Origin of the sequence: Pseudomonas sp. D1HM, assembly GCF_019266105.1 — a bacterium.
GTDB classification, from domain to species: Bacteria; Pseudomonadota; Gammaproteobacteria; order Pseudomonadales; family Pseudomonadaceae; genus Aquipseudomonas; species Aquipseudomonas taetrolens.
This window is the reverse complement of the sequence record NZ_LRMN01000007.1, coordinates 55,322-110,123: the sequence shown is the minus strand read 5'-3', so window position 1 is coordinate 110,123 and position 54,802 is coordinate 55,322. Positions and strand designations below refer to the sequence as shown.

The 54,802-nt window shown below is 56.4% G+C and carries 56 protein-coding genes and 6 pseudogenes (1 of these 62 only partly in view); 35 read left to right on the top strand and 27 right to left on the bottom strand.

Going from position 1 to position 54,802, the window contains the following annotated elements:
* Both AWM69_RS10790 and AWM69_RS10785 read right to left on the bottom strand, forming a co-directional pair.
* A protein-coding gene (locus tag AWM69_RS10790) for a hypothetical protein (RefSeq protein ID WP_196996563.1) crosses the window boundary here: on the bottom strand, window positions 1–332 show its 5' portion. Its footprint begins 10 nt before the window's first position; 332 of the gene's 342 nt are visible here — the first part of the coding sequence; it begins with the start codon at window positions 330–332; its stop codon lies off the left edge, out of view.
* A gap of 280 nt (window positions 333–612) precedes the next feature.
* Window positions 613–972, bottom strand: coding sequence for a hypothetical protein (locus tag AWM69_RS10785; protein ID WP_218726724.1), 360 nt, complete (start codon window positions 970–972; stop codon window positions 613–615).
* Window positions 973–1,264: 292 nt separating this feature from the next.
* Between AWM69_RS10785 and AWM69_RS10780 the strand changes: the two genes are divergently transcribed.
* Window positions 1,265–2,521, top strand: coding sequence for a PIN-like domain-containing protein (locus tag AWM69_RS10780; protein WP_218726722.1), 1,257 nt, complete (start codon window positions 1,265–1,267; stop codon window positions 2,519–2,521).
* Between the two features lie 339 nt (window positions 2,522–2,860).
* Here AWM69_RS10780 and AWM69_RS22860 read toward each other — a convergent pair whose 3' ends face one another.
* A complete protein-coding gene (locus AWM69_RS22860; protein ID WP_256930280.1) occupies window positions 2,861–3,502 on the bottom strand; it encodes a GIY-YIG nuclease family protein in 642 nt (213 codons plus the stop codon).
* Window positions 3,503–3,811: 309 nt separating this feature from the next.
* Here AWM69_RS22860 and AWM69_RS10770 point away from each other — a divergent pair, with 309 nt between their 5' ends.
* From AWM69_RS10770 to AWM69_RS23115, 4 genes and pseudogenes are all read left to right on the top strand, one after another.
* Entirely contained in the window at window positions 3,812–4,690 is an 879-nt protein-coding gene (locus tag AWM69_RS10770) for an alpha/beta fold hydrolase (RefSeq protein WP_218726720.1), read from the top strand.
* Window positions 4,680–5,102 carry a MarR family winged helix-turn-helix transcriptional regulator gene (locus AWM69_RS10765; protein ID WP_218726718.1) on the top strand — a complete coding sequence of 141 codons (423 nt, stop codon included), beginning with the start codon at window positions 4,680–4,682 and terminating at the stop codon, window positions 5,100–5,102. The genes AWM69_RS10770 and AWM69_RS10765 overlap by 11 nt, the downstream gene beginning before the upstream one ends.
* A 368-nt stretch (window positions 5,103–5,470) precedes the next feature.
* Window positions 5,471–6,163 (top strand): annotated as a pseudogene (locus AWM69_RS23120) (methyl-accepting chemotaxis protein); the annotation flags it as partial.
* A gap of 165 nt (window positions 6,164–6,328) precedes the next feature.
* Window positions 6,329–7,096 (top strand): methyl-accepting chemotaxis protein, encoded by a 768-nt coding sequence (locus tag AWM69_RS23115; RefSeq protein WP_373274319.1) that lies wholly within the window; start codon window positions 6,329–6,331, stop codon window positions 7,094–7,096.
* Window positions 7,097–7,156: 60 nt separating this feature from the next.
* Here AWM69_RS23115 and AWM69_RS10755 read toward each other — a convergent pair whose 3' ends face one another.
* Entirely contained in the window at window positions 7,157–7,753 is a 597-nt protein-coding gene (locus AWM69_RS10755; protein ID WP_131654575.1) for a TetR family transcriptional regulator, read from the bottom strand.
* 198 nt (window positions 7,754–7,951) lie between these two features.
* On the opposite strand from AWM69_RS10755, the gene AWM69_RS10750 reads away from it, so the two are divergent.
* From AWM69_RS10750 to AWM69_RS10740, 3 genes are all read left to right on the top strand, one after another.
* Window positions 7,952–8,740 carry an SDR family oxidoreductase gene (locus tag AWM69_RS10750; RefSeq protein ID WP_218726714.1) on the top strand — a complete coding sequence of 263 codons (789 nt, stop codon included), beginning with the start codon at window positions 7,952–7,954 and terminating at the stop codon, window positions 8,738–8,740.
* 48 nt (window positions 8,741–8,788) lie between these two features.
* Window positions 8,789–9,658 (top strand): alpha/beta fold hydrolase, encoded by an 870-nt coding sequence (locus AWM69_RS10745; RefSeq protein ID WP_218726712.1) that lies wholly within the window; start codon window positions 8,789–8,791, stop codon window positions 9,656–9,658.
* A 78-nt stretch (window positions 9,659–9,736) separates the two neighbouring features.
* A complete protein-coding gene (locus AWM69_RS10740) occupies window positions 9,737–10,735 on the top strand; it encodes an NADP-dependent oxidoreductase (RefSeq protein WP_218726710.1) in 999 nt (332 codons plus the stop codon).
* Window positions 10,736–10,744: 9 nt separating this feature from the next.
* Here the strand turns inward: AWM69_RS10740 and AWM69_RS10735 are convergent, their stop codons facing one another.
* Both AWM69_RS10735 and AWM69_RS10730 read right to left on the bottom strand, forming a co-directional pair.
* On the bottom strand, window positions 10,745–11,440 hold the full coding sequence (locus AWM69_RS10735; RefSeq protein WP_306299236.1) for a tRNA (adenine(22)-N(1))-methyltransferase TrmK: 696 nt from the start codon (window positions 11,438–11,440) through the stop codon (window positions 10,745–10,747).
* 106 nt (window positions 11,441–11,546) lie between these two features.
* Window positions 11,547–11,906: a MerR family transcriptional regulator gene (locus AWM69_RS10730; RefSeq protein WP_218726707.1), complete on the bottom strand. Its 360-nt coding sequence runs from the start codon at window positions 11,904–11,906 to the stop codon at window positions 11,547–11,549.
* A 70-nt stretch (window positions 11,907–11,976) separates the two neighbouring features.
* On the opposite strand from AWM69_RS10730, the gene AWM69_RS10725 reads away from it, so the two are divergent.
* Window positions 11,977–12,423: a hypothetical protein gene (locus AWM69_RS10725; RefSeq protein WP_306299235.1), complete on the top strand. Its 447-nt coding sequence runs from the start codon at window positions 11,977–11,979 to the stop codon at window positions 12,421–12,423.
* Window positions 12,424–12,567: 144 nt separating this feature from the next.
* Window positions 12,568–12,939, top strand: a complete 372-nt coding sequence (locus AWM69_RS10720) for a hypothetical protein (protein WP_218726705.1) — start codon at window positions 12,568–12,570, stop codon at window positions 12,937–12,939.
* Between the two features lie 59 nt (window positions 12,940–12,998).
* On the opposite strand, the gene AWM69_RS10715 is transcribed toward AWM69_RS10720, so the two are convergent.
* The gene (locus AWM69_RS10715; RefSeq protein WP_131654564.1) at window positions 12,999–13,892 is read right to left on the bottom strand and encodes a LysR family transcriptional regulator; all 894 of its coding nucleotides are present in this window, start codon (window positions 13,890–13,892) and stop codon (window positions 12,999–13,001) included.
* 128 nt (window positions 13,893–14,020) lie between these two features.
* Between AWM69_RS10715 and AWM69_RS10710 the strand changes: the two genes are divergently transcribed.
* The 3 genes from AWM69_RS10710 to AWM69_RS10700 all read left to right on the top strand — a co-directional run bounded on the left by AWM69_RS10710 (window position 14,021) and on the right by AWM69_RS10700 (window position 17,016).
* A complete protein-coding gene (locus tag AWM69_RS10710; protein WP_218726918.1) occupies window positions 14,021–15,241 on the top strand; it encodes an MFS transporter in 1,221 nt (406 codons plus the stop codon).
* On the top strand, window positions 15,238–16,266 hold the full coding sequence (locus AWM69_RS10705; RefSeq protein WP_218726704.1) for an alpha/beta hydrolase: 1,029 nt from the start codon (window positions 15,238–15,240) through the stop codon (window positions 16,264–16,266). The genes AWM69_RS10710 and AWM69_RS10705 overlap by 4 nt, the downstream gene beginning before the upstream one ends.
* Window positions 16,267–16,578: 312 nt before the next feature.
* Window positions 16,579–17,016 carry a GNAT family N-acetyltransferase gene (locus tag AWM69_RS10700; protein WP_218726702.1) on the top strand — a complete coding sequence of 146 codons (438 nt, stop codon included), beginning with the start codon at window positions 16,579–16,581 and terminating at the stop codon, window positions 17,014–17,016.
* Between the two features lie 115 nt (window positions 17,017–17,131).
* On the opposite strand, the gene AWM69_RS10695 is transcribed toward AWM69_RS10700, so the two are convergent.
* The 4 genes from AWM69_RS10695 to AWM69_RS10680 all read right to left on the bottom strand — a co-directional run bounded on the left by AWM69_RS10695 (window position 17,132) and on the right by AWM69_RS10680 (window position 20,561).
* Window positions 17,132–17,872 carry an NAD(P)-dependent oxidoreductase gene (locus AWM69_RS10695; protein ID WP_218726700.1) on the bottom strand — a complete coding sequence of 247 codons (741 nt, stop codon included), beginning with the start codon at window positions 17,870–17,872 and terminating at the stop codon, window positions 17,132–17,134.
* Window positions 17,873–18,009: 137 nt separating this feature from the next.
* Entirely contained in the window at window positions 18,010–19,020 is a 1,011-nt protein-coding gene (locus tag AWM69_RS10690; RefSeq protein WP_218726699.1) for an aldo/keto reductase, read from the bottom strand.
* 95 nt (window positions 19,021–19,115) lie between these two features.
* On the bottom strand, window positions 19,116–20,012 hold the full coding sequence (locus tag AWM69_RS10685; RefSeq protein WP_048381907.1) for a LysR substrate-binding domain-containing protein: 897 nt from the start codon (window positions 20,010–20,012) through the stop codon (window positions 19,116–19,118).
* Between the two features lie 108 nt (window positions 20,013–20,120).
* A complete protein-coding gene (locus tag AWM69_RS10680; RefSeq protein ID WP_218726697.1) occupies window positions 20,121–20,561 on the bottom strand; it encodes a helix-turn-helix domain-containing protein in 441 nt (146 codons plus the stop codon).
* A gap of 79 nt (window positions 20,562–20,640) precedes the next feature.
* Between AWM69_RS10680 and AWM69_RS10675 the strand changes: the two genes are divergently transcribed.
* A complete protein-coding gene (locus AWM69_RS10675) occupies window positions 20,641–21,156 on the top strand; it encodes a DUF2938 domain-containing protein (protein ID WP_218726695.1) in 516 nt (171 codons plus the stop codon).
* A gap of 20 nt (window positions 21,157–21,176) precedes the next feature.
* A pseudogene (locus AWM69_RS22855) lies at window positions 21,177–21,287 on the top strand (GNAT family N-acetyltransferase); the annotation flags it as partial.
* On the opposite strand, the gene AWM69_RS10670 reads toward AWM69_RS22855, so the two are convergent.
* The gene (locus AWM69_RS10670) at window positions 21,284–22,270 is read right to left on the bottom strand and encodes a GlxA family transcriptional regulator (RefSeq protein WP_218726693.1); all 987 of its coding nucleotides are present in this window, start codon (window positions 22,268–22,270) and stop codon (window positions 21,284–21,286) included. The pseudogene AWM69_RS22855 and the gene AWM69_RS10670 overlap by 4 nt on opposite strands.
* Window positions 22,271–22,391: 121 nt before the next feature.
* On the opposite strand from AWM69_RS10670, the gene AWM69_RS10665 reads away from it, so the two are divergent.
* From AWM69_RS10665 to AWM69_RS10650, 4 genes are all read left to right on the top strand, one after another.
* Window positions 22,392–23,276 (top strand): MBL fold metallo-hydrolase, encoded by an 885-nt coding sequence (locus AWM69_RS10665; RefSeq protein ID WP_218726692.1) that lies wholly within the window; start codon window positions 22,392–22,394, stop codon window positions 23,274–23,276.
* Window positions 23,277–23,360: 84 nt separating this feature from the next.
* Window positions 23,361–23,906, top strand: coding sequence for a cysteine hydrolase family protein (locus tag AWM69_RS10660; protein ID WP_218726690.1), 546 nt, complete (start codon window positions 23,361–23,363; stop codon window positions 23,904–23,906).
* Between the two features lie 111 nt (window positions 23,907–24,017).
* Window positions 24,018–24,179 (top strand): DUF2986 domain-containing protein, encoded by a 162-nt coding sequence (locus AWM69_RS10655; protein WP_218726688.1) that lies wholly within the window; start codon window positions 24,018–24,020, stop codon window positions 24,177–24,179.
* A 101-nt stretch (window positions 24,180–24,280) separates the two neighbouring features.
* Window positions 24,281–24,808, top strand: a complete 528-nt coding sequence (locus AWM69_RS10650) for an AAA family ATPase (protein WP_131654369.1) — start codon at window positions 24,281–24,283, stop codon at window positions 24,806–24,808.
* Window positions 24,809–24,833: 25 nt separating this feature from the next.
* Here AWM69_RS10650 and AWM69_RS10645 read toward each other — a convergent pair whose 3' ends face one another.
* The gene (locus AWM69_RS10645) at window positions 24,834–25,547 is read right to left on the bottom strand and encodes a cyclopropane-fatty-acyl-phospholipid synthase family protein (protein ID WP_218726687.1); all 714 of its coding nucleotides are present in this window, start codon (window positions 25,545–25,547) and stop codon (window positions 24,834–24,836) included.
* Between the two features lie 242 nt (window positions 25,548–25,789).
* Between AWM69_RS10645 and AWM69_RS10640 the strand changes: the two genes are divergently transcribed.
* The 5 genes from AWM69_RS10640 to arsH all read left to right on the top strand — a co-directional run bounded on the left by AWM69_RS10640 (window position 25,790) and on the right by arsH (window position 29,331).
* Window positions 25,790–26,275 carry an SRPBCC family protein gene (locus AWM69_RS10640; protein WP_218726685.1) on the top strand — a complete coding sequence of 162 codons (486 nt, stop codon included), beginning with the start codon at window positions 25,790–25,792 and terminating at the stop codon, window positions 26,273–26,275.
* Window positions 26,276–26,471: 196 nt separating this feature from the next.
* Window positions 26,472–26,819 (top strand): metalloregulator ArsR/SmtB family transcription factor, encoded by a 348-nt coding sequence (locus AWM69_RS10635; RefSeq protein ID WP_218726684.1) that lies wholly within the window; start codon window positions 26,472–26,474, stop codon window positions 26,817–26,819.
* A 23-nt stretch (window positions 26,820–26,842) separates the two neighbouring features.
* Entirely contained in the window at window positions 26,843–28,126 is a 1,284-nt protein-coding gene (locus tag AWM69_RS10630) for an arsenic transporter (RefSeq protein WP_218726682.1), read from the top strand.
* Window positions 28,127–28,155: 29 nt separating this feature from the next.
* Window positions 28,156–28,626: an arsenate reductase ArsC gene (locus AWM69_RS10625; RefSeq protein WP_218726680.1), complete on the top strand. Its 471-nt coding sequence runs from the start codon at window positions 28,156–28,158 to the stop codon at window positions 28,624–28,626.
* Between the two features lie 12 nt (window positions 28,627–28,638).
* The gene (gene arsH, locus AWM69_RS10620) at window positions 28,639–29,331 is read left to right on the top strand and encodes an arsenical resistance protein ArsH (protein ID WP_218726679.1); all 693 of its coding nucleotides are present in this window, start codon (window positions 28,639–28,641) and stop codon (window positions 29,329–29,331) included.
* Between the two features lie 61 nt (window positions 29,332–29,392).
* Here arsH and AWM69_RS10615 read toward each other — a convergent pair whose 3' ends face one another.
* The 4 genes from AWM69_RS10615 to AWM69_RS10600 all read right to left on the bottom strand — a co-directional run bounded on the left by AWM69_RS10615 (window position 29,393) and on the right by AWM69_RS10600 (window position 34,434).
* Complete coding sequence (locus tag AWM69_RS10615; RefSeq protein WP_218726678.1) at window positions 29,393–29,989, bottom strand: LysE family translocator; 597 nt, start codon at window positions 29,987–29,989, stop codon at window positions 29,393–29,395.
* A gap of 107 nt (window positions 29,990–30,096) precedes the next feature.
* The gene (locus tag AWM69_RS10610; RefSeq protein WP_218726677.1) at window positions 30,097–30,933 is read right to left on the bottom strand and encodes an AraC family transcriptional regulator; all 837 of its coding nucleotides are present in this window, start codon (window positions 30,931–30,933) and stop codon (window positions 30,097–30,099) included.
* Window positions 30,934–31,107: 174 nt separating this feature from the next.
* Entirely contained in the window at window positions 31,108–33,282 is a 2,175-nt protein-coding gene (locus AWM69_RS10605; protein ID WP_218726676.1) for a TonB-dependent siderophore receptor, read from the bottom strand.
* Between the two features lie 261 nt (window positions 33,283–33,543).
* On the bottom strand, window positions 33,544–34,434 hold the full coding sequence (locus tag AWM69_RS10600; protein ID WP_131654381.1) for a LysR family transcriptional regulator: 891 nt from the start codon (window positions 34,432–34,434) through the stop codon (window positions 33,544–33,546).
* Window positions 34,435–34,599: 165 nt separating this feature from the next.
* Here AWM69_RS10600 and AWM69_RS10595 point away from each other — a divergent pair, with 165 nt between their 5' ends.
* From AWM69_RS10595 to AWM69_RS10580, 4 genes are all read left to right on the top strand, one after another.
* Window positions 34,600–35,682, top strand: a complete 1,083-nt coding sequence (locus AWM69_RS10595; RefSeq protein WP_218726675.1) for a 4-oxalomesaconate tautomerase — start codon at window positions 34,600–34,602, stop codon at window positions 35,680–35,682.
* 46 nt (window positions 35,683–35,728) lie between these two features.
* Window positions 35,729–37,054: a dicarboxylate/amino acid:cation symporter gene (locus tag AWM69_RS10590; protein WP_218726674.1), complete on the top strand. Its 1,326-nt coding sequence runs from the start codon at window positions 35,729–35,731 to the stop codon at window positions 37,052–37,054.
* Between the two features lie 137 nt (window positions 37,055–37,191).
* Window positions 37,192–38,496, top strand: a complete 1,305-nt coding sequence (locus AWM69_RS10585; protein ID WP_218726673.1) for a CitMHS family transporter — start codon at window positions 37,192–37,194, stop codon at window positions 38,494–38,496.
* Window positions 38,497–38,590: 94 nt separating this feature from the next.
* Complete coding sequence (locus AWM69_RS10580; protein ID WP_218726672.1) at window positions 38,591–39,844, top strand: OprD family porin; 1,254 nt, start codon at window positions 38,591–38,593, stop codon at window positions 39,842–39,844.
* 425 nt (window positions 39,845–40,269) lie between these two features.
* Here the strand turns inward: AWM69_RS10580 and AWM69_RS10575 are convergent, their stop codons facing one another.
* The 5 genes and pseudogenes from AWM69_RS10575 to AWM69_RS10555 form a co-directional block, all read right to left on the bottom strand.
* Window positions 40,270–41,652, bottom strand: a complete 1,383-nt coding sequence (locus AWM69_RS10575) for an LLM class flavin-dependent oxidoreductase (protein ID WP_218726671.1) — start codon at window positions 41,650–41,652, stop codon at window positions 40,270–40,272.
* A gap of 34 nt (window positions 41,653–41,686) precedes the next feature.
* Window positions 41,687–42,532, bottom strand: a complete 846-nt coding sequence (locus AWM69_RS10570) for an amino acid ABC transporter permease (protein ID WP_218726670.1) — start codon at window positions 42,530–42,532, stop codon at window positions 41,687–41,689.
* Window positions 42,529–43,257: pseudogene (locus AWM69_RS10565) on the bottom strand (ABC transporter substrate-binding protein); the annotation flags it as partial. The pseudogene AWM69_RS10565 and the gene AWM69_RS10570, both read right to left, overlap by 4 nt.
* Window positions 43,258–43,574: 317 nt before the next feature.
* A complete protein-coding gene (locus AWM69_RS10560) occupies window positions 43,575–44,525 on the bottom strand; it encodes an FRG domain-containing protein (protein WP_218726667.1) in 951 nt (316 codons plus the stop codon).
* A 148-nt stretch (window positions 44,526–44,673) separates the two neighbouring features.
* Entirely contained in the window at window positions 44,674–45,438 is a 765-nt protein-coding gene (locus AWM69_RS10555; protein ID WP_218726666.1) for a hypothetical protein, read from the bottom strand.
* A 429-nt stretch (window positions 45,439–45,867) separates the two neighbouring features.
* On the opposite strand from AWM69_RS10555, the pseudogene AWM69_RS22850 reads away from it, so the two are divergent.
* The 5 genes and pseudogenes from AWM69_RS22850 to AWM69_RS10535 all read left to right on the top strand — a co-directional run.
* Window positions 45,868–46,128: pseudogene (locus AWM69_RS22850) on the top strand (hypothetical protein); the annotation flags it as partial.
* A 47-nt stretch (window positions 46,129–46,175) separates the two neighbouring features.
* Window positions 46,176–46,592, top strand: a complete 417-nt coding sequence (locus AWM69_RS23110; RefSeq protein WP_256930293.1) for a hypothetical protein — start codon at window positions 46,176–46,178, stop codon at window positions 46,590–46,592.
* Window positions 46,493–47,644: a tyrosine-type recombinase/integrase gene (locus AWM69_RS10545; protein ID WP_256930292.1), complete on the top strand. Its 1,152-nt coding sequence runs from the start codon at window positions 46,493–46,495 to the stop codon at window positions 47,642–47,644. Before AWM69_RS23110 ends, AWM69_RS10545 begins: the two co-directional genes overlap by 100 nt.
* A gap of 283 nt (window positions 47,645–47,927) precedes the next feature.
* Window positions 47,928–48,129 (top strand): annotated as a pseudogene (locus AWM69_RS10540) (site-specific integrase); the annotation flags it as partial.
* 253 nt (window positions 48,130–48,382) lie between these two features.
* Window positions 48,383–48,736, top strand: a pseudogene (locus tag AWM69_RS10535) (MMPL family transporter); the annotation flags it as partial.
* Window positions 48,737–48,835: 99 nt separating this feature from the next.
* Here the strand turns inward: AWM69_RS10535 and AWM69_RS10530 are convergent.
* From AWM69_RS10530 to AWM69_RS10510, 5 genes are all read right to left on the bottom strand, one after another.
* Window positions 48,836–49,123: a DUF3861 domain-containing protein gene (locus AWM69_RS10530; RefSeq protein ID WP_218726663.1), complete on the bottom strand. Its 288-nt coding sequence runs from the start codon at window positions 49,121–49,123 to the stop codon at window positions 48,836–48,838.
* Window positions 49,124–49,573: 450 nt separating this feature from the next.
* Window positions 49,574–49,975, bottom strand: coding sequence for a MarR family winged helix-turn-helix transcriptional regulator (locus tag AWM69_RS23105; protein WP_373274318.1), 402 nt, complete (start codon window positions 49,973–49,975; stop codon window positions 49,574–49,576).
* A 263-nt stretch (window positions 49,976–50,238) separates the two neighbouring features.
* Complete coding sequence (locus tag AWM69_RS10520) at window positions 50,239–50,520, bottom strand: LysR family transcriptional regulator (protein ID WP_169889012.1); 282 nt, start codon at window positions 50,518–50,520, stop codon at window positions 50,239–50,241.
* Between the two features lie 38 nt (window positions 50,521–50,558).
* Window positions 50,559–51,317, bottom strand: a complete 759-nt coding sequence (locus AWM69_RS10515) for an IclR family transcriptional regulator (RefSeq protein WP_169889010.1) — start codon at window positions 51,315–51,317, stop codon at window positions 50,559–50,561.
* Window positions 51,318–51,436: 119 nt separating this feature from the next.
* Window positions 51,437–52,900 (bottom strand): efflux transporter outer membrane subunit, encoded by a 1,464-nt coding sequence (locus tag AWM69_RS10510; protein WP_169889008.1) that lies wholly within the window; start codon window positions 52,898–52,900, stop codon window positions 51,437–51,439.
* Window positions 52,901–53,238: 338 nt separating this feature from the next.
* On the opposite strand from AWM69_RS10510, the gene AWM69_RS10505 reads away from it, so the two are divergent.
* Together AWM69_RS10505 and AWM69_RS10500 are read left to right on the top strand one after the other, a co-directional pair.
* Window positions 53,239–53,865, top strand: a complete 627-nt coding sequence (locus AWM69_RS10505) for a TetR/AcrR family transcriptional regulator (RefSeq protein ID WP_169889006.1) — start codon at window positions 53,239–53,241, stop codon at window positions 53,863–53,865.
* 55 nt (window positions 53,866–53,920) lie between these two features.
* Window positions 53,921–54,700, top strand: coding sequence for an IclR family transcriptional regulator (locus tag AWM69_RS10500; RefSeq protein WP_169889004.1), 780 nt, complete (start codon window positions 53,921–53,923; stop codon window positions 54,698–54,700).
* The last annotated feature ends 102 nt before the right edge of the window (window positions 54,701–54,802 follow it).

The window sequence follows — 54,802 nt, the reverse complement described above, 5'->3', positions numbered from 1 at the left end:
AACGTAGCCTTCGTCTGCTGACAAGTCGCCAGCTGGCCGCGCACCTTGCCATACAGCGCTTTGGTCTCCATCGACTGCACTGCCTGGGTGTCGGCATAGTCCTTGCGGATGACGTCGAAGTCGGCCTTGGTTTTGGTCAGGTGTTCGACGCACTGGTTGATGGTTTGCCGGGTCAGCGTTCTGGTGCCGCTGGCGTTTGGGGTGCCTTGCGGGCGGGCATCGAACGCTACGCTGATTGCGCCGATCTTGGTGCGGGCGGTCTTCTCTCTGTCCTCGCCGCAGCCTGTTAGTATCGATGCGATTGCAAGACCGAGTACACATTGCTTGATCAATGGAAATTCCTTTTAGTGGTTGATCGTCTGTAGCTCAAGTTCTGGTGAGCGAGCCATCCTAGCAGAGCCGGCTATGGAGTCTCGGTCCGTCGACCTACGTCCAGCTGCCACCCTTTTTGCTTGACGGCAAAATAAAGTGCAGCGCAGCCATTGTTGAAAATATCTGCATGCTGAAGATAGCTGCAGACCGCCCGCACAATTCACACTCCCTTGAAGAGAGTTTTGACCGGCATCGACCCATTGCAAACGTTCGAGAATCGCTGCTTCTGCAATAGGCTAGCTAGTCGGCAAGCTCGACGTAACTAGACTCGCCCCCACCCGTCGCACCAGATAACCATCCCCAGACAAAGTGAAGCGTCGTGCGCCCATGTTGGTCTTGGCCAATCTCGCCGCGCGACCAGCCAGCGAGGATCTCATCCTCAGTGGTAATGCAGTGATAAAGAAGCTCGATGGTGTTGCGGCCTGTCACCCGACCCACTTGAGAGCCCATGCGGATGCGGCCACCCTGGTAAGTGCCGGTGATGGCCCCACCGTCGACGAGATAATGAAATACCGTTCCGTTGCCCGATAGCCCGTGGGTGTTGTTGGCTACGGTGAATCGACGGTTGTTCAACCGTTCGTGAGTTTCGGAACTTGCCATAAGCCGCTTGCCCTTAACTGGTAATCCATTTCAGAACGCACAGCCTATATCTAGATGGTTGGGGCTTCCATCTGAATGTCTGCTATGGGTCGAAAGCGGTCACTCGCCAACGTCCGCTTTTGGCCGATAGCAGCCTGTCACGAAGGGCTGCTTCCGGCCAAGAGCAGCCATTTCTTCTATCCTCTAAATAGGGGCGATTCAGTCACTGTCGCTATTTTAGGAAGAAGTGTAAAATATCAGAGGTGGATACGCCCCAGTAAGGGCAAGTTTTTTATTCAGGGTGGAGTTATTTATGAAAGGGATGTTTCCAGGATACTTTGCAAATAATTCTGAAAACATAAAAGGCATTTGGGAGGATTGTCTTTTTGTGTTGGATGCTAACGTATTACTGAATTTATATCGATATTCTGCCGAGACAAGCTCGGAACTTTTTGAGATCTTTACTCTCCTGCATGATCGACTTTGGGTGCCCAACCAGGTTGCAAAAGAGTATTTGAATAATCGCGTGTCGGCCATTTCTCAGCAGGTTAAAGTATACGATGATGCTTTGAAAGGTCTGGCCGAGTTAAAAAAAGCATTTGAGAATCCTAAGCAACATCCATTCCTCAGTGAGGGAGCTATGAAAGGCTTCCTCGAATCGCATGCAAAGCTTGTACAGGAGCTGGGCGAAAGTAAAGGGAGCTATCTTTCGAAGATTGAGCGAGATGATATTAAAGATAGGCTTGAAGACTTGCTAGATGGCAGGGTTGGAAACGGATTGACAAATGATGAAGCTTTAGAAGTTATTTCTCTTGGGCAAGTTAGATACTCTCAAAAAGTTCCTCCTGGATACAAAGATGCTAAAAAGGGAGGTGATTCTGAAGTTCTTGATGATAAGCTAAAACCATTCGGGGATTATATTGTTTGGACGCAAACTATTCAGAAAGCAAAAAAAGACAATGTCCCTGTGGTTTTTGTAACGGGCGACAGTAAAGAAGACTGGTGGACCATTTATAGTGGTAAACCACTAGAGCCGCATCCGCAGCTCGTTGATGAGTTTGTACAATGCGTGGGGCGGAGTTTCTATATGTATCTGCCAGAAGTATTTATGGAAAAAGCTAATGAATATCTCAAGCGAGTAACGTCGCAGCGCGCGATGGAAGAGATTGTTGTTGTTAGAGAAGAGGATGAGAGTCAGCTAACGGACTCGCTGCATATGCGGAGTGTGAAAGATGGGGTTGTTCATAGCTCTGCGTCAGAAATCATCTTTGTAGAGCACGCAAGAGTTGAAAAAGAGCTGTCATCAGTAATGTTATTAATGTCTACGGCTGAAGCGAAATTAGAGTTAACACTGGGGGAGCAAGATAATCTGCTTGCACGTCATGCTCTATCATTAAAGGGTTCTGCCGGAGCTGAGACACTTCACTCGATTAACTTAAATTCTAGGATTCGTGATAATGCGAGTATTCTTAACGTAATACGCCGCGAGTTATCTGGCTTGAACAATTCGTATAGTCGTCTTTCGATTCGACTGTCTGAAATAAACGCTCATATTCACGATATGCTTTAACTCTCTTTGAGTCGCCCCGGATTTCGTAGGCACTCCTGATGGTCCGCTTTTGGCCGATTCTGTTGAAAACAGTCGACCATGGTTTGCGCAGCAGAGAAGTATGCGTCCGAGATTGAAATCTTTACTTTAGGCAGAGGCTTCCGGACTCAGATTTCACGTAGCAGTGTGCAAAAAAGGAGTTTTAACCAGTCAATGACCAGGCTGTTTGGGCGAACCGACTTTTTCAACAGAATCGGCCGATAGCTGCCTTACGTGACGGACTGCTATTTGGCCGAAAACTGTCAGTCAATGTAGGGAAATCAACCCGCTCCATTGCTTACTTCGCTGCACCCTACCGGTTCACGCCTCCTCAATTTTCCGGTGAATCGCGATTAGGTCAGGAAGGAATTTCAGACAATTCCCTGTAAAAAATTCTCGGGACTTATTGATCCGATATTTATCAAACAAACAGTGCAAAGCTTGCTCTAGCTTTGAATAGTTTGTGGTTTCAAGCTGGCTTAAGATCGTGAAGCGAAAAGGTACCCCCGTCGTATAGAGCTGAGTGATGCGCTTGTCGACTGACCCAGTGGTTATTCCAATCTTTACGATCTCGACTTGCTCAGCGGTATAGAGGCCGGTGGAGAGCACGTATAGCGTCCCGATATCCGCCTCTAGCTTGGCAAGGTCCTCCCCCTCAATAAAATCTTCCGCCTTGGTGTCCACTGAGGTCGCGTCTGCCAAGAGAGTCATTAGGTGAGGCTTACGACTTTTATCTGCCGCGATGTCTGAGGCGCCTCTGCAGGCTAAGTAAATTCGGGCAAGAACAGCATGGTCAACATCTTTGTAGTTACCTGCAGCGACGTTTTTCAAATGGCTTGGCGTGCCAACGTACTGAGGGTATCCGGTCTTCACGAACTCTCGGATCTGTTGCGGTGTCAGGCCCTCAGGATGCTGCCGAAGAATCTCCCGTACCACATCGGTGAAGCTTAGTTCGCCCTGCATACCCAATCCTAGAAAATGCTGAATTACGTTGATGGTACCAGCGGATCAACGAATGAAACATAACTCACGCACATCGCAAAAATAGGCTTTTCATCACAGCTTGGACGACTCCTGTTGGCCGCATCCTGCCTGTCAGCCCTGACCAGTTTTGGTTTTTCGAGACAGGCCACAATCAGCCAGACACAGTCATTCACCGCCCGCGATCGATTCACGCGGCAACCGCCCCAAAATGAGGGCGATGTGAAGCAATGACTTGATGCCCATGTATTTCGCATGTTAAGTAGATTGCTTCACATGCGAAGTAATCCTATGAGCCAGATACAGCACACAGCTATTTGCCCGGACGGTAGTCCCGTAAAGCTCACTGTTCACGGGGCGGTGGGTGCGGTTAAAGCCGTCGTTCAGATCAATCCGGCAACCGCTGTCACCGAACGAATGTATTTCCCTTTTGCACAGTTTTTGGCCGCGAACGGCTTCACTGTGATCACCTACAACTATCGGGGAGTCGGTCGGAACGGGCCACATCCAAAGGATGTAAAAGCCGGCTTTACCTCGTGGGCGGACAACGATGTCGAGGCCGTAACGGAGTGGGTGGCCGAGCATTACCCAGGCCTTGCCCACATGGCTATCGGTCACAGTTTTGGTGGGCATGCCATCGGGTTGTGTGCGAGCAGCCGCAGGCTCAGTGCTGCGGTGACGGTCTGCTCACAAGCGGGCTGCCTCAGGTTTATCACGCCAGCCATGGAGCGCTTGAAAGTATCGCTGCTGCTCAAGGTCATCGGCCCTTTGAGCGCGAAACTCCTGGGTTACGTGCCGGGCCGCAGGCTGGGCCTCGGAGAGGATATTCCGGCAAATGTCATGCTCGAATGGTCACGCTGGACAAGTCTTCGCAATTACTTCTTTGATGACCCGTCCGTTAACGCAGCCGCCAGATTTTCTCGGCCTTCACTGCCGATTCTGGCGTTGGGTTTCAATGATGATCCTTGGGCCCCGGCGCAAGCGATCGACCTGATGATGGGGCATCTGACGGGGTGCACCGTTGAACGTCGCCAGCTAGGCCCCGAAGACAGTGACGGGGCTTCTATCGGACATTTGGGGTTCTTCCGCCATCGCCATGCGGACACGCTATGGCCGGTAGTGCTCACTTGGCTGAAGACCCAATTACCGGACAATCAATATGACATATGACCGTCGCTATATTTATCTGCTGAATACCGCTCAAAAGCACTTATCCAGGCACATAGAACGGCACGTCTCCAATACCGCGGGCATCAGTGCCACCCAAGCCGGTGCCCTGTTTGTGATCCGCGCCCAAGATGGGGCGCTCAGCGGAGAAGTGGCATCTGCTCTGGATATCGCGCCCTCGGCCATGACCGGGTTAGCAGATCGAATGGTCAAATCAGGCTTGATCGATCGGCGGGTCGATGACCAGGACAAGCGCAGCTACCGGCTCTGGTTAACAGAGGCCGGGCAGGAAGCCGCGCGGCTGGCAACCACCGAACTCGCCCCGCTGAACGCGACACTGACGCAGGGATTTACCGACAAAGAGCTGGAGGTTGTTTCCCGCTGGCTAACCGCTGTCCGTCAGCGTTGCCAATGACGCTGGGTCGATGGCTTGTTTTGTTTGCACCCTCCGATGCCGTGATCCGGCTGGTATTGCGCGTGACCCGGTAGCGGCTGACACACAGGTCCCCCTTCCCGCCCGAGCCGCTCGGGCCGGGACATTTCTACAGGCTCACGTAAGCCGGATTATCCCAAGCCAACATGACATTTTGATGGCAAAGCGGGCGCATCACACTATCCGTTGCCAACGATCATATTTTGCTCAAGAACCGCTCTAGCCCGCCGATCCTGTTTAAGCCCAGTGGCCCGACCCCGGTCATTTTGGCCAAGGTCGCGGACAGGGACGCCGTGACATTTTTCACGCCTTGTCGAGGCGTGCCTCACCCCTGCCATGAGTACCTTCTGATGTTTCTGCAAAAATCCCTGAGAGCGCAAATGCTTGCCCTGTTGAGCGGGAGTCTGCTGGCAATGCTGTTGATCGCCCTGGCGTGTTTTCACTTTCTGTCGAGCGGCGTGCAGCAATACGCAACGCTGATCGAGGGCCCGCTGCGTACGTCTCAATTGATCGATGAAGCCAACCTGCAATTCAAGGTGCAGGTTCAGGAATGGAAAAACGTGCTGCTGCGCGGCAAACAACCCGCCGAGCTGGACAAGTACTGGAGGCAGTTCGAAGCACGGCAGAACGATGTGCAGGGCATCCTGGGTGAGCTGGCCGGGCAAACGGGTATCGAGCCACCCCTCAAGGCCCGCATCGAACGCTTGCGTGACGAGCACCGCTTGCTGGGCATGGCCTATCTGAAGGGTCGCGAGGCCTATGTGGCCGCGGGCGCCGATGCAACGGCCGGTGACACCGCCGTCAAGGGCGTCGACCGTGCCGCCAGCGAGCAGATGAGCGAACTGGTCCATGAGTTGCGCCAGCAAGGCGTCGAGCAATCGAAACGGATCAGCGCCAGCGCCGGTCGCACGGTGATGCTGGGGATCATCGTGATGCTCGCTTCTGGCCTGCTGATCGGTGTGCTGAGCCTGTGGCTGGTCAACCGCCGTGTGGTCACACCGATTCGCACATTGATTGAGTACGTGGCGCAACTCAGCCAGGGCCGTTTCGCCGAGCGCGTGGCCAGCAGCCGCCAGGATGAACTGGGCACATTGTCCGCCGCCGCCAACACCCTTCGCGACTTTCTCGCCGAGACGTTCAGCCGCTTGCAGATCAGCGCCAAGGACCTGGACAGCGCCAGCAATGAGCTGAAAGCCATCGCCGGCCTCATGACCACTGGCACCCACGAGCAGTTCAGCCGCACGGATCAGGTGGCCACGGCGATGACCGAAATGTCGGCCACCGCGCACGAAGTGGCACGCCACGCCGCCGATGCCGCACATGCTGCCGACGACGCCGATCAGTGCGCCCGGCAAGGCGAAAAAGTCATGCACGGCAGCATTGATATCATCACCCTGATGCGCAGTGAAATCGCCAGCACCGCCACCGTCATTCGTCGCCTGGAAACCGACAGCGGCCGCATCGGCAAAGTCCTGGAAGTGATTCGCGGGATTGCCGAACAGACCAACCTGCTGGCCCTCAACGCCGCCATCGAAGCGGCCCGCGCCGGGGAAGCCGGACGCGGATTCGCCGTGGTGGCCGATGAGGTACGCAGCCTGGCCCAGCGCACGGCAGAGTCGATTATCGAGATCAACCAGATCATTCAGATCGTGCAGACCGGTGCAGTGGAGGCGGCTCAAGCCATTGAAAGCGGTCAGTCACGCAGCGAAGAAAGCGTCGAGCAAGTGACCCTGGCCGGCGCCATGCTGGAACGGATCACCCAGGCGGTGGAAGCGATCCGCGACATGAACCGCCAGATCGCCACCGCGGCGGAAGAACAGACATCGGTGGCCGAAGACATATCGCGCAACCTGACCGAAATCACCAGCATTGCCAGTACCAACCTGGACAACGTGCAACGCACCGAAGCGGCCAGTCATCACCTGCATGAGTTGTCCGGGCAGTTGAATCAGGTGACAGACCGTTTGAGCGCCTGACACAGGGCCGATCACCATTGATTTCGCCGTCGAAGGGACAGGCGCAGGCCAGACCTGCGCCTATCCCCTCTGCGGCCCGGTCTCCGATTGAACAGACATCGATGCCGTCATCCTGGCGTGGCACACCTCAAGGATTTCATCAGCCAGCGGCGCGTCATCCGGACAGGCCCGCGACAGAATGATCGCGCCTACCGCCTGCGCGAACATCTCGATCATCTTCGCTCTCGCGTCAGCGGGTGCTGCATCGGGCGACGACGGGTATTTTTCACCCAGGGTTTGCAGGGTGCGCTCTATCCCCTCGGCAAACGCCGTTTTCAGCTCGTCCGGCTGGCGCGCAGCGTCGCCACACAACGCAGCCATGGTGCAGCCAGTGCCGCGCCCGTCGCGGTGAGCCCTCGACACATAGATATCGATAAAACCCTGGATATCGAGCGCTTCGGCACTGGCCAGCGACCGGTCAAGGCTATTGCTGGAGGCTTCGGCCATCAAATCAGCCTTAGAGCCGAAATGTTTGTAGAAACCTCCGTGGGTGAATCCGGCAGCCGCCATAAGGTCGGCCACGCCTACGCCGTCAAAACCACGCTCGCGAAACAGCTCTGAAGCCGTCTCGACGATGTGCTCGCGATTTGCCTGCGCCTGGGCCTTGCTCACTCTCACGTTCAACACCTCGCATTCGCTCGTAAATCGTGTGCCAATCATACATAGATGTTGAACGTAATCAAATTACGTTGACAGTTTAGATTTAGATCATCATCTTAATGGCACGCCTGATCTCAATTCATTGACGGGCGCGGCGAAGCACGCAAAGCGTTTTCGTGGATCACTCCCCTGTCCCCTGAAAAAAGAGATAACACCATGACTTCTCGTCCCACCGTTCTCATCACTGGCGCTTCCACCGGCATCGGCGCTGTTTACGCCGAGCGTTTCGCCCAGCGCGGGCATAACCTGGTGTTGGTCGCCCGCGACCAGGCACGCCTGCAAACGCTCGCCACCCGGTTGCAGGATGCCTTTGACGTCAGCATTGAGGTGCTGCAAGCGGACCTGACCCAACTCAGCGATCTGGCCATCGTCGAAGCGCGCCTGCGCGATGACGCCAGCATCGGGATTCTGATCAATAACGCCGGCGCCGCGCAGTCCGGCCAATTCATTGAGCAGAGCACCGACAGCGTTGCGCATCTGGTAGCCCTCAATACCACCGCGCTGGTGCGCCTCGCCAGTGCTGTCGCTCCACGTCTGGCGAAAGCAGGCAGCGGCGCTATCATCAATATTGGCTCGGTGGTGGGCCTGGCTCCGGAGTTCGGCATGTCGGTCTATGGGGCGACCAAGGCGTTTGTACTGTTCCTTTCCCAAGGTCTCAGCCTGGAACTTTCACCCCAAGGTGTTTATGTACAAGCTGTGCTGCCCGCCGCCACCCGCACTGAGATCTGGGATCGTGCCGGCATCGATATCAACACCTTGAGCGACGTCATGGAAGTGGATGATTTGGTGGATGCAGCACTGGTCGGCTTCGACCGTCGCGAACCGGTGACCATTCCGCCTCTGCAGGAAGGCGAGCGCTGGGATGCCCTGCAAACAGCACGTCAGGGGCTGTTGTCGCAGATCAGGCAGTCAACTGTTGCACAACGCTACCTGACTCAAGCCTGACCTTTCAGATCAGAGCAGGCCGGCCTCCCCGCACTCGGACCGATCAAAATGACCCTCTTGGATACAAACAATCACTTTGGCGCGCAGACGCCATTCAGCAAGGCCGCGAACCAGTCGATCACGGTTGACGGCGTCTCGTTCGCCTATCGTGACGTGGGCCCCAAGACCGGGGTCCCGCTGGTGCTGTTCAACCATTGGGGCGCGGTGCTGGACAACTTCGATCCCGGGATCATCGATGGGCTGGCAAAAAAACGCCGTGTCATCACCACCGACTACCGCGGTATCGGCGGTTCGGAAGGATCCGCGCCATTGACCGTCGGCGAAATGGCTGACGATGCAATCGGTCTGATTCGTGCCCTGGGTGTCGACAAGGCTGACCTGCTCGGTTTTTCACTTGGCGGATTCGTCGCTCAAGACATCGCCCTCAAGGCGCCCGAACGGATGCGCCGACTGATCCTCACGGGAACCGGTCCAGCCGGGGGCACAGGCATTGACCGGGTTGGCCCGGTGTCCTGGCCATTGATGATCAAAGGCTTGCTGACGCTGCGGGATCCCAAGTTCTACCTGTTCTTTACTTCGACGGCCAACGGGCGCCAAGCCGCGTCCGCGTTTTTGCAACGCTTGAAAGAACGCCAGCAGGACCGGGACAAAGGTCCAACACCCCGTGCGTTGTTGCGTCAGTTGAAAGCCATCAGGGCGTGGGGCAAACAGGCCCCGCAAGACCTTGCACGCCTGCGGGCTCCGACACTGATCGTCAACGGAGACAGCGACATCATGGTGCCCACCGTGAATTCTGTTGCACTGTCGAACCGCATTCCCGACGCACAGCTGATCATTTACCCGGATGCCGGGCATGGCGGAATTTTCCAGCACCATGCCGATTTCGTGGCGAAGGCGTTGGCGTTCCTTGAAGCCTGACCGCATCGAGTCTTATCGCAGCACAGTGGCAAGGTCGACCGCCACATCCTCATTTGAATCAACGAGAGCATCATTCCCATGAAAGCATTTTTTATCGAGGGCTATGGCAAGCAGAACGGGGGTATCGGCGAAGTGCCCGACCCGGTACCCGGTGCCCACGATGTTTTGGTTCAAGTCCATGCCGCGAGCGTGAACCCGCTGGACTCGAAGATCAGGACGGGCGAATTCAAACTGATCCTGCCTTATTCTTTTCCCTTGATCCTCGGCAATGACCTGGCCGGGACCGTGGTGAGCACCGGCTCGGCGGTGACGCTCTTCAAGCCGGGGGACGAGGTCTATGCGCGCCCTCCTGATAACAGGATCGGGACCTTTGCGCAGTTGATCGCCGTGAACGAGGACGCACTCGCACTGAAACCCTCCCGCCTCGACATGGCCGAAGCCGCGTCCATCCCCCTGGCTGCACTGACGGCCTGGCAGGCGCTGGTGGAAACTGCCGGATTGAAAAAAGGCCAGAAGGTGCTGATTCACGCCGGTTCCGGCGGCGTCGGCACCCTTGCTATCCAGCTTGCAAAACACCTTGGCGCCTTTGTTGCCACGACCACCAGCACGCCGAATGTCGAGTGGGTAAAAGCGCTCGGGGCGGACCTGGTCATCGATTACAAAAAGCAAAACTTTGAAACCCAATTGCAGGGTTATGACGTGGTCTTGAACAGCCTCGGTACCGATGTGCTGGCCAAATCACTCAAGGTGCTCAAGCCCGGCGGCCAGCTCATTTCCATTTCAGGGCCGCCAACCGCCCTGTTCGCCCAGCAGCAACGTTTGTCCTGGGGGTTGCGGCAAGTGATGCGTTTGCTGAGCTGGGGAATCCGTAGAAAAGCTCGCAAGCACGGGGTCAGCTACACCTTTTTGTTCATGCGCGCGAACGGCGCTCAACTGAAGGAAATCACCGCACTCATTGAGGCAGGCGCCATCAAACCGGTCATCGACCGCTCCTTTGCCTTCGAATCAACGGCAGAGGCGTTGCGGTATGTCGAACAAGGCAGATCCAGCGGCAAAGTCATCGTAACCCTCAAATGATCGCCCGGGTCAGGCCAGCAGCTCGGAGATCCACCGCGCTTGCCGGGCAATGTCCTGCACCTTGTCCTCAGGCACGGCCTGCTGCGCCCGGGCGAAGTTGTTCAGGGTCTGCTGTTTCAGGCGCAGCAGACGCTGCCATTTGAGCAAAAAGGCCGGGCTGCGGGCCTGCATCAACAGCGGGCCGAAGTAGAGCTCCCTGGCGCTGTACAGCACCGGCCCGGCGCGCTCGGCGACGATGATTTCGTAGTCGAAGCGGTTTTCGCGCAGCACTTCTTCATGGAGGATGCGGTAGCCATTGTCCATCAACCATTGGCGCAAGGGCTGCTCGCCGCCATTGGGCTGCAGGATCAACCGTTCCTGCCCGCTCAGGCGCGCCTTACCGCTGTCGAGGATGTCACGGATGGTCTCGCCGCCCATGCCGCAGAGGCTGATCGCGGTGATGGCGTCTTGCGGTTCGATGGCGTCCAGGCCACTGGCCAGGCGCACGCTGATCTGCTGCTCCAGGCCCGTCTCACGCACGGTGCGCTCGGCCGAACGGAACGGCGTCAGCGCCACCTCGCCCGCCACCGCCCGCGCAATCGCACCACGGCGGATCAAGGCCACCGGCAGGTAGCCGTGGTCAGAGCCGATATCGGCCAGATGAGCTCCGGCTGGCATCTGCGCCGCCACCCGCTCCAGACGCATGGACAATGTGTGTTCGTTCAACTGCAGTTCCTCACGAATCCCCGGCTCCTTTAGCCGTGCTGCGCGCGGCGCATGATGCGTGTTGAAGGCCGCAGGGTAAAGCGCCGACATAGGACGGACGGGGCTGTCAGTCTATCGCCACTAAAGGACAGACCTGGGTGGCTCGCTCGGCCAGCAGATTGCGCAGCGCCTGCATTTGCCCGATGCGCTCATCCAGCAATTCGATTTTCTCGACAAATAACCGAGCCAGCAGGTCTTTGCAGACCTCTTCGCTGTTCCACAACAGCGGCAGGTTTTCGCCGATTTGCGCCAGGGAAAACCCGAGTTGCTGCGCCAGCTTGATATAACCCACCAGTTGCAGCGTTTGTTCCGGGTAAAGCCGATAACCGTTGGCCGCCCGCTGCGGCTTGATCAGCCCCTTCTCTTCATAAAACCGCAGGGCGTCAACCGACACCCCGGTACGTGTTGCCACTTCGCCAATTTTCATGATTACCCACTCCTTGTGTTGACTCTGGACCTAAGTCCAGGCTTTAGCCTGCGGGCTCAAACAGTGAGGGATGACTATGGTCAGCGTAAAGAGCAATTTATACATCGTCCGGGCCAGTGCCTTATATGACCTGATCGTGACGGCGGGCTTCATCACACCCTGGACAGCCGTCCTGATAATCAACGGTCTAGCAGCCCTCTCCGGCGCACTGGCGTTGAGCCGGCCGGTGCCGCTGCTGGACCTTACCGGCATGCTTTTAGCCAACCTGCTGGGCAGTGTCGTCGTGGTCTGGTCACTCTGGCGGCTCATGCATCCGAGCCATCGTGTCGGCCTGTATGACGCCTTGGCGAGGGTATTGTTTGCGCTGTGGCAACTGTATGCGGTTGCGCACGGGGCGAGTTTTCTGCTCCTGGGGTTTACCTTTTTTGAGGTCGGGTTCGCCATTGCACAAATGCTGCCATTGAAGAACCTGCACCGAAAATCGACGACAGCCCTCGCTGCCGAAGGAGGCCGCTAGCTATTTATGCGACGAAGCCCTAGAACTTTTCCTTTTTTACCGGTCTATGTGAATACGCCCATTAGGCTTGGTAAACGCGACTCCAGGGTTTCCCGCAGCCAGATGGCTCTAGGTCCAATTGTCTATCAGAGGTTGTCTTCGCTCATGAAATTTAATGTCCCACGGATGGTGCTCTTCGGCCTGTTCGCGTTTGCGGCAGTGAGCTCGGCATCAGCATCACAGATGAAAACCTCGAACCCGGCTTTCGTCACTGAAGTCGCAGCTGTGCAGCCCCCCGCTGCCGGCAACCCTTGGCCTGACCTGGCCAGCGTGGCGGGCACACAGCCGTTGCTGGCCCATGACGATCGCTACCGGCATGACCATCGCCAGTACGACCGTCGATACGACTGGCGCAGGGAACAAGCGCGCAGAGAACAATATCGCCGGGAAGCCGAGCGCCGTCGTGACTGGGAACGTCGCCATGACCGGGCCATGCGGCATCACTACGACGGCGAACACCGCTACTATCGTCGCTAGGTGAATAACCGGTTTCAGCCAGGAACGACTGGCTGAAACCGGCCCCTGCGCCCTGCCCTCTACACGTCTTTGCGCAATGCGTTGGCAACCAGGGTAAATGCAGGTGAAGGTTGGCGGCGGCTGGGGTAATACAAGTAATAGCCCGAGAACGGCAGGCACCAATCTTCCAGTACCCGCACCAGCCTGCCTTCCTGAAGGTGCGGTTCAAACTCCTCCTCCGGCAGGTACGCAATGCCCAGTCCCGCCACTGTCGCCTCCACGATAGGGGGCGAGGTGTTGAAAATGAGCTGACCGTCCACCCGGACGTTTACCTGCTTGCCTTGACGCTCAAAGTCCCAGACATAAAGCCCGCCTGATGACTGCATGCGCTGATTGATACAGTTGTGGTTTATCAAGTCGCGCGGCTTTTGGGGGATGCCACGAGCAGCAAAGTACGCTGGCGAAGCAACAGCAGCCATCCGCAATAGCGGGCCTATCGGCACAGCGATCATGTCTTTGTCGAGGGTGTCCCCCATGCGCACGCCAGCATCAAAACGATCCGCCACGATGTCCCTGAATCCGTAATTGACGTCGAACTCAACGTTGATGTCCGGGTACTCATGCAGCAATGCGGTGAGTTTGGGCAGCAACGTGGTGCGCAGCACATGATCGCCGCAGGTGATGCGTACGGTGCCTGCCGGCTTGTCGCGCAATTCGGTGAGCACATCCAGCTCCGCTTCAATTTCATCAAAGCGATTACCGATCGCTTGCAGCAACCGCTCGCCGGCAACGGTCGTCGACACACTGCGGGTGGTCCGCGTCAGCAACCTGATTTGCAGGCGTGCTTCCAGACCGCTGATGGCCTGACTCAGTGCAGACTGGGTAACGCCCAGCACCCCGGCGGCGCGGGTGAAGCTGCCTTCGCGCGCCACAGTCACGAAAGACAGCAGGTCGTTGAGGTTTCGTCTGGCCATGGTAAGAGGCACCTTTTCGACTGATTTATTAGCAACACTTATAGCCTCATTAAGGATTCATTAGCTAGTCGCAGAAGTCGTCGTTCGTCACCATTACCGGTATGAACACCCATGACGACGAGGTCCCGATGGTCACTGTTTCACCCCGCAACGAGACTCCCGCCTGCTGGAGCGGTGTCTTTGCCATGACGCTGTGTGTGTTTGCCCTGATTGCTTCGGAGTTCATGCCTGTCAGTCTGCTGACGCCGATGGCGGCTGATCTTCACGTGACCGAGGGGATGGCCGGGCAAGGCATTGCGATTTCCGGGGCCTTTGCCGTGCTGACCAGCCTGTCGATTTCGTGGGTTGCCAGAACCCTCGACCGCAAGACGCTGTTGCTGGCATTGGCCGGGTTGATGGCTGTCTCGGGCGTGATCGTCGGGCTGGCTCCTGACTACCCGACTTACATGGTTGGCCGGGCGCTTATCGGGGTGGTCATTGGCGGTTTCTGGTCGATGTCCGCAGCAACGGCCATGCGCCTGGTACCCGCCCCGCAGGTGCCGAAGGCGTTGGCCATCTTCAATGGCGGTAACGCGCTGGCGACCGTCATTGCTGCACCGCTGGGCAGTTATCTGGGCTCGATCATAGGTTGGCGTGGCGCTTTTTTGTGCGTGGTGCCCATCGCAGCCATTGCCTTTATCTGGATGTGCATCAGCCTGCCGGCCATGAAGCTGGAGCCGGGTAAACACGGTTCCGGGAACGTGTTCAACCTGTTCAAGAGCCGAACAGTGACGCTGGGCATGCTCGCTTGCGGGGCCTTCTTCATGGGGCAGTTTGCACTGTTCACCTATTTGCGGCCCTTCCTTGAAACGGTGACGCGGGTGGATGTCTCCACGTTGTCGCTGATCTTGCTGGTCATTGGTGTTGCAGGCTTTATCGGCACCTTGATCATCGGCCGGTTTCTAAAGCGCAGCCTGTTCCGGACATTGATCATCATCCCGGTCTTGATGGCCGTGATCGCTCTGGCACTGATCCCTTTGGGCAGTTCGATTCTTGTGGTTGCCGTGCTGCTGGGTGTGTGGGGGCTGTTGGCAACTGCGGCCCCCGTGGGCTGGTGGAGCTGGATCGCACAAGCCTTGCCAGACAATGCCGAAGCCGGCGGCGGTTTGATGGTGGCCGTGATTCAACTGGCCATTGCACTGGGCTCCACCGTGGGTGGACTGCTGTTCGACAGTCGCGGTTACCCGAGCACTTTTATCGCGAGCGCCGCCCTGCTGCTGATTGGCGCATGGATGAGCGTGCTGACCTCACGTTCGGCAAATGATGCACCCCCAAAACTGATGACTCCTCCTCAACAGGCACGCCCATGAAAAAGCTCATTGTTCTACTCACGCTTGTGTTCAGCTCACTCTCAGCAATAGGCGCAGACATGTCCAACGGCGCGGATAACTTTTACACCAGCGACCGCGTGACCGTGCACAAGGTCAGCTTTAAAAACCAGTACCAGATGAAGGTGGCAGGCAACCTGTTCATCCCCAAAAACCTCGACGGCAAAACCGGGAGCCCGGCGATTGTGGTTGGCCATCCGATGGGCGCGGTCAAGGAGCAAAGCGCTAACTTGTATGCCACGAAACTGGCCGAAAAAGGCTTCGTGACCCTGTCCCTGGACCTATCCTTCTGGGGCGAAAGCGAGGGGCTGCCACGCAATGCCGTCTCGCCGGACCTCTATGCCGAGGACTTCAGCGCGGCGGTGGATTTTCTCGGGACCCGGCCTTATATCGACAAGGAGCGGATTGGCGTACTCGGCATCTGTGGCAGCGGCAGCTTCGTAATCAGCGCGGCCAAGATCGACCCGCGCATGAAAGCCATTGCAACGGTCAGCATGTATGACATGGGCGCAGCCAATCGCAATGGTTTGAAGCACTCGCAGACACTTGAACAGCGCCAGGCGATCATCGCGCAAGCCGCTCAGCAGCGTTATGTCGAATTCACCGGCGGTGAACCCCTTTACACCAGCGGTACGGTGCACCAACTGGACGAGAACACTCACCCGATCCAGCGTGAGTTCTATGATTTCTATCGCACCCCACGCGGCGAATACACGCCCGCCAGCTCGACCCAAGCGCTGACCACACACCCGACGCTGACCAGCAACATCAAGTTCATGAACTTCTACCCGTTCAATGACATCGAGACGATCTCACCTCGTCCGATGCTGTTCATTGCCGGCGCCGACGCGCACTCCAGAGAGTTCAGCGAAGAAGCTTACAAACTGGCTGGCCAACCCAAAGAACTCGTCATCATTCCAGATGCGGGCCATGTTGATCTTTATGATCGCGTCGACCTCATCCCTTTCAACAAGCTGGCGAGCTTCTTTCAGGACCATCTGCAATGATCACAGCGCAGACACGCCCTGAGGAACAGCCCTGTACCTGAAAGGTTTGAGCCAGACGCCGGGCGTTGAACCACGTGTTGAACGTCCGGTTTTGGCCGGGAGCAACCTGTCAGGCAGGGCTGCTTCCGGTCAGGAGCAGACCATGGACACACAGCAAATACGTCAGTAATGTGCAAAAGAATAGGCCGCTTTCCCCTTCTTGATATCTCATTTACGGACTTATTTTTTGAGTGCCCAGCGATGACGCATAAAAATGGCATGGCAGGCCAAAAGCCGTGCGGCATCTAAAAGTTAAAGGACAGGAGCAACACAGTGGAAATCAAGATTGATATATTGAATTCCCCAACAGAAAAGGATAACGGCATTCTGAATAATAAGTTTTCAGAATACCTTCGCATTCAATACCCCACTCTACCGCCAGAATCGGAAGATAAAATATTTATGGTGGTTGCGCACGATGAAGCAGGTGACTACATCGGCGCAATACGCTGTCATTGTTACTGGGATGGCCTGGAAATCGATACCTTTTGGGTTAAGGAATCTCAGCGCGGTAGAAAAATAGGTTCTGTGTTATTGGAGAAAGCAGAAACGATTGGCGCCAACAATGGGGCCGTCGTTGCATTCTTAAAAACCGTTGATGCTAAACCGTTTTATGAGCGGCACGGGTATGAGACTTATGGTGTTCTTGAGGATCGACCCATCGGGACTAGCCTGTATCATTTAAAGAAACGGCTCGTGAAACCGACATAACAACGGGTTCAAAGCGTTCGCCTCGCTCACTGGGACGGGATATAGCCCGCCCCTTGACCAAAGGCGGGTCAGTGTCCGTATTGTGTCGGAAGCGCACAGTTCATAATCAAACCGTTCATTCAGGTTGAGCGTGACCTTCCAGAATCTCAAACCCATCATCAAGGGGGGTGTACCCCACAACTGTTCTGGTCTTGTCGATAGACAGTCGCTTATACCGGTTATCCGAGACCCCATGGATAACATGGAATCCGCTCAGCTCAGCCTCGACGCACTTATTAAGGAGTGCGACAACATCCCGGATACTGATAAAAGCAGCTACATCCCTGTGACTGTGGTTTTCCCCGGGGTGAAATATAGCGACGTTTGCAATACGGACTGCGATTGTTGTCATCTGACCATCGTTTGCATACATCGAAGCCAGCGCTTCCCCAAACGCTTTGCTGACCCCGTATAAATTGCCTGGCTTGGGTGCCATCCATTCCTGTACCTGAACATCTTCTGGATAACCTTCGATAGCCTGAGCACTGCTCGCAAATATAAAGCGCTTGCAGCCTTGAGCCTTGGCGGCGAATAACATGTTGTAGGTGCCCACAATATTCACCGGGAGCAAAGAGGACATGAAATCGGCGTCCGGGTGCGGGTCAGCAGCCAGATGAATCACTGTATGTATGCCTTCGCAAGCTTCAAGGCAACTGGCTTGAACGCTGATGTCGAGAGCGAAAGGTTGTGCCGACTGGGCAAGTGTTGATACATCCAGATCGGCTAAACGCAAATCTGATTTATCGTCATACGCTTGCCAAAAAGCGCTGCCGATTCGGCCAGCAGCGCCTGTGATCAAAATTTTTCGCGCGTTCATTTCCGCATGTCCTTATGGTAAACGTCACTCACTGTAGCTTCCCTGCATCGTGGTCGGTTGGCAATGCCCAATCAGAGAGACAAACGTCAACGCGTCCGCGTCGGGCCGGGAGCAGCCCCACGCGAAGGGTGAGCCACTTACCTCATTATCGGTGATGAACTCTCCATGACCTGTTCGATTTTGCTGCGCAGTGACGAGTCCAGGTGCGGCATGACGTCGAGTGCGCCAAGGTTCTCTTGCAACTGTTTCAGGCTTGAGGCACCGATCAATACCGATGTGACCGAACGGTTTTGCAGCGTCCAGGCCAGCGCGAGCTGTGCGCGTGTCGCCCCCAGCTCGTCAGCAATATCCTTCAACTGCCTGGCCGCAGCGATACGTGCTTCACGTTTGTTCTCGAAAATAAACGCTTCAAGCCACGCGAAACCTTCGGTTGTCAGTCGGCTGCCGGGGGCCGTTCCTTCATCGTAACGGCCGGCCAGGATGCCTGATGCCAGCGGAGACCAGGTGGTCAGCCCAAATCCGTGTTCCTGGACAAGGGGTTGATACTCATCTTCAACGCGTTGGCGATGAAAAAGATTGTATTGCGGCTGTTCCAGTTGCGGCGGTATCAGGTGGTGGTGCTTGCAAAAATCGATCAGCGCCAGAACATCCGCGACAGGCCATTCAGATGTTCCCCAATACAACACTTTGCCTTGTTGGATCAGGGTATTCATCGTCCAGGCAATTTCCGCTATCGACATGCCGGGCTCGGGACGATGGCACAGGAAAAAGTCGAGATACTCGATCCCGAAGCGCCGCAGCGACTGATGGCAGGCCTCAGTGATGTGTTTTCGACTCAGCCCTTGCTGAGTCGGGCGTGCCGGGTTCCTGGCGTCGTGATTGTCGCCTGTGCCGAACAAGACTTTGCTGGAAATGCAGTAACCGTCACGAGGCCAGCCAAGCGTGCGGATGCCTTCGCCGAGCATGCGCTCCGCTTGGCCGCCGAGATAAACCTCGGCGCTGTCGAAAAAGTTGATGCCATGGTCGTAGGCGCAAGCGAGGCACTCGTTAGCACCGCGTTGATCAAGGCGCGTACCGAATGTGATCCAGCTGCCGAATGACAACACGGAAAGCTGCAAAGAAGAGCTGCCCAATGAGCGATATTGCATGACCGACCTCCAGTAAGAAAAGACAGCGACATGCTGCGTTTCGCAAGGTTCGGCGTGAAATACCGTTTATGTCGGCTGGTAATACGCTAGAGGTCTCAGAGGTACCGTTTGATGGTGTCGATAAACGCATCGCGCAAGGGCGAGCGAACCGTGCAATTGCTGGCAATGTTGAGTGCCACGCAGCCGAGTTCCGGCGGCGCCTCATGCAACAGTGGGCGAAAACTCACGCCTTGCATGGCAACGCTTTCGAACGACGCCGGAACCAGCGCTACGCCATACCCCGCCGCGACCAGGCCCAGAAGCGTCTGTATTTGCCGAGCGTGTTGAGCAATCCGTGGCGTGACTCCGGCCGTTTTGCAGAGCGTGAGTATCTGATCGTGAAATCCCTGGCCTAATGCGCGGGACGACATGACAAATGATTCGCCGGCAAGCGCCTCAAGCTTGACCGCACTGGCTGCCGCCAACCGGTGATTGCACGGTAAGGCCAGGTGTATGGGGTCAAGCAATACGCGCTCGATGGTCAATGAGGGCGCTGTTGTCCCCGGCGTACGCATAAACCCGACATCGGCTTCGCCGCTTTCCAAAAGCGCGACCTGTTCACTTGTTGTCGCCTCGACAAATCGGATCTCGACAGCAGGCATCTGCTCCCTGAACACCCCCAGGGCTCGCCAGAATTCTGGATGATGGTTGAGATTAATCATGGCCACCACGAGGTGGCCCGCAATGCCTTGAGCCACTCTGCGCGTGTAAGCCACGCTTTCGTCCAGGGTATTCAGGAGCTCGTGTGCCTTGTCCAGCAGGGCCAACCCTGCGCTCGTGAGTTCCACGCTGCGCTTGTCGCGAATGAAAAGCGGATAGCCGATGTGTTCTTCCAGCCGTTTGATTGCCTGACTGAGCGGAGGTTGTGCCATGTGCAGTCGCTCTGCGGCGCGGCTGAAATGCAGCTCCTCGGCAACAACCACAAACTGTCGTAACAGGCGAGTCTCAATCATTACGTCTGCTCTCGGTGTCTTGTCCATATGCCGGGTCGTGGCGCAATGGCTGAGTCAGGGTAGCAAAGGTTTCGCGAGGTTTGCCGGCGCAAACCGGCCCCTCCCCCTTCATGTCCCACGTCTGTGCAGGGCTATTTTTCCGGTTTTCCTCTTGAGAGATCCGGTGCCGATGGCGCTCAGCATTTTCTGAAACTTTGAACACTCTATGTGGCGCGTAGCAGGGCAGGATGCGACTCGACGAAGCGCGTCGCTGAGGGTACTGAGTCGCGCGATGGTACGGTCCAGCTCGTCTGCCTTTTGGTTAAGCCGCTGGCGATCGATGTCAGGTTGACCTTCCGGGCCGAGCATGGCGACGAGTTCGTCCAGTGAAAATTCCGCCGATTGCCCGAGCACGATCAAGGAAAGTCGCTGGAGTACATCGGCATGAAACACACGACTCAGGCCACGACGACCTATCGAACTGATCAGACCTTTCTCTTCGTAGTAACGCAGCGTTGAAGCCGGTAGACCGGAACGTCGTGCCACCTCGCCAATATCCAGCTCTTTCATGCTTGACCTCAAGTCGACTTGAACCTGCAGACTGCTCGAATCAAACCGCCAAAACAGGTTCAAGGCAAGGAGCAATACCATGGAAGCACTTGAGACAGCACTGCGCATTCTGTTTGTTGGAATGGGAGCCACGCTGATCATGGATGTATCGGCTTTTATTCAAGCACGCGTGTTTGGCCTGTCGTCCCCTGACTATGCTCTGGTCGGGCGTTGGCTGGGCCACATGCGGCAAGGGCGGTTTCGGCATGCCGCGATTACAAAGGCGGCGCCTGTCAGGAACGAACGTCTGATGGGGTGGGTGTTCCATTACGCTACGGGCATCGTCTTCGCGATGGTGCTGATCGGTGCACAAGGCCTTGGATGGGTGTGCAAGCCGACGCTGCTGCCGGCATTGCTCACCGGGTTGGTCAGTGTGATTGCGCCCTTCTGCATCATGCAGCCCGCGTTCGGGCTCGGCGTTGCCGCGTCGAAGACCGCGGCGCCTAACGCGGCCAGGCGCAGAAGCATGATTGCGCACCTGACGTTCGGACTGGGGCTGTTTGTGGCGGGATGGCTGTTGATGCTGCTCGTCCCGGCATCGTCATGCCTGAGTTGAGGGCTTTGGCGGGGACGCTCAGGGCCGCACACTTCTACCTGAAGCAAGGTTTTGTTTTTCTGGATGAATGGGAGCCGTTAGAGAGTCATCCCCATATCACGCTGCAGACAATGCGCTGGACCGGCGATTAAGGGGCTTTGGCCCGGGTCCCGGAATTCATGTCACGAAAAAACATCCGGCGGTAGTCAGAAGGTGATGTGCCGAGATGAACGCCAAACTGTTGCCTTAACGATAATGGCGTGCCGAAGCCTGATTCGTCCGCGATGCACTCAATGGGCAAGTCTGTGGTTTCCAGCAGCTGTTGCGCTCTGGCAACCCGTTCAGCGTTCAACCATCTGGAGACGGTACTGCCCGTGGCTTCCTTGAAACGGCGAGTAAATGTTCGCCGGCTCATCTTTGCCCTTTCGGCAAGGACATCAAGCGACAGCTGGCTTGCCAGGTTGACTCTTGCCCACGCCAACACATCGGACAAATGGGTCTCGGTCGCAAGCTGGGGGACCAGGTGTTCTACGTACTGTGCCTGGCCACCCAGCCTGTGGGGCGGGGTCACCAGCATTTTTGCGGTGCGGTTCGCCGCATCGGCGCCGTTGCGCTGACGGACCAGATGCAAGCAGCAGTCAATCGCGGCCATGGTTCCCGCCGAGGTCACGATGTTGCCGGCACTGACGTAGAGCACCTCGGGACGAAATCGGGCCTGCGGGAAACGTCGCGCGAATGTGTCGCGGGCCATCCAGTGCGTTGTGGCTTCTTTGTCATCAAGCAGGCCGGCATCCCCCAGTACGAAGGCACCCAGGCACAAACCCACGATCAGCTTGCCTTCGCTATTGGCGAGTTGCAGCGCTTGCACAAGCGGCGCTGACGCGACGTCCGCGGGATCGCTCCAGGCCGGAACGATGATCACGTCAGATGCCTGCATCAGCTCCAGCCCGTGTGAAACAGCGATGCCGATCCCCTGGTCGCTTTCAACCATACCCGGTACCTCGGCACAGTAACTGACCTGGTACGCAGGCTCACCGGTTGTAGCCTTCACGGCACCCAACACAATCCCGGGGACAGAAAGATGAAACATGCTCACGCCGTTGAAGGCCAGAACAGCAACACGTATGGAGGACATTGGCCTGCCTCTGCGTATGACTAATGGCCCGATTATATCGAAATATGTCATTCGGGCCACTGTTGGCCATTCAGGTGCCGGGCAAGAATAGGGCTAACGAAGAATCAACAAGGGTTATCCAATGAAATTCCACACACTCCCGCTGGCCTTAAGCATGGCTTGCAGCGCAGCCAGCCCCCTCGCATTCGCAAGCACCCCTCCGGCACCGGATGCATCGCACACGGTGGACATGCAGCAAATACGCAATGCGACAGTGAAGATCACCTACGGGGGTACCACGTTCTTGATCGATCCGATGCTGGCGAAAAAGGACGCTTACCCGGGGTTTGCGAACACTTACCGCAGTGAGTTGCGCAACCCGCTGGTTGATCTGCCCGAATCCCCGTCTAAAGTCATTTCCGGTGTCGACGCCGTCATCGTCACGCATACGCATCTGGATCACTGGGATGATGCTGCGCAAAAAGCACTGCCTAAAGACATCCCGTTGTTTGCCCAGCACGAGGAAGATGCACAGCTGATTCGCTCCCAGGGCTTCAAGAACGTGCGCGTTCTCACTGATGAAGCCGAATTCGGCGGGGTCAAAATCACCAAGACCGGCGGCCAGCACGGCACGGACGAAATGTATGCCGTGCCAGCCCTCGCCAAGCCTCTCGGCGAAGCCATGGGCGTGGTCTTTGAAGCGCCAGGCTACAAGACGCTTTATCTTGCCGGTGACACTGTCTGGCGCAAAGAGGTTGACCAGGCGATCGAGCACTTCCAGCCCGAAGTGATCGTTCTCAACGCAGGTAAAGCCAAGATGACCGGGTATGACGGGGCCATCATCATGGGCGAGGAAGATGTCCTGCATGCCTCGCAGGTCGCCAAAAGCGCGAAGATTGTCGCCGTACACATGGACTCGATCAATCACATGTCCTTAACCCGCGAAGCGTTGCGGGCCTATGTCAAAAAACAGGGTATCGAGGCTCGCGTCGAGATACCGGAAGACGGTGCAACGCTGGCGTTTTAATCAGGTGACAGTGCGGCTGCAGCGCTGCTCAGGCCATGACCTGCAACCGCCCCCTCACCTTAACCAAGAGTCAGGAGAGTGTTTATGAAACGCGGTCTTATTGTTGTTGATCTGCAAAACGAGTACCTGCCCACTGGCAAACTGCCGTTAACCGGTATTGAGGCCGCTGTCGCGAAGGCGGGCCGGGTCATAACGGATGCCCGGCGTACAGGCATTCCCGTTTTTCATGTCCGGCACGAATCGGACAACGACAGTGCGGGTATTTTCGTCAAGGGATCCATCGGTGCGCAGATTCAGGCAGCCGTAGCACCCGATGGCGAAGAACCCGTCATCGTTAAACACCACATCAATGCCTTCCGGGAAACCGACCTCAAGCATCAGCTGGAGGCATTCGGGATCGAGGAGATCGTCGTCGTAGGTGCAATGAGCCACATGTGCATCGACGCGGTGGTGCGCGCTGCGGCGGACATGGGCTACCCAGTGACGGTGCTGCATGATGCCTGCGCGACCCTTGACCTGACCTTTAACGGTGTGACGGTGCCTGCAGCACAGGTCCATGCCTCGATGATGGCCGCGTTCGAGTTTGGTTACGCTCGCGTCAGATCGGTGGAGCAATACCTTTCGGTTTAGATGCCCTGCACAGGACCGCCCGGGCGCCAGATCACGATTTTGGCTACCGGGATCCGCTGCGGTATTTCAAGCTGATATCATTCAGGCATTTACCGTACCGAGCAGAAAAACATGAATCGCCGCAAGAAAATCACGCAGCTATTGAAGGCTCACGCCAAAAAAGCGAGTGCCAAACTGGCCCCTGCGAGCAAGTCTAAATACATCAGCAAAGCGGACCGTTTGAAGCTGGCGGAAGAAGCAGTTCCTGACGCCATCGTGCCGGCCGAGAGCTGATTCAGAACAGCCTGGCAACTTCGCGCCAGCGTCCTCCACAAGCCTTTGACTTACGCTGAAAAACCTGCAAAATCGGCGGCTTTTTTCGACAGGAAGTCTCCATGCAACGGATTGTAATTCTGGGTAATGGCGGTAGCGGAAAGTCTACCCTTGCACGTGCCCTCGGTCAGCGTCTGGCCCTGCCCGTGGTGCACCTGGACACACTGTTCTGGGAGCCCGGTTGGGCCGAGCCTGACGCTGAACAGTTCCGCACGCGGGTCAGCGAAGCAATCGCAACCGACACATGGGTGTGTGAAGGCAACTATGCACGGCGCACCTTCGACCTGCGCCTGCCCCGTGCCGACCTGATCATCTGGCTCGATACCCAACGGCTGACCTGTGTGACCCGGGTGGTGATGCGCAGTATCACTAACCGCTCTCGCCCTGACCTTGCAGCAGGTTGTGCAGAAAAGTGGGACCGGGTCTTCCTTAAATATGTATGGCGTTTCGATCGTGACTACCGCCCCGGCATCGAGGCGATACGCTTGGCCATAGGCCCGCAGGTTCCTGTCGTTCACTTGCGAGGCAACCGGGACGTCGCCGCATTTCTCGATAGCTTGCCTGTAACGTCTGAGGCCTGCCCTGGGTAGGCCCCGGCAGCCGGCCCATTGTCTGTCAGACCTTGCAGGTCAGCCAGGCGCCCCAGAACAAACTGCTGAAAAACCGGGTCGCGTCGCCGAATCCGGCTTCATGCAGCAGCTGTTGAACGGCGGCCTCGGAATGTGGAGGGTCGGCGCCCTGGAGAATCTTCCCGAGCCTGGCCTTCACTTCATCGGCGCTGGCACCCTGCTGCCGCCAGCGTTGACCCCAGGCATCGAGCAACAGCGGCTGGCTGGCATAGGCGTATTGGTTGCCCGCCAGCACCAGCGGCGCACCGGGTTTCAGAAGCATCTGTATGGATCGCAGAAGCGCCCCCTTGGCCTCATCGCCCGGCACATGGTAGAGCACACCGATCAAGGTGGCCGCGTCGTATCGCCGGTCTGCGGGCAGGTCATGAACATGGCCAAGCTGCATGTCCACGCGTGCAAGCAGTCCGCTTGCCTTCAACTGCTGCGCTGCGGCTTCCAGCATCGGCTCGGAAGGGTCGACGGCCGTGAAACGCCAACCCGGTTCCAGCGCTGCCATCGCGATAATTTCTTGGGCCGTGCCTCCAGCGCCGACCACCAGAACATTGGCCGTGGGCACAGTGCCAAGGCTTGCCGCCAGCATGCAGGCCGCCAGCTCATGGCAGGCGTCATATCCTGCCAGGGCAATACGACTCTGCCTGGCGTACTCATTGGCCCGTGAGGCATCAAATTTTGATGAGGCGTGGGTAGAGGATGATTTCAAGACGATTCTCCCTGTCGTCAGATAACACTACGCCAGCCCTTCAAATAATAAAAATTCATTAAATTTATATAATGCATTCCGCAAAGGAATAAAAGCACCGTTCTGTGAACCCTGCCTGATGCTGCGGTTGACTATAATTGCTTGTTCAGTGAAGCGTTCCACTACCAGCAGGCCGGGTAATGGCAGTGCGTGGGATCCGTCTGCCTGCCCTATTTTGTCGATCACTCAAGAGGAGCGGAGCAATGTCTACAGAACAAACCGCAAGCGCTGAGTCTCAAGATCTGGTTATTTCCCGCGTGTTAAATGCGTCGCGTGCCGCGTTATGGCAAGCATGGTCCGAGCCGGAGCGGCTTAAGGAGTGGTGGTGTCCCAAGCCCTGGACAACTGAGGTTCTCGCCTTTGACTTGAAGCCGGGTGGCGCGTTTCACACCCTCATGAAAGGCCCGGATGGCCAGAGCAGTGATAACCCCGGCAGTTTCCTGCACGTCATCCCGCAATCGTGCCTGGTCGTCACCTCGATGCTGACCGCTGGATGGCGCCCTGCCACACCCTGGCTGGGCTTCACCGCAATCATCACGATGACCGACGAAGGCACGGGATGCCGGTACAACGTCAAAGTCATGCACCCCGATGATGCGACGCGGGAACAGCACGAGAAGATGGGGTTCTTTGAGGGCTGGAATTGCGTTATCGATCAGCTTGAAGCGTATGCATCGACGCTGCGTTGACCGTGGCTCAACCGTGAACCCGCTACAACCCGACGAGATAAACAGGTGACCACCAGCGGTGGCACCTGCTCTCTGACCGACTGCAATCCCGTGCCTGCCACAGCGTTGCGGCTCTGTCTTTGATCGAGACAGGCTTGGACAATACATATGGATATCCGTATATTCGGACAACCATATGTACTGAGCCACCCTCCCCATGCCAAGTCCAGCCGCCCTCTTCAAATGCCTGTCTGATGAAACCCGCGCGCGGGCCACCTTGCTCATTGCCCGTGAGGGCGAGCTGTGCGTGTGTGAGCTGGTCTGCGCCCTGAATGACAGCCAGCCGAAAATATCCCGCCATCTCGCTCAACTCCGCGGGTGCGGGTTGCTGCTCGACCGTCGTCAGGGTCAGTGGGTGTACTACCGGCTCAATCCCGAATTGCCGGAATGGGTACGGGCCGTACTGCAGACCACCCTCACGGCCAACGCCGAGTGGCTGGAAGCCAACACGGTCCGGCTCAACGCAATGGGCGACCGCCCTCTCAACACCACCGCCTGCTGCTGATCCAGCGCCCGTCGAGACTTCTCATGCTCATTGCATTCGCGATTTTTTTGTTCACCCTGGTATTGGTCATCTGGCAGCCCAAAGGTCTCGGTGTCGGCTGGAGTGCCTCGCTGGGCGCGGTGCTGGCACTGATTGCCGGCGTCGTGAGCCTGAATGACATTCCGCTGGTGTGGGGCATTGTCTGGAACGCCACCGCCACGTTTATCGCCGTCATTATCATCAGCCTGTTGCTCGACGAAGCCGGGTTCTTCCAGTGGGCAGCCCTGCATGTGGCACGCTGGGCCAAGGGTGACGGTCGACGCCTGTTCATTTTCACCGTACTGCTGGGTGCGGGTGTCAGCGCGCTGTTCGCCAATGACGGTGCAGCCCTGATCCTGACCCCCATCGTGATTTCGATACTGCTCGCGTTGCGTTTTTCTCCCGCCTCTACCTTGGCATTTGTCATGGCTGCCGGGTTTATTGCCGATACCGCCAGCTTGCCGCTGGTGGTATCGAACCTCGTCAACATCGTGTCAGCCGACTACTTTGGTCTGGGGTTCAGCGAGTACGCATCGATCATGGTGCCGGTCAACGTCGTTGCAGTGAGTGCCACACTGCTCGTGCTGTACGGGTTTTTCCGCCGTGATATCCCCCGGCATTATTCGCTGGACGACCTGCCGGATCCGCGACTTGCCATACGCGATCCCCTGACCTTTTTCGTCGGCTGGCTTGTCTTGATCCTGTTGCTGGTCGGGCTGTTCGCACTGGAGCCATTGGGCGTTCCGATCAGCGCCATTGCGGCGGTCTGTGCAGCCCTGTTGCTCGCTGTGGCAGCGCGCGGCCATGTCATTTCAACTCGCCGTGTACTGCGCGAGGCGCCCTGGCAAGTCGTGACCTTCTCGCTGGGCATGTACCTGGTGGTCTACGGGCTTAAGAATGCCGGCCTCACCACCTATCTGACGCTGGCCCTGAACCATCTGGCCGCGTTCGGTATCTGGGGCGCTACGCTGGGGACCGGCGTGATCATGGCCTTGCTTTCATCGGCCATGAACAACATGCCCGCGGTATTGCTGGGGGCGCTGTCAATTCAAGCCAGTGATGCCAGCGGCGTGGTGCGTGAAGCCATGATCTACGCCAACGTCATCGGCTCTGACCTCGGCCCCAAAATCACCCCGATCGGTAGCCTGGCAACGCTGCTGTGGCTGCATGTTCTGGCGCGCAAGGGCATCCGTATTACCTGGGGTTACTACTTCAAGGTCGGCGTGATCCTGACCCTGCCGATTCTGCTCATCACCTTGTCAGCCCTGGCCTTGCGCCTGAGCCTTTAATGCCTGTACCTCCGCGAAGAGTAAACACCATGCGCGTTCTGTTTATGTGTACCGCCAATAGCTGCCGCAGCATTTTGTCTGAAGCGATGTTCAATCACCTCGCGCCAGAAGGCTTCCAGGCCGTCAGTTCCGGCAGTTTTCCCAAAGGCCAGGTGCTGCCACGCAGCCTGACCACGCTGCAAGAGGCCGGCATCGGCATCGAAGGGTTGAGCAGCAAAGGCAACGATGCTTTTCAGGACTGCCCGCCGGATATTGTCATTACCGTCTGCGGCAAGGCCGCCGGCGAAGCGTGCCCGGTGTACTTCGGCCCGGCACTCAAAGCCCACTGGGGGCTGGAAGATCCGTCTGAGGTGCAGGGCGACGAAGCCGCAGTCTCGGCGGCCTTTCACTCAACCCTGTCGCGTATCGAAACACGCTGCCGAGCATTCTTCGCCCTGCCCTTTGCCCAACTGGATCGCGCCGCCTTACAGCGGGAACTCGACCGCATCAGCACCCTGTAACCGGAGCCTGCCATGCTGCCCAATCTCGACACCTCATTGTTTCAACCCGAAGCCCGTGACGGCGACGGCGACGGCCCGCACAAGCCGCGAATCCTGCTGCTGTACGGCTCGACCCGCGAGCGCTCATTCAGCCGCCTGCTGACCGAAGAGGCCGCCCGCTTGCTCGACCACCTGGGTGCCGAAACACGGATCTTCAACCCCTCGGGCCTGCCGCTGCCGGATGACGCCCCCACCGACCACCCGAAAGTTCAGGAGCTGCTCGAACTGATGCAGTGGTCTGAGGGACAGGTCTGGTGCTCACCGGAGCGCCATGGCTCCATGTCTGCCGTGTTCAAGGCGCAAATAGACTGGGTGCCGCTGGCGTTAGGCGCGGTACGCCCGACCCAGGGCAAAACACTCGCGCTGATGCAGGTCAGCGGCGGCTCCCAGTCCTTTAACGTGGTGAACCAACTGCGGGTGCTGGGCCGCTGGATGCGGATGTTCACGATCCCCAATCAGTCTTCCGTGCCGAAGGCCTATCTGGAGTTTGACGAAGAGAACCGCATGAAACCCTCCGCGCTGTACGACCGGGTGGTGGATGTCATGGAAGAACTGCTGAAGTTCACCCTGTTGCTGCGGGATCACCCGGAGCTGGTTGACCGGTATTCAGAGCGCAAGGAATCAGCCGAAGAACTGACCCGACGGGTCAATCAGCGCTCCATTTGAATGCGCTCAGGCGCTTGGGGGCATGATCACAAACCTGCCCCCCTGCCGCCGCGGAACCGAGCTATACCAGCATGGTCAGCCAGGCCGACGTCAGCAGCAGAACAGCCAATGCGCGGTTCATGTGCCTGAATGCCCGTGGCGAACCAAAAGCCCGGGCACTGCCCACGCCGAGTAATGCCCAGAGCGTCATGCACGGTAACGAAACCAGTAGAAACACCAACGACAACATCGCCAGCCGCACGGTCTTGTCGCCGCCCCCGACAAACACGCTCGCCACCGCCACCGCCATCATCCAGACCTTGGGGTTGACCAATTGCAGGGTGGCGGCACCGAACACGCCAAGTCCCTCGCCACGCGAGGCGGCCGGATCCAGGGATGGCGACGCGCTTTGAAATATCTGCCAGGCCAGCCAACTCAACCAAAGCACCCCGACCCAGGCCATCACCTGCTGCACCCGCGCAAAGCGCAGCAGTGTCTCGCCCATGCCGAGCCCTACGGCAAACACTATCAGCGCCGCCGCCAGGCATGCTGAAAAAATGATCGGCAAGGTGGCACTCAGACCGCGCCGCGAACTGTGGCTCAACACCAGAATATTGGTCGGCCCCGGGGTAATCGAGGCGACGAATGCAAACAACAGAAAAGGCAGCAACGACTCCACGGTTCAGACTCCCTGAAGGCGCATCGGCAGCGCAGGAATGATTGATGAAAACGGCATGGCATGGCTCCTTGATCAAACAGGAAGCCATGGTCACGGATCAGCGGGATTCAGTCTGGAAGGTTTGAGCAGCGCTTGCGGTAATCCGCTGGAGTAAGCTGATAAGCACGACGGAACCAGCGCCCCATATGGCTTTGATCAGCAAAACCGAGCGCACTGGCCACCTGCGCGGGTGAACCACCCCGCGCCAGCAACTGCCGGGCCTTGGCCAGGCGCAGCTGGATCAGATACGCGTGAGGCGCCAAGCCAAACGCGGCCTTGAAGGCCCGGGTCAAGCGAAAGCGATCAACACCACAGGCTTGGGCCACCTCATCCAGCCCGATGTCCTCGTAGGCATGAGCATGCAGATAGTCACGCGCAACCTGAGCCACCAACGGCAGGCGCGGATCAACGCCCTGGCGTTTGCGCCAGTCAAGGTGACACGTCAGCGAACCCAGCAAGGCATCGAGCGCGCTCTGGCGCACGATGCGCAAGTCACCTTCATGGAGCACCTGGAAGGCTTGATAAATAGCAGTGGCCAGGCCCGGGTCCTGGCTCAGGGTGTCGGCAAAGCCGGGCTGACTGTTGGCCGGAGCGTCTTCAAACAACGCGAACACCTCCCGCTCCAGCCAGCGCGGATCGAGGTAAAGCATGGAGTAGGTGAACCCCTCGTCAGTCGGCGCATGTCCGTCATGGATCTCCCCCGGCTCCAGCATGAATACCTTGCCCGGAGTACTGAGGTGACGAACCCGTCGGCAATTGAACTGCTGCACCCCCTGCTCGGTCACCCCCACCAGAAAGCTGTCATGCCAGTGCGGATCGTAGGCATGCCCCTGAAAATGAGCACGAATCGACTCAATCCCGGTATCGGCATCCTGGGAAAGCTCGATCCAGTTGCGCTTATCCATGGAAAGCTCCAAAGGCGATCGTTCAGCGTTGAAGTGGGCGAACCACTACGTTACCGCGCTTTGGAAAAAACCGTTTAGAAGATTTGTGCAGGTGCTGCGATTCTGAAAGGGAGATAGAAACCCTGGTGATGCGGTCAGTCCCCATTGCTTGGCGCGTCCCTGCGCCAGGCCAACTCAGAAGCTGTATTTGGCGGTCAGCAGCAGGTTGCGGGGGCTGCCGTAGGTGTCGCCACCATACTTCACGGACTTGGAGATGGACGAGTAGTACTCGCGGTCAAAAATGTTGTTGGCGTTGAGCTGCAGGTCAAGGTGCTGGTTGACCCGGTATCCGGCCATCAGGTCGGTGGTGGCGTAGGCGCCCTGCTTGAGGCGGTAGTGGCTGCCATCGAGCAGTTCGACGTCGTTGTACATACGGCTCTGCCAGGAAATATTGCCGCCGACACGCAGTTTTTCCAGCGGGCCCTGGAAGTGATAGACCGTGGACATCTTGAACATGTGCTCTGGCGTGTCAGTGTCAAAGCGCTGGTTCTCGTTTTGCGGGTTGGCGGCATCCTTGAGGGTGTGCACACGGGCGTAGGTATAGCCACCGCCTACCTGCCAGTTCTCGGTCAAGGCGCCTTGCAGTTCGAAGTCGATACCCTGGCTGCGAATCTCGCCGGAGGCCTCATAGCAGGCAGACTGCGGGCAGTCCGGTACGAACACCTGCACGGCGCGGTTTTCCTGGTCGATGCGGAACAGCGCCAGGCTCGCATTCAGCCCGCCGTCGAAGTACTCGCCCTTGATGCCCACTTCGTAGTTCTTGCCGATAATCGGTTTGACCGGCGTCGCGGAAGTGTCCTTGGAGCTCTGCGGGGTGAAGATATCGCTGTAGCTGGCGTAGACCGAGTGATGATCGTCCAGATCGTAGATCAGGCCTGCGTAGCGGGTGACGTTACGGGTGACCTTGTAGTCGCCATCGGCATCCCGGTTATCGTAGTCATACCAGTCCAGGCGTCCGCCGAGGATCAACTTCAACGGGTCGGCCAGGCTCAGCCGGGTGGTCATGTACAGGCCATCCTGGGTGGTCACTTCGCGGACATTGCCCGTGTGCACGAAGTCCGGTTTGCCGGCATTGAGCGGCCAGTTGGTGTCGTACGGGGCGTAATCGCGGGTGTCCATGTCGTAGATGCGCTTGCTGGCCCCCACCACCAGTTCATGGGTGCGCCCGAATGCTTCGAAAGGCCCGCTGGCAAACGCATCCAGGCCAGCCTGGTTTTCATCGTGAGCAGACTGATAGACCGTGCGGGCCAATGTGTTGTCGACCCAGCGCGACTGGTAAGAGCCGGTGAACAGCGCGTTCTGTTCGGCGTAGTTGGCATTGAGCTGAAGCTGCCAGCCATTGGCGAGATGATGACGAAGCTCGGCAAAAACCGTGTTGATCTCCTGGTCCTTGTTCTCCCAGTCAGTGCCGGGGTTGTACGAACGCGGCAGATCCAGATGATGGCCATCCAGGCCGATCATCGAAGAGCCCCAAAAGTAATTGGTCTTGTCCTTCTGGTGTGAAAAACCCAGGGTCAGGGTGGTGTCTTCGCTAAGGTCGGCTTCGGTGACCGCATAGAACAGGCCGTGCTGTTCTTCTGCCCCATCGACAAAGCTGTTGGCGTCACGGTAAGACGTCACGACCCGGCCGCGCAGGGTGCCATTGTCATTGAGCGGGCTGGAGGCGTCGAGTTCGCCGCGGTAATCGTCCCAGCTTCCGGCGGCTCCGGTCAGGGTGACTTTTTGTTCGGCCAGTGGCCGCTTGCGTACCAGGTTGATGGCCGCCGAAGGGTTGCCTGCACCGGTCACCAGCCCCGTGGCGCCGCGCACCACCTCAACCCTGTCGAACATCGCCAGGTTCGGCTGGGCGCCGACAGTCGCGCCTTGGTAGCCGCTCGGGATGCCGTCGTACATCAAGTTATCGATGTCAAAACCGCGGGCCGAGTATGACTGTCGGCCAGGGCCGCTGGAAAAATCGAGAAACAAGCCGGGGGTCGCCTTCACCACGTCGTTGATGTCGGTCATGGCCAGGTCGTCCATGCGCTGACGCGTAATGACGGTAACGGCCTGTGGCGTTTCGCGCATTGTCATCGGCAGCTTGGTCGCCGTCGACATTGAGCCGGTGGTATAGGAACTGGAACCTTCGGTAGTGCTGCCCAGTTGAGTGCTGGTGACTTCAGTGGCGCCCAGTTCCAAAGTCGTCGACCCGGGTTTCTCCTGCCCCGCACTGCTGTCTTCAGCCAAGGCCGGTGTCAGGGTAGCCATGCATATGGCCATGGCCAAAAGATCACGCGAAGGGTTGAAAAAACGCAGCGGTGTGACGCACGACATAGGTGAGATCCCGATATTGTTAATATATAGACATAATGATTATGCGAATCATTAACAATTATTGTCTCAGGATTTGTCGCCGCGAAAAAGCACGGTATGCAAAAAAGCCGTGATCGGGGGGCTAAGCGTCGGGGGCACAGAGCTGCCGCTGACAGTCTTACAGCAACGACTGTTACAGGGCAGCGTACCCGGAAGGCCCGCCTGCTCCCCGGCAGGCGGGCTTTTTTGGTGCCCGCCACGCGCCAGGCAAACTCGGCAGGTTTATTGCGGCCATTGTTCTAGCAGTATTGAGACGAACTTCTCTGCCGCCGGGGAGAGCGATGCCCCCCGACGGTAAACCAGTCCCAGCGACCGGTTCACCACGGGCTCTATCAACGGGACACTGACCAGGGTCGGGTGATCGTCCGCAGGCATTGCCAGGCTTGGCATTGCCGATACGCCCAGCCCGGCTTCCACCAGTCCCAGGGACGTAGACAAGTGCTGCACTTCGTAGAACCACTGTGGACGCCAGCTCAAACCGGACAAGGCGTGATCCAGCAGCATGCGGTTCCCGCTCAGGCGACCGACGCCAATAAGCCGATAATCACTGAGCTCAGACCAGGTGACCGAACTGCGCCCGGCCAGCTCGTGATCACGCCGACAGGCCAGGACAAAAGGTTCTATGACCAGTGGCACAAACTCAATGTCCGGGTGCTGCCCACTCATCATGTTGATGCCAAAATCGGCCTCTCCACGCAGCACGGCCTCAAGCCCTTCATTCGCACTCAAGTCCAGCAAACGGATGCGGATTTTAGGGTAGCGCTCGTTATAGAGACGAATCACTGAGGGCAAGAAGTAGAAAGCAGCTGTGGGTATGCACGCCAAAGTCACCCTGCCGATCTGGCGCTCGGCCAGTTCGCGGATATTGAGAATCGACTCATCGAAGTCATCCAGTAACCGGCGGGCTTTGGGCAGAAAGTCCCGACCTACACTCGTCAGGCTCACCTTGCGGGTGGTGCGATCAAGCAATGCCGTGCCCAACCCCTCCTCCAGCTTTTTGATTCGGCGGCTCAGCGCCGGCTGAGAAAGATGCAGCGCATCGGCTGCTTCGTGAAAGCTGCCAAGTTCGGCGATCTTCACGAAAGATCGGATGTCATTCAGCTCATAATCCATTTTTTGCCTCGTCAGCAAACCGGTTGGGATCAACCTCGGGCGCCTATTTATCATGCGCGAAACGCAATAATGCCTCAAATCTTTGCATTGGAAACATCTTTAAAACATTGAGACTCTTGTCCCGCAAGCATCAATTACCTCGATTGATCAACAAGAGTCAGTGCCATGCAAAGAATTCCCTGTGTGCTAATGCGCGGCGGTACCTCCAAAGGCCCGGTATTCCTTGCCTGGGATCTGCCTGCAGCTGTTCAAGACCGTGATGAGCTACTGCTCAATCTGATGGGCTCTGGTCATGAACTGGAAATCGATGGCATTGGCGGTGGCAGCCCGCAAACCAGCAAGGTGGCTATCGTCAGCCCTTCGCTGCACCCGGATGCAGATGTTGATTATCTGTTCGTGCAAGTGATGGTTTCGCAGCGTCGGGTAGACAGTGCGCCCAACTGCGGCAACATGTTGTGTGCCGTCGGCCCCTTTGCTATCGAACAGGGCCTGGTCAAGGCCAGAACCGGGGTAACCCGCGTACGGATTCGTAACTTGAACACCGGCACATTCGTCGATTCCGACGTACAAACACCGGATGGCAAAGTCAGTTATGAGGGCGAAACTGCAATCGACGGTGTGCCCGGCACGGCTGCCCCGGTGCAACTGACCTTTCTTGATGCGGCTGGCAGCAAGACCGGCAAGCTTTTCCCTACCGGAAAGACCCAGGATGTGTTTGATGGCATTGCCGTCACCTGCATCGACATGGCCATGCCCATGCTGCTGGTTGAAGCGGGTCAATTAGGCAAACGGGGAGATGAAAGCCCCGCAGAACTGGATGCCGACAGCGTGTTTCTGCAACGCCTTGAGTCGTTGCGCCTTCAAGCGGGCATTGCAATGGGCCTGGGTGACGTCAGCGACAAAGTGATTCCCAAACCCGTGCTGGTGTCGCCGGCCAAAGCGGGCGGGACGATTCAGGTTCGCTACTTCATGCCGCACAACTGCCACCGCGCCCTTGCCATTACCGGCTCCATCGGTCTGGCCACTGCCTGCGTCATTGAAGGCAGCATTGTTGCGCGCATGCTGGGAGGCGTGAGCGTCCCGCGTCTCGACAAGGTGCGTATCGAGCACCCAAGCGGCGGGATTGATGTCGTATTGTCATATACCGGCGACAAGGGCGAGACCATCCAGGCTTCGGTGGTACGAACCGCACGCCGGCTGTTTTCCGGCTATGTCTACGCCACTGATTCTCAGAGACTGGCCGGGTAGACTCCTGCAGTCGACGGCATTTTTTGCATCAGCACAATTCTAAAAAATGAGTGATGCCATGAAATATTTTAAATCGCTCTACGTCCAAATCCTTTGCGCGGTCGTGCTGGGGATCATCGTTGGACATTTCTGGGCCCAGCAAGCGATCGCCCTAAAGCCACTGGGTGATGCGTTCATCAAGCTCATCAAGATGATGATTGCGCCCGTCGTGTTCTGCACCATCGTCACTGGCATCGCCGGAATGAGTGACAAACGCTCACTCGGTCGTCTGCTGAGCAAAACCATGCTGCTGTTTCTGGGCCTGACGGTCATCAGCCTGTGCATCGGCCTGGTTGCGGTCTATGTTTTCCAGCCGGGCGCTGGCATGAACATTGATCCAGGCCAGTTGAACACCAGCGGCCTGGCCCAGTACACCGAGTCGGCGGCCAAGCTGGGGGTTGTAGAGTTTTTCATGCACATCATCCCCGAAACCTTTGTCGGCGCATTCAGTAAAGGCGAAGTACTGCCGGTGCTGTTCATTGCGGTGCTGTCCGGCTTTGCCTTGTCCTCACTGGGCGAACGTGGCAAACCGGTGCTTGACGTGCTTGAATCCGCGTCGCACATGGTCTTCAAAATTTTCTCCTACCTGATGCGCTTTGCACCGATTGGCGCCTTCGGGGCCCTGGCCTTCACCGTTGGCCAGTACGGCATCACCTCGCTGGGCTCGCTGGCGAAGTTGATCATGACCTTGTACATCGCCTGCGGGTTCTTCGTTTTCGTGGTACTCGGCAGCATTTGCCGCGCTAACGGTTTCAGCCTCTGGAAACTGCTGCGCTACTTCCGGGAAGAGTTCCTGGTGGTACTCGGGACGTCCTCCACTGAGCCTGTCATGCCCCGCATGCTGGAGAAACTCGAGGCCCTGGGCTGCAAGAAAAGCGTCGTAGGCCTGGTACTGCCAACCGGCTACTCGTTCAACCTGGACGGTACTGCGATCTATCTGTCGCTGGCTGCCATTTTCATTGCCCAGGCCTGCAACATCGATCTGACCCTTACCCAAATCATCACCATGCTGGCGATCATGCTTTTGTCCTCAAAAGGTGCCGCAGGTGTGACCGGCAGCGGATTTGTTGCGCTGGCCTCGACCCTGACCGTGATTCACGACATTCCGCTGGCCGGCCTGGCGCTGCTGATTGGCGTTGATCGTTTTATGTCTGAAGCACGGGCACTGACCAGCCTGGCCAGCAACGCTGTGGCAACCGTGGTCATTTCGATGTCTGAAAACGCATGCAACCGGGAAACCCTAATCCGGACCCTGGACGGGAAAGCGCTCCCGACCGCGCAGCAGATCCCGGAAAAATCCTGGGAAGAAGTGCACGTCACTAAAAACGGATAGACAAGACCGGGCAACACCCTCCCCCGACCTGACTCATTACCCCGCCCACCAGGCACATTGATTGTGTGACCTGGCGGGTTGGGGGGCGCGTGCCTCGGCATTAGCCTCTATAACGATAACAACAAGAGAATCGTCCTATGCTCGCTTTCCTTGGCTTGGCCATGGTGGTCGTATTCACCTTCCTCATCATGACGAAGAGATTGTCGCCTATCGTCGCACTCACCCTTGTGCCCATCGTGTTCGCTGTCGTCGGCGGCTTTGGCGGCACCACCGGCAAGATGATGCTCGACGGCCTGAAAATGGTCGCACCGTCAGCCGCATTGCTGCTGTTCGCGATCCTGTTTTTTGGCTTGATGATCGACGCCGGCTTGTTCGACCCACTGATTCGCAAGATTCTGAAGCGCGTCAATGGTGACCCGATGAAGATTGCGATAGGCACTGCCCTGCTGTCTTTGCTGGTGGCTCTCGACGGCGACGGCACTACGACCTACATGATTACGTGCGCGGCCATGCTGCCACTGTACAAGCGCATTGGCATGAACCCGATGATCCTGGCAACCATCTCCATGCTGTCCTTGAGCATCATGAGCGGCATGAGCCCTTGGGGTGGCCCGGCGACGCGGGCGATTGCCGCACTGGGCCTGGATGCCGGCGCCTACTTCGTGCCCTTGCTGCCCACCATGATCGGCGGTGCGATGTGGGTGGTCTTTACCGCGTTCCTGCTGGGCCGCGCCGAGCGCAAACGCATCGGCAACATCCAACTGCAAAGTGGCGGCGGCGATTGCTACATCAAGGCGATTCTTGAAGACACACCGCACAAGCGTCCAAAGCTGGCCTACGTCAATCTTGTACTAGTGATTGTAGTGATGGCCGCGCTGGTGATGGGACTGATGCACGCTGCCATCCTGTTTTTGATCGGCTTTGTCCTGGCGCTGATGATCAACTACCCGCAACTGGATATTCAGAAGGAACGCATCCTCGCTCATTCGGGCAACGCCATGACGGTGGTTCTGCTGGTGTTTGCCGCGGGCATCTTCGCCGGGATTTTCTCCGGGACGAAAATGGTCGATGCCCTGGCGCAAACCCTCGTCGACTGGATTCCGCCCTCCTGGGGCCACCTGTTCCCGTTGGTTGTGGCGATTACCAGCATGCCGCTGACCTTCGTACTGTCCAACGACGCTTACTATTTTGGTGTGGTGCCGATCCTGGCCAATGCCGCGGCTGCTTACGGCATCGATCCGCTTGAAATCGCCCGGGCTTCTATCCTCGGACAGCCCGTACACCTGATGAGCCCGCTGGTGGCCTCTACCCTGTTGCTGGTGGGCATGGTCGATCGCGACATTGGCGACTTCCAGAAAGCCACCTTTAAATGGGCAGTGCTGACCTCCCTGGTGGTAACGGCGCTGGCTTTGCTCACCGGGGCAATCAGCCTGTTCACCTGATCCACCCAACGTTTTGTACCGCTTCCCAACGCGCCTCAAACAGCGAGGCGCGGGCTTTGCTGCACCCCCCAATAACAACAATGAGTGGTTTGCCATGAGCACTTTGTATTCCCGTCAGGCGCTGTTCTGCGCATTAGGCATGTTGCCAGTGGTCGGTGCCAGTGCCGAAGGTTTCGTCGATGACAGCACGCTCAAACTGCAACTGCGAAATGTGTATTTCAACGAAAACTTTCGCGACGAGCATGGTTTGAGTACGAAAGCGGCAGCAACGGCAAAGAGTGAGCGCACCGAGTGGGCTCAAGGGTTCCTGCTGGACTACCAGTCCGGATTTACCCCGGGCACTGTCGGTTTTGGCATGGATGCCCTGGGACTGCTGGGACTCAAGCTGGACTCAGGCCGCGGGCGTAGCGGTACCGGACTGTTGCCGGTGCATGATGACGGCCGGGCCGCCGATGAGTTTGCCAGTGCCGGGGTTACAGCAAAAGCAAGGCTGGCAAAGACCACACTCAAATATGGCACGCTGCTGCCCAAGACCCCTGTACTGATTTACAACGATGCGCGATTGCTGCCCCAGACCTACCAGGGCACCCAAATCAGTAGCAGTGACCTGGAGAACCTGACCCTCAGCGGCGGGCATCTCGAACGCTTTAAATTGCGCGACTCGACAGACAGCGTACCGATCGTGCCTGATGGCTATGGCGGTGATAAGTCAGGGGACTTCAACTACGCCGGGGCCGACTACAAATGGGGTAAAAGCGTCCGCCTTAGCTACTTCTATGGAGAACTCGAGAACTTTTATCGCCAGAACTTCGCGGGTATCCAGCACGACCTACCGCTCGGCCCCGGGACACTGACCAGCGACCTGCGTTACTTCAACAGTGTCGACTCAGGCTCGGCCTACGCTGGCAAAATTGACAACACCATGCTCAGCGGGCTGCTGTCCTACGCCATCTCTGGCCATACCATCGGCGCAGGCTATCAAGCCCTGAACGGCGATGCCGGCCTGCCCTACATCAGCGGTGCCACCGTCTACTCGTTCAGTAATGCCGGCATTGGCAAATTCATTGAGGAAGACGAGAGAACCTGGATGCTCAACTACGGCTACAACTTCGCCGCCGCAGGCGTGCCGGGCCTGACCTTTTCCACGCGCTACCTCCGCGGTAACGATGGCAAGTCAAACAGCACTGTCAAAGAATGGGAGCGTGACGCAGAAATTGCCTATGTTGTGCAGCAAGGCAGCTTCAAAGGCCTGGGAGTGAAACTGCGTAACTATGTCTACCGCTCGGACTTTTCCCGAGGCCGGGACAGCAACCGGCTCTACCTGACTTATGACATTGCGCTCTGGTAGAGCGCACTGCCTATTCAAGGGCGAGGTAACCGACACCTCGCCCGACCAGGCCATGTATCAACGAATCAAAGCTGCTTCAGCACATCCTGAGTAATATTGGCTTGGCTGAGACTCAGCCAGCGCAGATTATAAAGAATGGATGGCAATTCGATAGCACGGCTTGCTCATTACACCTCCGAAGCACGATTTGAACACCCGCTTGGGCGGCACCTCCGGGGCGGCAGCCGTGAAGGGCCTCGCAAAAATCACGTGCATGAAAAAGCCCAACTCGCAAAAGTTGGGCTAGGTCAGTGGAAAACAGGGTCGGGACAGAGTGAGGTGCTTTCGAAGGCCTCAGCCACTGAGCTGGCAACACTGTGTCGATTGATGACAACGGCGCTACATCAGGGGAAGGCGCCTGTATTCAACAGCACAGGCAGCTCATCCTAAATACCTTTATCAAAGCGGAACGAAGCGCCGTAGGCAGAATCCGGTAAATGGCTGGCGCCATCGTCGCGTAACCGAGAACGGAAAGTACCGCTCTGGGGCTGGGTACGATACAGGCCACGTTTTTGCAGTTCAGGAATGATCAGTTCAACGAAGTCCTCAAGGCTGCCCGGGCTGATCAGCGGGTTGAGCATGTAACCGCTGGTACCGGAAATACGGGCGTGCTCTTCGATCCGGTCGGCCACTTGTTGCGGCGTTCCCACCAGAATCAGATCACTGCCGCGGGTGACGTTGGCAAAGCGCTGTTTGACATCGCCAGCGGTCAAGGGCTTGCCGCTGCCATCCGGACGCATCACATAGGAGGTCATGCCTTCGGTGTGAGTGGACAACGCGTCACTGTCCGCGTAGCGGCTGATGTCGATACCGGTATCACCGGCATAACTCACCAGCTGCGCCTGCAAGTGATAGTTGCTTTGCAGTTCGTCATATTTGCGCTGGGCTTCGATCTCGGTCCTGGCCGTGACAATGCGCAGCACCGTCAGTGATTTAACATCTTCAGCGCGACGCCCCCGCGCCCTCGCCTGCGTCCATATATCTTCCAGTCCCTGGCGAATTTCCAGCGGGTTGGACTTGGCGATGAATATCAGCTCGGCGTGCCTGGCCGCAAACTCACGCCCACGGCCCGACCAACCCGCCTGGATCAGCACGGGCGTACGTTGCGGTGACGGAGACGTCAAATGCGGGCCGGCTACCCGGTAATGCTCGCCGACATGATTAATCGGTCGCACACGATCGCCCTTGGCATACACCTGGCGAGACTTATCGGCCACAACGGCATCGTTTGCCCAGCTGCCTTCCCAGAGCTTGTACACCACATCAAGAAACTCATCAGCACGATCATAGCGATCATCGTGCTTGATCATCTCCTCCAGGCCGAAGTTGCGAGCGGCACTGGTCAAGTAGGAAGTGACGATGTTCCAGCCGATCCGGCCATTGGTCAGGTGATCCAGCGTACTGAAGCGCCGGGCATGGGTGAATGGATGCTCGTAGCTGGTGGTGACCGTCACGCCGAAAGCCAGGTTTTCCGTCACCGCGGCCAATGCCGGAATGATCATCAACGGATCGTTGGCCGGAGCTTCCACCGCCCACTTCATGGCCGCGTCGGCGTTACCGCCAAACACATCGTAGAAACCCAGCACATCACCAAAAAACAGCATATCCAGATGAGCCTGGTCAGCGATGCGCGCCAGGTTCGACCAGTAGCCTAATGAGTTGATGCTCAGTCGCTCGTCCGCCGGGTGCGTCCACAGACTCGGGGCGCCACCGCAGCCAACACTGGCTTGCTCGTATAACGCAAACAAAAGAGGTTTTGGATCGGACATCGTAGTACCTGTAAAAAGTCATTAAGCGGGCGGGTCAGCGCTGATGCTTGAAACCCTTGCCGTAGTGGCGTTCAAGACGGTTCTGTATCAACTCCAGCCCAATCGACAGGAGCCAATAGATAACGGCTGCGGTGGTGAGCATTTCGATGTAGCGATAGGACGAGCGACCGTACGACTGCGCCAGAAACATCACTTCCCAAACGCCCATCACCGATATCAACGATGAGTCCTTGAGCATTGAAATGAACTGACTGGTTGTCGGCGGAATGATCGTGCGCATGGCTTGCGGCAGGATGATGTGCAGAAACGTTGCGGCAGGCTTCAGACCCAGCGCCATCGCTGCTTCGCGCTGCCCGGGCGCAACAGCCATGATGCCGGCACGAAAAATCTCGCTGAGGTAAGCACCATAATTGAGCGAGAGCGCAATGATCCCCGCGCTGATAGCACCCGGAACCACCCCCAGTTGCGGCAGCCCCAAGTAGATCAGCAAGATCTGAATCAGCAGTGGAGTACCGCGGAAAAAGGACGCATAGAAACTGGCAATGCCGAACGCCACTGCACTGCGCGACAGCCGTGCCAGCGCCGTCACAAAACCAAGGAGCAACGAAAACCAGATTGAGCAAAAACACAAAAACAACGTCAGCGCGGCACCTTGCAAGAAACCGTCAGGCCCCAGGTGCAGGCCGACCAGATTGGGCAACTTCTGCAAAATGATCGAGAACTTCAGATCGAAGCTCATGAAAAATGTGACGCACAGGCCGAACAGCACCGCCCAGGTCAAATACAGGCGAGTGCGAAAACCCAATAGCGGGCTGAATCGATGCGGCTCAGTTTCGGAGGCGGCAGCCGCCTTGGCAGGGTATGGGTTGAGGGCTGTCATTGGCTGATATCGGCACCGATCCACTTCTGTGAAATCCGGCTTAACGTGCCATCGGCCTTGAGTTGCGTGACGACCTCAGTGACTTTGGCATTCCATTGCGGATCACCCTTTTCGATCGCGACCACGTTGGGCTCCGCATACAGCGTATCGCCGGCGATTTTAAAACGCGGATCCTGGGCGATACGTTCGCGAGCCGTGATGAGGTTGGTGACCATGGCATCGAGACGCACCCCCGCACCCAAGGCCAGATCCTGGAACGCGACCGTTTCGTTGTCGTATGGCGCGACCTGGACGCTGTCGAATGGATAGCTCAACGGCTTGTCCTCAGCGCCCTCGATCACCAGATCCTTGTTCAAATAGGCTTCATAGGTCGACGCACTGATCACACCGACTTTTTTACCGGACAGATCTTTGCCCGAGGCAATGTCCTTGTCTTTGGCATTCACCACGATCACCGCCGGTGACTGGTAATACGCCACCGGAAAGTCGAACACCTCGGCCCGCGCCTTGCTCGGCGTCATCGAGCAGACGCAGATGTCATACCGTCCGTTCCAGTGCCCGGCCGCGATGACATCCCAAGAAGGTGTTTGCAGCTTCAGCTTCACCCCTAGCCGTTGCGCAACGGCCTTGGCGACATCCACGTCAAAACCGTCCAGCTGGTTCTGTTCATTGAGAAAGGAGAACGGCGGATAGCTTTCCATCAGAACGCCGGTCAGCTCCCCGCGTCCGCTCTGAGCACCGCCGTGCAACCGCGCTGCACTTCCCTTCAAAACTTTGCATTCTGTGCAATTGCCGATCGACTGCAGAGCCCCACAGCCCACCTGGGCTGCAGGTTCGTTTGCGCTACATCCGGATTTGCACAAAAAAAGGACACAAGGCCCGTCGGCGGGAGGGGGATAAGTGCTTTTTTTACATTTTTTTCTTTCAAACATAAATTTTAGAGAAGACCTGACCGAAGCCAGCGTCCACAGACTTCTTTCAGGCACTCGATCTGACCGATGGTGTCAGACGTCCTCAAGTCATCGTCGGCACCATTTAGCGGTCAACTGTCATCGGAAAATACTCCTACATTCGTCTCACCAAAGGCGGCGTCAGAAAGCATTTTATTAATTCGTGCTGAGGACGGTCTTACGCCTACACTTACTTTGGCCCAATCTCGGACCATTTTAGAGGCGCCGTGGAAGCCCGGAAATAGCGTTGACCCGTTCACGCCAAATTCGGAGCAGAGATGTAGCAAGCTAGGCGCCTCTTGCAGAGGCAAGGTCATTTTTATCAGTCGAATCCAATCAGTAGGAGTTTCATAGATCTCATCAACCTCCTCCAATGCTTCAGGAACATACACCTCGGACATAGATATATTTTGTACTTGATGCGCTGTAAACAACCCTGACTGAGCGGCTTGATTCTTGCTCGTTCCACCGGGGGGCATAATTATGTTTACAGTTTTCCATTGTTCAGAATAATTTAAGTCCAGAGCCCATACGGTGATATTCCCCAACTCATCGTATAGAAAATTTGCTGAAGAGGCTGCGAAGTAACATGCAACAAAGCTACGAGTGGTCCAATCAAGAAGTCGCGTAGGGACATCATAGTGTTGTGCCACAGCTAGTATTTCGTATAAATCGGGATGCGGCCAGGGCTCACGTTTGCTTGCGATATCTGAGCGTATAGTCGCAAAGTTTCTTTTCACGTGAGCAGAGTAACCTGGGACAGTGAGACCCGATCGATCACAGCCATCGAGGAAAAGCGCGAGGACATCAAGTTCAGTAGCAATTTGACTTAGAGATGAGTCGGAAGTTGTTCTGCGAGGAATATTTTCTACAAATGCCCCTGGTCCCCTCCTACAGATTGAGGGTGTAAGCTTATACCTATCGCTTGACTGCCCCCGAAAAATATAGTTTCCATTTTGCCATATTGGATTGAGCGGACTTAGATGTTCCATGAGCTGGACCGCAGTTGAAAACTGCTCCACGCGATACTTAGGTTCGTTCATATCCATTGATTCCGAGGAGATTTACCTATTTCCAATGCCTGGGCATCAGCCAAAGGCATATTCGTTTATTTCTTCGCAAGCGATGTTAGCTGGAATCGGAAACAACAAAAAGCCCGCGCAAGGCGGGCCTGTGATAACAGCTCTGGGGTTATACGTTAATGCCTAGTCGCCACATGCGCTTGCGCTTCGCAGCCGCGACCTCGTTGACCTCCTCGTCTGTAAGCACCCGATCGTACATGGCCACCGAAGAAATATCGATTTCACCGCCGAACGCTGCAGTACCGCTGCCGATCTGGAACAGCGAATCGGAAAGGACTCGAGGCCGAAGGTCTTCACCTTGGGACATCGTGTTCCTGGTGAGGTTCTGCACCTTTAACCCCATTGCGGAACTTACCCGCAGGACACGAATGCCCCACTCGGTTGGGATTTCTCCTGCGCCCAGGCTGTTCACAGCCGAAGTCGCCGCCCCTGCTCCGTTGTCCCGGGCAGCGCCGCCTGTGAGTGTGTCTGGCTTAACGTGGTAGAGCGACGTTCCATAAGCCGAGCCGATAATACCTTCAGTCACTGAAGCGCCACGATAGTTACCGAGATAGAACGGAGTTGTTGCATCGCCAGTGGTAGATGCCTCAGCCGGAATTGGCGCAGCAGCCTTGCCTACTACGATCAACGTCATACCGTCAGTCTCACGCACGCCAGTGCGCAAGTAGTTGGTCAGCCCCTTGAACCGACCGTGCGTTGGGTACGCGATCGGATTGCCAATGATTACAGCGTCCGGCTGATTCTGGGCTCGGTTATAAAAGAAGCGTCTGGCATCTGTGTCGAAGGTAAACCAGGCTTTCAGCCCGTCAGCGACGGCCACGTTCACTTTCGTGTGCCAAGGGCCGATGTGGTTAGATTTGAGAGCAATACCCATTGAGCGGTTTCCTTGTGAAGTTGGTCAGATGATATCTAGGGCAGCAGCGGCCACGAACGGCGCCAAAGCCTGGTACAGAGCGTGTCGGGATGCGCCGATCGGATGGACTGCGTCCGACCAATCGCCGGCCTTAAAACCGTCGTTGGCAGCCCCAGCCGCCGAATAGGCGTAGGCAGCCTCGGGGTTAGTCATCGCCCAAACCGGGGCAATAATGGTCTTGGGATCAGCCCGATCTATGATGCTTTGCTGCATAGCGCGGATCAGGGGCGTGTAGCGGTTCGTCCACAGAAGGTTGCGAACCTCATTGAAGGCCGTGCCTGGAAGCGTGCGAATGATCTTTGCCGCTGGCCATGCCTTGCGGATCTGGCCATTGATAATCAGGTCATCGGCGTAGACATGATCGTAAATGGTGGAATCCGTACGATCCCTTACGAGTACTTGAACAGCGCAGCGGGCGGACTCAACCACTCCCGTAATGACGGACTGATCGCTGTGAACCTCAATGACTTCGCCAAGGAAGCCGCAGAGAAGCGCCAAAAAGTGCCTGATCTGACAGAACTGAAGCGCCACCTCAAAACCAGCAAGTGCCCCAAGTTCATAGAGACGAACAGAAATGTTTGCTCGGCATGGGATGTCGATGCCGCCAACAAAGCGAAAACCGTGCGGTGCTGGATGTTCCAGACAGCCTAAAACCACCCTCCCCAACTTCTGCCGCTACGAACGGTATGGAAAAAATTATGGCCAATCGAAGCGCAGCTCAAGTCACACCCATCCTCCCGCGCTTTATTCGCGCCGGAGAGGTATACGGCTATCTCGGCATGTGTCGGGACGAATTCAACAAAACAGTCCGGCCTCACGTTCGGGAATTCCCAATAGGAAAACAGGGTGTGGGCTTCGACCGACTGGAACTTGACGCGTGGGCCGACGCTTACATTCAGGCCATGGCGATTGAAAAAGAAGCCAATCAGGACAACAATCGGCCCCGCAGCGAGCGCCAGGGCGGATCCAAAGGAGATACGCAATGGCACAAAAAGCAATCACCGGGCTCCAGCAAATGCCGAGCGGCCTCTGGAAGATCGACAAGAAGTACCGAGGTGAACGAATTCAAGAGAGCACTGGCACTCGTGACCGCGCCGAAGCGGAGCAGTACCTGATCTATCTCCTGGAACAGCGCCGACAAGAGAAGGTGTACGGGATCAGGAAAGTGAGAACCTGGCGGGAAGCGGCAACTCGCTTCCTGCTTGAGGTGAAGGATCAGGCCTCGATCCATATTTCGGCAACGTACATGGCGCAGTTGGACCCGTTCATTGGGGATATGCCAATCACACATGTTGATGATGACGCTCTGGCCCCCTACATCAGCTCGAAGCTGAATCCGGCAATGGGCAAGCCAGTGACTAATCGGACAGTAAACATCGCCCTTCAGCGAGTGATCCGGGTTTTGAATCTATGTGCCAGGAAGTGGAGAGATGATGAACGTCGGGCGTGGATAGATGTGGTACCGATGATCTCGCTACTGGATGAGAAGACGAACTGCCGTAAGCCCTACCCGCTTTCTTGGGAAGAGCAATCGATCTTGTTCGCTGAACTACCGGCACACCTCCAGACCATGGCCATGTTCAAGGTCAATACGGGGTGTCGAGAGCAGGAGGTTTGCAAGCTTCAATGGGATTGGGAAATTACGGTACCGGAGCTGGATACCACAGTGTTTTTGATTCCGGCCGGGTTCGGCGGACGAAGTGCACGATCTGGTGTGAAGAACCGGGACGAGCGCCTAGTGGTTCTCAACACGGTGGCCAAGTCAGTCATTGAGAAGCAGCGAGGCCAACACAAGCTGTACGTCTTCCCTTTCGGCAAGCCAGACGGCGATGGGGAAGAAACAATGGTTCACCGCATGAATGACTCAGCGTGGAAGAAGGCCAGGGTCAGGGCGGCGAAGAAATGGCAGGAGAAGTATTTGCGGCCAGCACATGATGGCTTTGCCAGAATCCGCATTCACGACCTGAAGCACACCTTTGGGAGAAGGCTGCGTGCAGCAGGCGTGACTGAGGAGGATCGCAAAGCATTGCTCGGCCATAAGAACGGCAGCATCACCAGTCACTACTCAGCGGCAGAGCTGGACCAACTGATTGAGGCTGCAAACAAGGTATCAGTAACCGACTCACGCGCCCCGGTGCTGACGATCCTGAAGAGGAGGCAAGCATGAAATCTGGAGAAGTCACGCAAAAGTCACGCACATGAAAAAGCCCAACTCGCGAAAGTTGGGCTAAGTCATTGAAATATATGGTCGGGACGGAGTGATTCGAACACTCGACCCCTAGCACCCCATCTCCTTTTTCATACTTCTTGAAAGACTCCAAAATTTCACTCTGGATTTTTCTAAGCTAGTATTTACTTGAGCTCCAGCGGTGTTCTGCTCTACGAGAGTCCAGTAACGTCCATCAAGAGCCGACGTTTTTGTGGGGGTAAAAGTAGGGGGAGTCCATTTCATGGCCAAAATCACCATCAAAGAGCTTGAGTCGCTGACCGCCAATGATGCCGGCCGCATCCTCAGAGAGGATGACAATCTCGCCGGTCGAATCTCAGTGCGTAAGGACGGTGTGTCGGTCAGCTTTTTCTATCGGTATCGGTAGGGCGAGCAGAACAAAGAGGACGCCTGCGGCATCCTGGCCGCGCAAATCCCTGACGGAAAAACTTTCATTTGAGCGCTTGCCGGCGACAACCGGAGAAGAAATCCAACTCTTCAAGTTTTATTTTTTACTGCTGTAATTCCCTGCAATGTTAACGTCTGCTGAATTTACGTTTGATCGATTGCTCGGCCAATGCTCGTAAGCAATTGATATTTCTCACGTGAATTTTACCGTTTGAAGAATGCCTACGCCCAAATGCGAGTTGCTCCAGGTACGGTTGTGCCTAACCAAGGGTTGAGCACAATCATCCCCCGGGGCTGAACATCGGCGTCAAGGTGGCGACATTCCCCGTGATCGCATTGGGCTTGGGCATTGGTGTGGACTACGCGCTACACAACCTGAGTGTCACAATCACCAACCTGCGCAAAGGCTCAAACCTGTCCGGCGCCTACTACTTTGCGCTGCTGCCGACCGGCAAGATGGTGGTGATGAACGGAATTACATCGGGCATTGCAGTGCTCAGGTGGCGACTGTCGTCCATCAAGTTTCAAGCTGACATGGGGATCCTGCTCGGGTTTATGTTCATCTGAAACATGGTGGGCGCATTGGTGCTGGTTCTGGCGCTGAGGCACTTTTTGCTTAAGCCCGGTCAGCGCCAGTTACATTAGAGCCTTTAAACAAAAGAAGGGGGCCAATGAAAGTCCGCTTCTGCCGATAGCAGCCCTTCGGCTCATGAATCTTCCAGAGGGCCGCGGCACCTGCGAGGTCTATTTTTTGCTTTTAAGCTTTTTCATGAATTGGACAAAAGCAGGCTTGAAATCTTCGAACAGCGGGTGATCCTTGTTTTCCAGCATCACCTCACTGAACAGCTTCAAGCCAATGGCGAAGGCAGTGGAAGTGTTCTTGTCGAAATCTTCCCTGGCAAGCATGAGTTCGACGATGTGAAAAACATCGTCATGGTTGCCTATCTCGAAACTCAGCGAGTCGCGGGATACTGGCTGTCCTTTGGTGTCTTCGATCTGTTCGATTTGAATCCGGTAGCGATTCTGTTTCATTTCAGACTCCTTACTGGTCTTGGGAAGCGCGCTGACGTCTCGCCGTCAGAGTATTGATTATCGCTCGATTCAGCCTGTGGCAATGGCCTCCGCCCTTTGCGCAAGCGCGCCCTCATCCGCTCACAACCCGCCTGCAACGCCGACTGCCCCGGCACGCTGGCCCTTGATCAAGACAGGAGCGTTATCCGTTTTTTGCTCATCACAAAGGGTTACTATCGATTCATAGCTGACGGTGGCGACATGCAGAGATGGCCAGCAGCGGCCAGCTCGAAAGCGAAGCTTGCCCACCGAATCTAGCAATCATGACCGCAACTATGTAGCAATTGCTGTGGAAGACCAATCGATGAAAATCACATGCAGCAGTGTGCTGACGACCATCCGGATTAAGAATCCCGAACAATTATTCAGCTCAACGTGTGTGGTTTTAGCAGAATTCCCGCGACCTCACTCTCAATTGATCTCGAAATATTTATTCCAACATGGGACACGGCTAACACTGCCCTCCGAACCTACAGCTGCTTGTGCAAGAGCTTCAGCCATATGCCTTAATCTAGGTCCAAGATCGGTCAACCCTCTTTCCCAAAGCCTACACAGTTTGTTCTGCACAAGTTCAAATATTTCGAGCCCTAGGTCTGATGGCTCAAGCGTTATCTTTCGCCTATCTGGCTGGTCGCGCCGGCGAATAATGCAGCCTTTATCTTCCAGCCTTCCAATGATATTGGATACTGTTGACATCGTAATATTCAAACTCCGGCTGCACTGGGTCGGAGTGACCGCTACACCGTTCGCTAAAACGTAAAGCATGCGGAACTCTACTGTCGTGAGATTGTGCCCGACTACGGCCTCTGCCATACAGTTGGTTATAGCGCTGTGAGCTTCATCAATTACGCAAAATGCGCCTATCAAATTCTCGACCACATAACCCTCACTTAATCCACGGACTTTAATGCCTTGGAGTTTGGACGCCTCCACTGAACCCGCACATCCTCGGCAAAGCGAATGCATCAGGGTAAGAGCATTACCCTGTCCAACATTGAGTACACAGCACGCCTTTTACCCTCAGATCGCGTGAACTTGGCCTCGTATGAAAAAGTCCGTTCCATACATATCCTTTTCTACGGACCGAGTATCGGTTCGATCACATTAGCTAGTGGCATTAGAAACTGTAAAACCTTACTGCCGTTCACGGTGGGTTGAATCGAATAGTCTATAGTTTCAAACAAAGGATAACCGAAGTGAGTACGCAGATCTTCTAATGCCTCCAGAATAAAGAGACGACTGACACCCAACTTTAAAGCAGCGCGCGCCAGATCTTGCTCTTTATAAACGATGAGGCAGATCACCGTCAGGTTTAGGTCAATTTCAGCAAATATCTCAAAGTCGATTTTGGTACTCATCGCGCCGACTTCCTGAAGGTCATTAGTGTCAGTGGAGCCTACCGATCAGTCGGCAGCGAACATGAGTTCGTCAGACTAGCTTGGCATTCCCGCAGTGCGTGGATGATCTCACTGCTTTGGTTGCGAATTCTCCAAGCAGGTCCAATGACAGAAATCGCGTAAAATCCTTGTATCGTTTCAAGCCCCACGGCAACAGCGCTAATTCCTGCACGATGCTCCTGGTGGTCATACGCAATTCCGTGCTCGCGGACGGATGCTAAATCTTCAAAAAGCGCAGACAGCGTCAACGTATGCGGCGTTAACGGCTTGAGTTCACCGCCGAGCAACGCTTCAACTCGGTCATTCGACATCTGTGCAAGACAGATTTTTCCAGCCGCTGTGCCGTGAGCCCATAGAAAGGAGTCCACCATCGGCGCAACACGCAACTCCTGGTTTGAAATTACGGAGTGGAGCGTGATCAGAGTAACTCCGCTCGCGTATACAAGAGCCGAGGTCTCTCCAGTCTGTTCCGCCAGTTGCTCAAGCGGTGCCCGCGCAAGGCGCGTCATATCGAAATGGCTATGGGAAGCCAGCCGCATCAAGGCTGAACCGAGACGTACACCACTTTTTCCCACCTCTAGCAGTCGCTCGACAATTAAGGCATCTACAAGCCTCTGTACAGTGGACCGTGGCAAATTGCTGCGATTGGCTATTGTCCCAAGGCTTAAACCTTCCGGCTCACTCTCTAGACATCTGAGAATGCTAGCTGCCCGCGACACTACCTGAATGCCGCTTCTTTCAGAATACTGACCACTCATTAAATGGGTCTCATCATATATGGCTCTCTTAAACCAATCGGGCGATTTCGGTAGCTGGCTCTCCCAGTGGTTATCGATGAGCCATTGGCTGTTTTTTGCACCTCTGCCATCTACTAGTGCTACTCAACATTTCGACGCTCAGTATTAATATTGGAGAGTTGCACTTGATCCCATCCCCCACCAAGAGCTCGGTACAATTGCACTTGGCTTTGGAGTTGAAGCAGTCGATTGGATGCCAAATCCTCACGTGCGGAAAACAAGTTTCGTTGCGCATCGAGCACTGGCAAATAGTTATCGACACCGTGCTGGTAACGATCAAGGGCCAGATTTAGGTAAGCTGAATTATCCTCTACAGAGTCTCGGTGCGCCTGAAGTTGTTCGTCAAAAACCCCCAGCGCTGCCAGACCGTCTGCGACTTCACTGAATGCTGTCTGAATACTCTTTTCATATGCTGCTACTCGAACGTCCTTCTGTATTTCGGCGTAATCAAGATTCGCCCTGAGGCGCCCCCCATTGAAGATGGGGATGTTGATTTGAGGAACGAAGGTCCATTGCCCTTGCCCACCCGAGAAGAGATGGGAGAGCTGCTCGCTAGCAACTCCGGTGTTAGCTGTCAGTGTTATAGACGGGTAAAACGCTGCTCGGGCTGCTCCGATGTTCGCGTTGGCTGCGATCAAATTTCTCTCAGCGGCCCGTACGTCAGGGCGCTGCCGCAAGATGTCAGCAGGCAGTCCAGCGGGTATCGACGCTATCAATTGTTGAGTCCAGTCCCCAGTATCCGGAAGGGCTATCGGAAGTGATGTACCGATAAGCAGCCTAAGCGCGTTCGCATCTTTGGCGACTTGTCTGGTGTAGATCTTCGTTTTAGCACGAGCGGTGTCCACTAAGGTTCGTGACTGGCGAACATTCAGGTCGGATGTCGTACCTGCGGATTTTGCAGATTGCACCAGCGCCAGCCCATGAACGTAGCTATCAAGGGTGGATTGAGAGATGCGAAGTAGCTCTTGATCAGTCCGCCAGGCCAGGTACGCATTCGCAACGCTCGCCACCAACCCAACCTGAACGCTGTGCTGGGCTTCTTCAGTTGCTAGATAAGACTGCAGCGCCGATTCATTGAGGCTGCGAATTCGGCCGAATACATCCAGCTCATAAGACGCGATGCCGACATTAAGCTCGTAATCACCATAGGTTCCAGACTTACCCGTAGAGGCTAAGTCAGCAGGCAAGTGTTGGCGTGCCGCCGAGCCATTGGCGTCCAGGGTCGGAAGCAGCTGCGAGCGCTGAATTCGATAAAGCGCTCTATAAGCTTCGACATTCAACGCTGCCTGGCGCAGATCCCGATTATTGTTCAGGGCTAAGCTAATGAGCTGTCGCATCGAAGGATCAGGAAAAAACTGCTGCCAGTGGAGATCCGCAATGGACTCAGCACTATTGGCGGCACCTACCGACGAGGCTTTGTAGGCCGCGCCTTGAGGCCAGCTCTGATCCACAGGCGCTTCCGGCCTGTGGAAAGCGGGTATCAAGCTGCAACCACTAAGGCCAACGCCCAAAAAGGTCGCAATAGTAAGCGCTTTCAACTTCATGATTCTTACCCAATGTTTGAGTTCTATGGCGTACAGCAGGTGTGCTGTTGGGCTCTGAATGCCGTCCTCACGCTACTGGCTTAGCGGACAAGCACCGCGATGACCAAGCGGGCATCAGTATGCCGGGGTGAGAACAAAGCATTCGCTCTGTACCGTAATGCGAGAAAGTGTACCATAATGCGGATCACTAGCAACAGCTGCGATATTCCTCTGCCTGAACATGTCAGGTCGATGGGAGCTGCACTTATTTATGTGCAAGCGAATCAGTCGCTTGCTGTTCGGCAGGCGATCGCTAACTGCATACGTGCTTTCAATTCAAAGATGGGAGGGCCGTCGCCATGGCCAGGAAAACAGCAGAAAACGCTGAGCTCAGTCGCCTAAAACTTCTGGAGGCAGGCCTCCAAACAATCGCCCTGCACGGTTTCGCGCATTCCACTCTCGATGAAATAGCCCAAAAGGCGGGGCTAAGCAGAGGCGCCGTGTACTGGCATTTCAAAGGTAAAGCAGAGTTGCTGCACGCAATCATGGCTACAACAGTTCTGCCGTTCGAAGACTTTCTGTTGCCCGGAGCAACCACAATGCAGGGGTTCGAACAGCTAGCGAAAGCGTTGGAACGCACACTGAGCATTCAACGGCACCGAGACTTTTGTAAGGTTTTACTCAAAGAAGGAGAAGTCGGTACGGCCGACTGCCCAGTGATAACTCGGTGGCGGAAAGCCCAAGATCACCTCAGCGTCCAGCTCCATAGGTTGGTGGCGAGGCGATACTGTGACGCCCCCCAGGTACGCACCGCACAAATGCTTGAAATTGTTGAATTGATGCAGTTATCAATCATCGGGATGCTTATGGGTACGTTATTTGAAAAAAAATGCACTGGCGTACGGACAGCCACCTTTGTTCGCATGCTGACGACGCTTCTGCCTGAAGCCAGTAGCGCACCGAATGCCGTGTGGAACTCGCGATAAATTTGCGGGAGTTGAGCATTAACGGTGTAATGCTGTTCCTTTTTGGAGTGATTTTATGACTGATCCAAGTGACTCGACGGAAGCCAGGCAGACCGGCATTCAGGTTATCGCCCGCGCAGCCGCCATTTTGAGGGCGCTTGGAAACAACGCGAGCGGGCTTAGTCTATCCGCGATCGCTCAAATTGTGAGTTTGCCGCGCTCTACCGTCCACCGCATCATCGTCGCGCTTGAAGAAGAATATCTGGTCGAGTCAATCGGGCCCTCAGGCGGGTTCCGTCTAGGCCACGCTCTTGGCCAGCTTGTGCATCAGACCCAGGCAGACATCATTTCTAGCGTCAGGGAATACCTGAACAAGCTCTCAACCCAAGTTAGAGAATCAGTCTGCCTGGCGACGCTGGCGGGGGATAAAGTCAACGTGGTTGACTGCATCATTTTCGAGCGTGAGCTTCGGGTAGTATTCTCAATCGGCATTGAAGCGCCTGCCTACGCGACAGCCTCGGGAAAAATCATGCTCGCAGCGCTGCCGGAGCCAGCACTGCAGTTGATACTTCCTAAAAAGCTCCCCGTATTGACGGAAGCCACGCTGTCGCGCCCGGAATTGACCGCGCAACTGCACCAGGTGCGTGACAGCGGCATTGCGGTCGATGAGCAGGAGCACATCGAAGGTGTCTGCACGTTTGCAGTACCACTTGAGACATATCTGGGCAATTACGCCATCAGCATCATCGCGCCAAGCATGCGCGCGGCACGCAACGCCGATAGCTACAAAGCTGCGCTCACGGCATGCAAGCAAGAAATTGAAAAGAAAATTGGACGCATGACAAAAGGAGCGTAATGCGCTCTCCAGCCAATCTTATCCTTCATGCCTATACCTGAATGTCCCGGCATGCCGGCATCTATGTCGGCTAATGGGCCGACAGATTGATCAAACACGCCA

Excerpts from the sequence above, each read along its gene's own strand:
- AWM69_RS10785 (WP_218726724.1), bottom strand. The coding sequence starts at position 972 with ATGGCAAGTTCCGAAACTCACGAACGGTTGAACAACCGTCGATTCACC.
- AWM69_RS10780 (WP_218726722.1), top strand. The coding sequence starts at position 1,265 with ATGAAAGGGATGTTTCCAGGATACTTTGCAAATAATTCTGAAAACATA.
- AWM69_RS22860 (WP_256930280.1), bottom strand. The coding sequence starts at position 3,502 with ATGCAGGGCGAACTAAGCTTCACCGATGTGGTACGGGAGATTCTTCGG.
- AWM69_RS10770 (WP_218726720.1), top strand. The coding sequence starts at position 3,812 with ATGAGCCAGATACAGCACACAGCTATTTGCCCGGACGGTAGTCCCGTA.
- AWM69_RS10765 (WP_218726718.1), top strand. The coding sequence starts at position 4,680 with ATGACATATGACCGTCGCTATATTTATCTGCTGAATACCGCTCAAAAG.
- AWM69_RS23115 (WP_373274319.1), top strand. The coding sequence starts at position 6,329 with ATGACCACTGGCACCCACGAGCAGTTCAGCCGCACGGATCAGGTGGCC.
- AWM69_RS10750 (WP_218726714.1), top strand. The coding sequence starts at position 7,952 with ATGACTTCTCGTCCCACCGTTCTCATCACTGGCGCTTCCACCGGCATC.
- AWM69_RS10745 (WP_218726712.1), top strand. The coding sequence starts at position 8,789 with ATGACCCTCTTGGATACAAACAATCACTTTGGCGCGCAGACGCCATTC.
- AWM69_RS10740 (WP_218726710.1), top strand. The coding sequence starts at position 9,737 with ATGAAAGCATTTTTTATCGAGGGCTATGGCAAGCAGAACGGGGGTATC.
- AWM69_RS10730 (WP_218726707.1), bottom strand. The coding sequence starts at position 11,906 with ATGAAAATTGGCGAAGTGGCAACACGTACCGGGGTGTCGGTTGACGCC.
- AWM69_RS10725 (WP_306299235.1), top strand. The coding sequence starts at position 11,977 with ATGACTATGGTCAGCGTAAAGAGCAATTTATACATCGTCCGGGCCAGT.
- AWM69_RS10720 (WP_218726705.1), top strand. The coding sequence starts at position 12,568 with ATGAAATTTAATGTCCCACGGATGGTGCTCTTCGGCCTGTTCGCGTTT.
- AWM69_RS10715 (WP_131654564.1), bottom strand. The coding sequence starts at position 13,892 with ATGGCCAGACGAAACCTCAACGACCTGCTGTCTTTCGTGACTGTGGCG.
- AWM69_RS10710 (WP_218726918.1), top strand. The coding sequence starts at position 14,021 with ATGGTCACTGTTTCACCCCGCAACGAGACTCCCGCCTGCTGGAGCGGT.
- AWM69_RS10705 (WP_218726704.1), top strand. The coding sequence starts at position 15,238 with ATGAAAAAGCTCATTGTTCTACTCACGCTTGTGTTCAGCTCACTCTCA.
- AWM69_RS10695 (WP_218726700.1), bottom strand. The coding sequence starts at position 17,872 with ATGAACGCGCGAAAAATTTTGATCACAGGCGCTGCTGGCCGAATCGGC.
- AWM69_RS10690 (WP_218726699.1), bottom strand. The coding sequence starts at position 19,020 with ATGCAATATCGCTCATTGGGCAGCTCTTCTTTGCAGCTTTCCGTGTTG.
- AWM69_RS10685 (WP_048381907.1), bottom strand. The coding sequence starts at position 20,012 with ATGATTGAGACTCGCCTGTTACGACAGTTTGTGGTTGTTGCCGAGGAG.
- AWM69_RS10680 (WP_218726697.1), bottom strand. The coding sequence starts at position 20,561 with ATGAAAGAGCTGGATATTGGCGAGGTGGCACGACGTTCCGGTCTACCG.
- AWM69_RS10675 (WP_218726695.1), top strand. The coding sequence starts at position 20,641 with ATGGAAGCACTTGAGACAGCACTGCGCATTCTGTTTGTTGGAATGGGA.
- AWM69_RS10670 (WP_218726693.1), bottom strand. The coding sequence starts at position 22,270 with ATGTCCTCCATACGTGTTGCTGTTCTGGCCTTCAACGGCGTGAGCATG.
- AWM69_RS10665 (WP_218726692.1), top strand. The coding sequence starts at position 22,392 with ATGAAATTCCACACACTCCCGCTGGCCTTAAGCATGGCTTGCAGCGCA.
- AWM69_RS10660 (WP_218726690.1), top strand. The coding sequence starts at position 23,361 with ATGAAACGCGGTCTTATTGTTGTTGATCTGCAAAACGAGTACCTGCCC.
- AWM69_RS10655 (WP_218726688.1), top strand. The coding sequence starts at position 24,018 with ATGAATCGCCGCAAGAAAATCACGCAGCTATTGAAGGCTCACGCCAAA.
- AWM69_RS10650 (WP_131654369.1), top strand. The coding sequence starts at position 24,281 with ATGCAACGGATTGTAATTCTGGGTAATGGCGGTAGCGGAAAGTCTACC.
- AWM69_RS10640 (WP_218726685.1), top strand. The coding sequence starts at position 25,790 with ATGTCTACAGAACAAACCGCAAGCGCTGAGTCTCAAGATCTGGTTATT.
- AWM69_RS10635 (WP_218726684.1), top strand. The coding sequence starts at position 26,472 with ATGCCAAGTCCAGCCGCCCTCTTCAAATGCCTGTCTGATGAAACCCGC.
- AWM69_RS10630 (WP_218726682.1), top strand. The coding sequence starts at position 26,843 with ATGCTCATTGCATTCGCGATTTTTTTGTTCACCCTGGTATTGGTCATC.
- AWM69_RS10625 (WP_218726680.1), top strand. The coding sequence starts at position 28,156 with ATGCGCGTTCTGTTTATGTGTACCGCCAATAGCTGCCGCAGCATTTTG.
- arsH (WP_218726679.1), top strand. The coding sequence starts at position 28,639 with ATGCTGCCCAATCTCGACACCTCATTGTTTCAACCCGAAGCCCGTGAC.
- AWM69_RS10610 (WP_218726677.1), bottom strand. The coding sequence starts at position 30,933 with ATGGATAAGCGCAACTGGATCGAGCTTTCCCAGGATGCCGATACCGGG.
- AWM69_RS10605 (WP_218726676.1), bottom strand. The coding sequence starts at position 33,282 with ATGTCGTGCGTCACACCGCTGCGTTTTTTCAACCCTTCGCGTGATCTT.
- AWM69_RS10600 (WP_131654381.1), bottom strand. The coding sequence starts at position 34,434 with ATGGATTATGAGCTGAATGACATCCGATCTTTCGTGAAGATCGCCGAA.
- AWM69_RS10595 (WP_218726675.1), top strand. The coding sequence starts at position 34,600 with ATGCAAAGAATTCCCTGTGTGCTAATGCGCGGCGGTACCTCCAAAGGC.
- AWM69_RS10590 (WP_218726674.1), top strand. The coding sequence starts at position 35,729 with ATGAGTGATGCCATGAAATATTTTAAATCGCTCTACGTCCAAATCCTT.
- AWM69_RS10585 (WP_218726673.1), top strand. The coding sequence starts at position 37,192 with ATGCTCGCTTTCCTTGGCTTGGCCATGGTGGTCGTATTCACCTTCCTC.
- AWM69_RS10580 (WP_218726672.1), top strand. The coding sequence starts at position 38,591 with ATGAGCACTTTGTATTCCCGTCAGGCGCTGTTCTGCGCATTAGGCATG.
- AWM69_RS10575 (WP_218726671.1), bottom strand. The coding sequence starts at position 41,652 with ATGTCCGATCCAAAACCTCTTTTGTTTGCGTTATACGAGCAAGCCAGT.
- AWM69_RS10570 (WP_218726670.1), bottom strand. The coding sequence starts at position 42,532 with ATGACAGCCCTCAACCCATACCCTGCCAAGGCGGCTGCCGCCTCCGAA.
- AWM69_RS10560 (WP_218726667.1), bottom strand. The coding sequence starts at position 44,525 with ATGAACGAACCTAAGTATCGCGTGGAGCAGTTTTCAACTGCGGTCCAG.
- AWM69_RS10555 (WP_218726666.1), bottom strand. The coding sequence starts at position 45,438 with ATGGGTATTGCTCTCAAATCTAACCACATCGGCCCTTGGCACACGAAA.
- AWM69_RS23110 (WP_256930293.1), top strand. The coding sequence starts at position 46,176 with ATGGCCAATCGAAGCGCAGCTCAAGTCACACCCATCCTCCCGCGCTTT.
- AWM69_RS10545 (WP_256930292.1), top strand. The coding sequence starts at position 46,493 with ATGCCGAGCGGCCTCTGGAAGATCGACAAGAAGTACCGAGGTGAACGA.
- AWM69_RS10530 (WP_218726663.1), bottom strand. The coding sequence starts at position 49,123 with ATGAAACAGAATCGCTACCGGATTCAAATCGAACAGATCGAAGACACC.
- AWM69_RS23105 (WP_373274318.1), bottom strand. The coding sequence starts at position 49,975 with ATGGCAGAGGCCGTAGTCGGGCACAATCTCACGACAGTAGAGTTCCGC.
- AWM69_RS10520 (WP_169889012.1), bottom strand. The coding sequence starts at position 50,520 with ATGAGTACCAAAATCGACTTTGAGATATTTGCTGAAATTGACCTAAAC.
- AWM69_RS10515 (WP_169889010.1), bottom strand. The coding sequence starts at position 51,317 with ATGAGTGGTCAGTATTCTGAAAGAAGCGGCATTCAGGTAGTGTCGCGG.
- AWM69_RS10510 (WP_169889008.1), bottom strand. The coding sequence starts at position 52,900 with ATGAAGTTGAAAGCGCTTACTATTGCGACCTTTTTGGGCGTTGGCCTT.
- AWM69_RS10505 (WP_169889006.1), top strand. The coding sequence starts at position 53,239 with ATGGCCAGGAAAACAGCAGAAAACGCTGAGCTCAGTCGCCTAAAACTT.
- AWM69_RS10500 (WP_169889004.1), top strand. The coding sequence starts at position 53,921 with ATGACTGATCCAAGTGACTCGACGGAAGCCAGGCAGACCGGCATTCAG.